The organism is Streptomyces sp. NPDC057616, from assembly GCF_042800575.1.
Classification (GTDB): Bacteria; Actinomycetota; Actinomycetes; order Streptomycetales; family Streptomycetaceae; genus Streptomyces.
Genome location: NZ_JBHVGU010000016.1, coordinates 80256 through 135560 on the forward strand (window position 1 = coordinate 80256; position 55305 = coordinate 135560).

At 71.8% G+C, this 55305-nt stretch carries 53 protein-coding genes and 1 pseudogene (1 of these 54 cut by a window edge); 23 read left to right on the forward strand and 31 right to left on the reverse strand.

The window, feature by feature from the left end; translation table 11 throughout:
* From ACFU97_RS21315 to ACFU97_RS21335, 5 genes and pseudogenes are all read right to left on the reverse strand, one after another.
* A pseudogene (locus ACFU97_RS21315) lies at positions 1 to 2070 on the reverse strand (hypothetical protein); the annotation flags it as partial.
* A 2-nt stretch (positions 2071 to 2072) separates the two neighbouring features.
* Positions 2073 to 3920: an HSP90 family protein gene (locus ACFU97_RS21320; protein ID WP_384258691.1), complete on the reverse strand. Its 1848-nt coding sequence runs from the start codon at positions 3918 to 3920 to the stop codon at positions 2073 to 2075.
* A 103-nt stretch (positions 3921 to 4023) separates the two neighbouring features.
* Positions 4024 to 5004 carry a hypothetical protein gene (locus ACFU97_RS21325; protein WP_384258693.1) on the reverse strand — a complete coding sequence of 327 codons (981 nt, stop codon included), beginning with the start codon at positions 5002 to 5004 and terminating at the stop codon, positions 4024 to 4026.
* 173 nt (positions 5005 to 5177) lie between these two features.
* On the reverse strand, positions 5178 to 6098 hold the full coding sequence (locus ACFU97_RS21330; RefSeq protein ID WP_384258695.1) for an NADP-dependent oxidoreductase: 921 nt from the start codon (positions 6096 to 6098) through the stop codon (positions 5178 to 5180).
* A gap of 65 nt (positions 6099 to 6163) precedes the next feature.
* On the reverse strand, positions 6164 to 6802 hold the full coding sequence (locus tag ACFU97_RS21335) for an HD domain-containing protein (protein WP_384258697.1): 639 nt from the start codon (positions 6800 to 6802) through the stop codon (positions 6164 to 6166).
* A gap of 138 nt (positions 6803 to 6940) precedes the next feature.
* Between ACFU97_RS21335 and ACFU97_RS21340 the strand changes: the two genes are divergently transcribed.
* On the forward strand, positions 6941 to 7909 hold the full coding sequence (locus ACFU97_RS21340; protein ID WP_384258700.1) for a GlxA family transcriptional regulator: 969 nt from the start codon (positions 6941 to 6943) through the stop codon (positions 7907 to 7909).
* 30 nt (positions 7910 to 7939) lie between these two features.
* Here the strand turns inward: ACFU97_RS21340 and ACFU97_RS21345 are convergent, their stop codons facing one another.
* Positions 7940 to 9448: an MFS transporter gene (locus ACFU97_RS21345; RefSeq protein ID WP_384258702.1), complete on the reverse strand. Its 1509-nt coding sequence runs from the start codon at positions 9446 to 9448 to the stop codon at positions 7940 to 7942.
* A 55-nt stretch (positions 9449 to 9503) separates the two neighbouring features.
* Positions 9504 to 11012, reverse strand: coding sequence for an MFS transporter (locus tag ACFU97_RS21350; RefSeq protein WP_384258704.1), 1509 nt, complete (start codon positions 11010 to 11012; stop codon positions 9504 to 9506).
* Between the two features lie 478 nt (positions 11013 to 11490).
* On the opposite strand from ACFU97_RS21350, the gene ACFU97_RS21355 reads away from it, so the two are divergent.
* Positions 11491 to 12816, forward strand: a complete 1326-nt coding sequence (locus tag ACFU97_RS21355; RefSeq protein WP_384258706.1) for a lipase family protein — start codon at positions 11491 to 11493, stop codon at positions 12814 to 12816.
* Positions 12817 to 12927: 111 nt separating this feature from the next.
* Here the strand turns inward: ACFU97_RS21355 and ACFU97_RS21360 are convergent, their stop codons facing one another.
* Together ACFU97_RS21360 and ACFU97_RS21365 are read right to left on the reverse strand one after the other, a co-directional pair.
* On the reverse strand, positions 12928 to 13176 hold the full coding sequence (locus ACFU97_RS21360; protein WP_384258707.1) for a DUF5133 domain-containing protein: 249 nt from the start codon (positions 13174 to 13176) through the stop codon (positions 12928 to 12930).
* Positions 13177 to 13589: 413 nt separating this feature from the next.
* Entirely contained in the window at positions 13590 to 14195 is a 606-nt protein-coding gene (locus tag ACFU97_RS21365; protein WP_384258709.1) for a helix-turn-helix domain-containing protein, read from the reverse strand.
* A gap of 101 nt (positions 14196 to 14296) precedes the next feature.
* On the opposite strand from ACFU97_RS21365, the gene ACFU97_RS21370 reads away from it, so the two are divergent.
* On the forward strand, positions 14297 to 15928 hold the full coding sequence (locus tag ACFU97_RS21370) for an MFS transporter (RefSeq protein WP_384258712.1): 1632 nt from the start codon (positions 14297 to 14299) through the stop codon (positions 15926 to 15928).
* Between the two features lie 26 nt (positions 15929 to 15954).
* Here the strand turns inward: ACFU97_RS21370 and ACFU97_RS21375 are convergent, their stop codons facing one another.
* Positions 15955 to 17007, reverse strand: a complete 1053-nt coding sequence (locus ACFU97_RS21375; protein WP_384258714.1) for a DUF6745 domain-containing protein — start codon at positions 17005 to 17007, stop codon at positions 15955 to 15957.
* 22 nt (positions 17008 to 17029) lie between these two features.
* A complete protein-coding gene (locus ACFU97_RS21380; RefSeq protein WP_384258717.1) occupies positions 17030 to 17356 on the reverse strand; it encodes a hypothetical protein in 327 nt (108 codons plus the stop codon).
* A 169-nt stretch (positions 17357 to 17525) separates the two neighbouring features.
* Here ACFU97_RS21380 and ACFU97_RS21385 point away from each other — a divergent pair, with 169 nt between their 5' ends.
* From ACFU97_RS21385 to ACFU97_RS21410, 6 genes are read left to right on the forward strand one after another with little or no spacing between them, the layout of a single operon-like run.
* Positions 17526 to 18485 (forward strand): STM4015 family protein, encoded by a 960-nt coding sequence (locus ACFU97_RS21385; RefSeq protein ID WP_384258719.1) that lies wholly within the window; start codon positions 17526 to 17528, stop codon positions 18483 to 18485.
* 11 nt (positions 18486 to 18496) lie between these two features.
* Positions 18497 to 19672, forward strand: a complete 1176-nt coding sequence (locus tag ACFU97_RS21390; protein WP_384258721.1) for an STM4014 family protein — start codon at positions 18497 to 18499, stop codon at positions 19670 to 19672.
* Positions 19669 to 20484 (forward strand): STM4013/SEN3800 family hydrolase, encoded by an 816-nt coding sequence (locus tag ACFU97_RS21395; RefSeq protein ID WP_384258938.1) that lies wholly within the window; start codon positions 19669 to 19671, stop codon positions 20482 to 20484. Before ACFU97_RS21390 ends, ACFU97_RS21395 begins: the two co-directional genes overlap by 4 nt.
* Positions 20481 to 21827, forward strand: coding sequence for an STM4012 family radical SAM protein (locus ACFU97_RS21400; RefSeq protein WP_384258723.1), 1347 nt, complete (start codon positions 20481 to 20483; stop codon positions 21825 to 21827). The genes ACFU97_RS21395 and ACFU97_RS21400 overlap by 4 nt, the downstream gene beginning before the upstream one ends.
* Positions 21828 to 21837: 10 nt before the next feature.
* Complete coding sequence (locus ACFU97_RS21405; RefSeq protein ID WP_384258725.1) at positions 21838 to 22698, forward strand: STM4011 family radical SAM protein; 861 nt, start codon at positions 21838 to 21840, stop codon at positions 22696 to 22698.
* A gap of 4 nt (positions 22699 to 22702) precedes the next feature.
* The gene (locus tag ACFU97_RS21410) at positions 22703 to 23056 is read left to right on the forward strand and encodes a VOC family protein (protein WP_384258728.1); all 354 of its coding nucleotides are present in this window, start codon (positions 22703 to 22705) and stop codon (positions 23054 to 23056) included.
* A 67-nt stretch (positions 23057 to 23123) separates the two neighbouring features.
* Here ACFU97_RS21410 and ACFU97_RS21415 read toward each other — a convergent pair whose 3' ends face one another.
* The 5 genes from ACFU97_RS21415 to ACFU97_RS21435 all read right to left on the reverse strand — a co-directional run bounded on the left by ACFU97_RS21415 (position 23124) and on the right by ACFU97_RS21435 (position 26991).
* The gene (locus ACFU97_RS21415; RefSeq protein WP_384258730.1) at positions 23124 to 24107 is read right to left on the reverse strand and encodes an Ig-like domain-containing protein; all 984 of its coding nucleotides are present in this window, start codon (positions 24105 to 24107) and stop codon (positions 23124 to 23126) included.
* A 143-nt stretch (positions 24108 to 24250) separates the two neighbouring features.
* Positions 24251 to 25078, reverse strand: coding sequence for a class I SAM-dependent methyltransferase (locus ACFU97_RS21420; RefSeq protein WP_384258732.1), 828 nt, complete (start codon positions 25076 to 25078; stop codon positions 24251 to 24253).
* Positions 25079 to 25110: 32 nt separating this feature from the next.
* A complete protein-coding gene (locus ACFU97_RS21425; protein WP_384258735.1) occupies positions 25111 to 25356 on the reverse strand; it encodes a hypothetical protein in 246 nt (81 codons plus the stop codon).
* 101 nt (positions 25357 to 25457) lie between these two features.
* Positions 25458 to 26429 carry a Dyp-type peroxidase gene (locus ACFU97_RS21430; RefSeq protein ID WP_384258737.1) on the reverse strand — a complete coding sequence of 324 codons (972 nt, stop codon included), beginning with the start codon at positions 26427 to 26429 and terminating at the stop codon, positions 25458 to 25460.
* 136 nt (positions 26430 to 26565) lie between these two features.
* The gene (locus ACFU97_RS21435; RefSeq protein WP_384258740.1) at positions 26566 to 26991 is read right to left on the reverse strand and encodes a MarR family winged helix-turn-helix transcriptional regulator; all 426 of its coding nucleotides are present in this window, start codon (positions 26989 to 26991) and stop codon (positions 26566 to 26568) included.
* A gap of 63 nt (positions 26992 to 27054) precedes the next feature.
* Here ACFU97_RS21435 and ACFU97_RS21440 point away from each other — a divergent pair, with 63 nt between their 5' ends.
* The 5 genes from ACFU97_RS21440 to ACFU97_RS21460 all read left to right on the forward strand — a co-directional run bounded on the left by ACFU97_RS21440 (position 27055) and on the right by ACFU97_RS21460 (position 32888).
* A complete protein-coding gene (locus tag ACFU97_RS21440; RefSeq protein ID WP_384258742.1) occupies positions 27055 to 28458 on the forward strand; it encodes an MFS transporter in 1404 nt (467 codons plus the stop codon).
* 108 nt (positions 28459 to 28566) lie between these two features.
* Complete coding sequence (locus ACFU97_RS21445; RefSeq protein WP_384258744.1) at positions 28567 to 29286, forward strand: GntR family transcriptional regulator; 720 nt, start codon at positions 28567 to 28569, stop codon at positions 29284 to 29286.
* Positions 29283 to 30275 (forward strand): ADP-ribosylglycohydrolase family protein, encoded by a 993-nt coding sequence (locus ACFU97_RS21450; protein ID WP_384258746.1) that lies wholly within the window; start codon positions 29283 to 29285, stop codon positions 30273 to 30275. The genes ACFU97_RS21445 and ACFU97_RS21450 overlap by 4 nt, the downstream gene beginning before the upstream one ends.
* Before the next feature lie 169 nt (positions 30276 to 30444).
* On the forward strand, positions 30445 to 31923 hold the full coding sequence (locus ACFU97_RS21455; RefSeq protein ID WP_384258748.1) for a purine-cytosine permease family protein: 1479 nt from the start codon (positions 30445 to 30447) through the stop codon (positions 31921 to 31923).
* The gene (locus ACFU97_RS21460; RefSeq protein WP_384258750.1) at positions 31920 to 32888 is read left to right on the forward strand and encodes a PfkB family carbohydrate kinase; all 969 of its coding nucleotides are present in this window, start codon (positions 31920 to 31922) and stop codon (positions 32886 to 32888) included. Before ACFU97_RS21455 ends, ACFU97_RS21460 begins: the two co-directional genes overlap by 4 nt.
* 248 nt (positions 32889 to 33136) lie before the next feature.
* Here the strand turns inward: ACFU97_RS21460 and ACFU97_RS21465 are convergent, their stop codons facing one another.
* The 5 genes from ACFU97_RS21465 to ACFU97_RS21485 all read right to left on the reverse strand — a co-directional run bounded on the left by ACFU97_RS21465 (position 33137) and on the right by ACFU97_RS21485 (position 39352).
* Positions 33137 to 34570 (reverse strand): cellulose binding domain-containing protein, encoded by a 1434-nt coding sequence (locus ACFU97_RS21465; protein ID WP_384258752.1) that lies wholly within the window; start codon positions 34568 to 34570, stop codon positions 33137 to 33139.
* Positions 34571 to 34614: 44 nt separating this feature from the next.
* Entirely contained in the window at positions 34615 to 36144 is a 1530-nt protein-coding gene (locus ACFU97_RS21470) for a beta-N-acetylhexosaminidase (protein WP_384258755.1), read from the reverse strand.
* Between the two features lie 42 nt (positions 36145 to 36186).
* Positions 36187 to 37026 carry a carbohydrate ABC transporter permease gene (locus tag ACFU97_RS21475; protein ID WP_384258757.1) on the reverse strand — a complete coding sequence of 280 codons (840 nt, stop codon included), beginning with the start codon at positions 37024 to 37026 and terminating at the stop codon, positions 36187 to 36189.
* Positions 37023 to 38015 (reverse strand): carbohydrate ABC transporter permease, encoded by a 993-nt coding sequence (locus tag ACFU97_RS21480; protein ID WP_384258760.1) that lies wholly within the window; start codon positions 38013 to 38015, stop codon positions 37023 to 37025. Before ACFU97_RS21480 ends, ACFU97_RS21475 begins: the two co-directional genes overlap by 4 nt.
* Positions 38016 to 38083: 68 nt before the next feature.
* Complete coding sequence (locus tag ACFU97_RS21485; protein WP_384258762.1) at positions 38084 to 39352, reverse strand: extracellular solute-binding protein; 1269 nt, start codon at positions 39350 to 39352, stop codon at positions 38084 to 38086.
* 270 nt (positions 39353 to 39622) lie between these two features.
* Here ACFU97_RS21485 and ACFU97_RS21490 point away from each other — a divergent pair, with 270 nt between their 5' ends.
* Complete coding sequence (locus ACFU97_RS21490; protein WP_384258765.1) at positions 39623 to 40432, forward strand: GntR family transcriptional regulator; 810 nt, start codon at positions 39623 to 39625, stop codon at positions 40430 to 40432.
* A gap of 45 nt (positions 40433 to 40477) precedes the next feature.
* Here ACFU97_RS21490 and ACFU97_RS21495 read toward each other — a convergent pair whose 3' ends face one another.
* The gene (locus ACFU97_RS21495) at positions 40478 to 41215 is read right to left on the reverse strand and encodes a TetR/AcrR family transcriptional regulator (protein ID WP_384258767.1); all 738 of its coding nucleotides are present in this window, start codon (positions 41213 to 41215) and stop codon (positions 40478 to 40480) included.
* Between the two features lie 94 nt (positions 41216 to 41309).
* Here ACFU97_RS21495 and ACFU97_RS21500 point away from each other — a divergent pair, with 94 nt between their 5' ends.
* The gene (locus ACFU97_RS21500; protein ID WP_384258770.1) at positions 41310 to 42755 is read left to right on the forward strand and encodes a DHA2 family efflux MFS transporter permease subunit; all 1446 of its coding nucleotides are present in this window, start codon (positions 41310 to 41312) and stop codon (positions 42753 to 42755) included.
* Positions 42756 to 42788: 33 nt separating this feature from the next.
* On the opposite strand, the gene ACFU97_RS21505 is transcribed toward ACFU97_RS21500, so the two are convergent.
* Positions 42789 to 43985, reverse strand: a complete 1197-nt coding sequence (locus tag ACFU97_RS21505) for a serine hydrolase domain-containing protein (protein ID WP_384258772.1) — start codon at positions 43983 to 43985, stop codon at positions 42789 to 42791.
* 222 nt (positions 43986 to 44207) lie between these two features.
* Between ACFU97_RS21505 and ACFU97_RS21510 the strand changes: the two genes are divergently transcribed.
* The gene (locus ACFU97_RS21510) at positions 44208 to 44906 is read left to right on the forward strand and encodes an NAD(P)-dependent oxidoreductase (RefSeq protein WP_384258775.1); all 699 of its coding nucleotides are present in this window, start codon (positions 44208 to 44210) and stop codon (positions 44904 to 44906) included.
* A 63-nt stretch (positions 44907 to 44969) separates the two neighbouring features.
* Here ACFU97_RS21510 and ACFU97_RS21515 read toward each other — a convergent pair whose 3' ends face one another.
* The 4 genes from ACFU97_RS21515 to ACFU97_RS21530 form a co-directional block, all read right to left on the reverse strand.
* A complete protein-coding gene (locus ACFU97_RS21515) occupies positions 44970 to 45623 on the reverse strand; it encodes a fasciclin domain-containing protein (protein ID WP_384258777.1) in 654 nt (217 codons plus the stop codon).
* Between the two features lie 68 nt (positions 45624 to 45691).
* Entirely contained in the window at positions 45692 to 47284 is a 1593-nt protein-coding gene (locus tag ACFU97_RS21520) for a sulfite oxidase (protein WP_384258779.1), read from the reverse strand.
* 182 nt (positions 47285 to 47466) lie between these two features.
* Positions 47467 to 48219: an anti-sigma factor domain-containing protein gene (locus ACFU97_RS21525; RefSeq protein ID WP_384258781.1), complete on the reverse strand. Its 753-nt coding sequence runs from the start codon at positions 48217 to 48219 to the stop codon at positions 47467 to 47469.
* Positions 48216 to 48800 carry a sigma-70 family RNA polymerase sigma factor gene (locus ACFU97_RS21530; RefSeq protein ID WP_384258783.1) on the reverse strand — a complete coding sequence of 195 codons (585 nt, stop codon included), beginning with the start codon at positions 48798 to 48800 and terminating at the stop codon, positions 48216 to 48218. The genes ACFU97_RS21525 and ACFU97_RS21530 overlap by 4 nt, the downstream gene beginning before the upstream one ends.
* A gap of 265 nt (positions 48801 to 49065) precedes the next feature.
* Between ACFU97_RS21530 and ACFU97_RS21535 the strand changes: the two genes are divergently transcribed.
* Both ACFU97_RS21535 and ACFU97_RS21540 read left to right on the forward strand, forming a co-directional pair.
* On the forward strand, positions 49066 to 49857 hold the full coding sequence (locus ACFU97_RS21535; RefSeq protein WP_384258785.1) for a S1 family peptidase: 792 nt from the start codon (positions 49066 to 49068) through the stop codon (positions 49855 to 49857).
* A gap of 418 nt (positions 49858 to 50275) precedes the next feature.
* Complete coding sequence (locus ACFU97_RS21540; RefSeq protein ID WP_384258787.1) at positions 50276 to 50812, forward strand: hypothetical protein; 537 nt, start codon at positions 50276 to 50278, stop codon at positions 50810 to 50812.
* Positions 50813 to 50823: 11 nt separating this feature from the next.
* On the opposite strand, the gene ACFU97_RS21545 is transcribed toward ACFU97_RS21540, so the two are convergent.
* Positions 50824 to 51699: a LysR family transcriptional regulator gene (locus tag ACFU97_RS21545; RefSeq protein ID WP_384258789.1), complete on the reverse strand. Its 876-nt coding sequence runs from the start codon at positions 51697 to 51699 to the stop codon at positions 50824 to 50826.
* Between the two features lie 83 nt (positions 51700 to 51782).
* Here ACFU97_RS21545 and ACFU97_RS21550 point away from each other — a divergent pair, with 83 nt between their 5' ends.
* Entirely contained in the window at positions 51783 to 52703 is a 921-nt protein-coding gene (locus ACFU97_RS21550; RefSeq protein ID WP_384258791.1) for a PhzF family phenazine biosynthesis isomerase, read from the forward strand.
* Here ACFU97_RS21550 and ACFU97_RS21555 read toward each other — a convergent pair.
* A complete protein-coding gene (locus ACFU97_RS21555) occupies positions 52648 to 52785 on the reverse strand; it encodes a hypothetical protein (protein WP_384258793.1) in 138 nt (45 codons plus the stop codon). The genes ACFU97_RS21550 and ACFU97_RS21555 overlap by 56 nt on opposite strands.
* Before the next feature lie 56 nt (positions 52786 to 52841).
* Between ACFU97_RS21555 and ACFU97_RS21560 the strand changes: the two genes are divergently transcribed.
* Entirely contained in the window at positions 52842 to 53009 is a 168-nt protein-coding gene (locus ACFU97_RS21560) for a hypothetical protein (protein ID WP_384258795.1), read from the forward strand.
* Between the two features lie 80 nt (positions 53010 to 53089).
* On the opposite strand, the gene ACFU97_RS21565 is transcribed toward ACFU97_RS21560, so the two are convergent.
* Together ACFU97_RS21565 and ACFU97_RS21570 are read right to left on the reverse strand one after the other, a co-directional pair.
* Positions 53090 to 53305 carry a hypothetical protein gene (locus ACFU97_RS21565; protein WP_384258797.1) on the reverse strand — a complete coding sequence of 72 codons (216 nt, stop codon included), beginning with the start codon at positions 53303 to 53305 and terminating at the stop codon, positions 53090 to 53092.
* Positions 53306 to 53381: 76 nt separating this feature from the next.
* Entirely contained in the window at positions 53382 to 53780 is a 399-nt protein-coding gene (locus tag ACFU97_RS21570) for a YybH family protein (RefSeq protein ID WP_384258799.1), read from the reverse strand.
* A gap of 127 nt (positions 53781 to 53907) precedes the next feature.
* On the opposite strand from ACFU97_RS21570, the gene ACFU97_RS21575 reads away from it, so the two are divergent.
* Positions 53908 to 54354 (forward strand): SRPBCC family protein, encoded by a 447-nt coding sequence (locus tag ACFU97_RS21575; RefSeq protein WP_384258802.1) that lies wholly within the window; start codon positions 53908 to 53910, stop codon positions 54352 to 54354.
* Between the two features lie 262 nt (positions 54355 to 54616).
* Positions 54617 to 55305, forward strand: the start of a protein-coding gene (proP, locus tag ACFU97_RS21580) for a glycine betaine/L-proline transporter ProP (protein ID WP_384258940.1). It continues 769 nt past the right edge of the window; the window shows 689 of its 1458 coding nt (coding positions 1–689); it begins with the start codon at positions 54617 to 54619; its stop codon lies beyond the right edge, outside the window.

Genomic DNA, 55305 nt, shown 5'->3' on the forward strand with positions numbered 1-55305 from the left:
CTCCTCCTGGAGTCGGACCATCGAGGCGTGGGCGGCGGTGAGCGCGGCGATCTTGGCGGCGGCGGGATCGGCGTTCTCGGTCGCGCGGGTCGTCTCGCTCACGCCGGTCGCGCCGGTGGTTTCGGTGGCATCCGTCGCGCCGGTCGGCCGGCTCGTCCCGCCCGCCTCGGCCGCACCCGTCGTCTTGGGCGTGCCCGTCGACTCTCTCGCCTCGGTCGCGTCGCTCGCGCCGGTCGACTCGCTCGCATCCATCACGCCGGTCGACTCGGTCGACTCGCTCGCGTCAGTCGCGTCCGTCGCGCCGGTCACCCCTGACACCACGCTCCCCTCGGTCGCGTCGCTCGCGCCGGTCGTCTCGGGCGCATCCATCGCGCCGGTCGCCCCGGGCACCACGCTCGCCTCGGCCACACCCGTCGCCTTGGCCGCACGCGTCGCCCCGGTCGCACCGGACGTCTCGCTCGCCCCGGTCCCGTCGGTCGTCCCGCCCGCCTCGGCCGCACCCGTCGTCTTGGGTGTGCCGCTCGCCTCGGTCGGCTCGCTCGAATCCGTCGCCTCGGTCACGTCGGTATCCGGCACGGGAAGCTCCGCCTTGGCGAGCAGGGCCGAGGCTCGGGCCAATGCCGCGTGGCCCGGCTCCCCCGCGTCCTCGTACAGCCCCGCTGCCTCCTCGTGCAGGGTCACGGCCACGTCGAACGCGTCCCTCTCCCCCGCCTTGTGCGCCTCCTCGGACGCCAGGTCCGCGCGCAGCCGCGCGAGGGGGCCGACGGCCGGGTCGTCCGGGTGTACGTAGTCGGGAGCGGCGGCCAGCGTGCCGAGACGCGTCCAGCAGGCCCGGGCGTCCGGATGTCCCTGCTCGCTCAACTTCCGTGCCCTGAGGATGAGTTCGGGCAGCGACTCGGGGACGGCGTCGGGAGCAGGAGCCGTCGCGGGCGCGGCGGTCGGAGCCACGTCGTCGAGGGTGCGGGGCCGGAGGGTCAGCTCCAGCGCGTCGAGCAGCGGAGCGCAATCGAGGCGGGCCTTGCGGCGGTCGCCGTGGGTGGAGGTGCCGTTGCGGGCGTCGAAGCGCGCGGCGAGTGCGTCGGCGCGGTCGCGCACCTCTGCGCGCAACGCGGCCACCGTCCAGGTGCGGCCCGGGTATCCGGCGGCCGGCAGGTCACCGTGGCCGAGGAGTTCGACGCGCTGGAGGAGCACCTCCACCCCGGTGAGAAAGCCGAGCAGGTCCAGCGGCGAGTCGACCTCGTCGAACAGGTTGCGGTTCTCGGCGAGCAGTTCCAGGCCGCGCGCCTCGTTGCCGGTCAGCGCGCAGAACTCCAGGTGCCGGCCGACCTCCCCGGACATCGAGGGGTTGCGGCGGCAGCCGCGGTACCCGGCGAGGTGCAGCCGCCGCGCCTCGTCCGTGCGGCAGGTGCGCAGCAGGGGCAGCAGCGCGTACGAGACCGTACGGGCGGGCTCCTCCTGGCAGGACTCCTTGCCGGCCAGGACGGGCTCCCAGGTGCGCAGCGCCCGTTCGTCGTCGCCTCCCGCGAGGTGGTACAGCGCCCGCTCGCAGATCTCGCAGGCCTCGCAGTCGCTGAGCCGGGTGCGGGTGCGCCCCGCCCACAGTTCGAAGGCGAGATCGGTGTCCTCGCCGACGTGCGTGGCGAGTTGGTAGGCCTGTCCGTAGTAGGGCTGCAGGCCCAGGCCGGCCTTCTCGTACCGGTCGCGCATCTCCGTCAGCCACTGGCGCAGGCTGGACAGCGGCATCTCGGGCAGCGAACGCAGGGCGTTCGCCACCCACTTGAACCGCCAGAACACCATGTGGCGCAGCCGCTCGTCGAAGACGTCGGGCTGCTCGGCGAAGAGGGTGAGCAGACGCGCGAAGACGACGGGCGACTTACGGGGTTCGGAGCCGTAGGTGTACGCCTCCTGCAGTTCCAGGAGCGCGTGGACGAGCGGCACGGTCTCGGCGAACTGCTCGGCGGCCTCGACGAGTTCCTCGGCGGTGACGGTGCGGGTGCGGCCGTAGGGGCGCTGGTCGTTCTCCTGGAGCGCCTGGTACAGCTCGTCGGTGGTCTGGGGTGCGGTCGGCATCGTCAGCTGTCCTTGCGGAGGGCGTGGGCGAGAAGGTCGAGGAAGGAGCGGTTGATGAGGCTCGACTCGGCGGGCCTGAGCGGGCGCCGGGACAGCATCGCGGCCTGCCCGTAGAGGGCTTCGGCGCTGGTGCGGGCCAGTTCGGGCTCGTCGATGCCGACGGCGGTGCGGACCAGCGGGTTGAGCTGGTTGAGGATCAGCTGGGCGCGCGGGGCCTCCTGGCGCAGATGGCCGAGGATGTCGCCCCACAGGCCGCCCTGCTGCTCGCGGGCGAGCTGGGACCGGGTGCGCTCGTGCCGGGCCTCGCGGCTGTCGAGGAGCAGGGCGGGGGCGGAGGCGGGCTGGAAGGTGCGCAGCGCGACGTCGCAGTCGAAGACGGCGAGGGCGTCGCGGGCCTGGGCGAGGTAGGCCGCGGCGGCCAGTTCCGTCTCCCGGTCGACAGGGTCGAGATGGGCCGTGAGTGTGGCCGGGTCGAGGTCGGCGACGCTGACCTCGGGCCTGATCTCCGGCAGCCGGTGGACCAGTTCGCGGTCGTAGGTGTAGCCGCCGTTGACGACACCGAGTCCGGCGGCCGAGGCGATCGCCGCGACCTGCCGGAACTCCTCGACGCTGGAGGTCACGAGCACGGTGCGGTGGGTGCGCGCGAACTCGTCCAGCGTGGCGTGCCCGGCGGTGGTCTCGAACGGCAGCCAGGGCAGCAGCATCCGCAGGATCTCGTCGTCGTGCACCGCGAGCGACTTCACGGCCAGGTGGTGGGCCTGGAGGAAGCGGTTGAGCAGGTCGGGGTCGCTGGCGGCGGTGCGGGCGATCCATGCGCGCAGCCGTTCCGCGAGCGCGTCGCGTACGGCGGCGAGGGTGTCGTCCTCGTAGAGGGACTCGCGGGACGCGGTCGGGCGCAGGCTCTCGGCGTCGACGACGCAGCGGACGAAGAAGGCCCACTCGGGCAGGATCTCCTCGGCCTGCTCGGACAGCAGCATGCCCTTGACGTGCACGCGGTGGCCGTGGCGGCGTCCGGCCGGCACGGCCTCGGGCAGCACGCACGCGATGCCCTTCAACCCCACGGCGGGAAGGTCCAGTTCGATGGTGTCCAGCGGGGTGAACCCGAAGACGTCCTCGGCGTACGCGGCCAGCGCCCGTGCACGGGCTCCCGGTGTCGGGTGGTCGCGCGCCCATGGCGCGGGCTCGGGGTTGACGCGTGCGCCCGTGCCGCCCGTGCCGTCGTCGAAGGTCACCGGGTGACGCAGCAGGGAGCCGAAGTGCCGTGCCAGTGCGTGAACTTGGGCCGGCCGGGTCCACTCGCCGGCGTCGGCGCGCGGCGTCAGTGTGACGGTGGTGCCGGGCCTGGGGTGCGCGGAGGGGGGCAGGGTGCGGACGGTGTAGCTGCCGTCGCCGCGCCCGCGCCACTCCACGACGGGTGCGTCGGGGGTGCGGGCGGAGCGGCTGAGGACATGGATCTCGTCGGCGACGAGGAAGCAGGAGAGCAGGCCGATGCCGAACTGGCCGATGAAGTCGGCGCGTTGCTCGGCGATGCGGTCGGCGCGCTTGCTGCTGCGGCCGATCGTGGCGAGGAAGGTGTGCACGTCGGCCTCGGTGAGTCCGACGCCGTCGTCCTCGACGCGGACCACCGAACCGTCGGCGTGCAGGCGGATGCCGAACGCACCGGCGGGGGCGGCCGGTTCGAGCCCGTGCCGCGCGGTCAGCGCGTCCACCGCGTTCTGCAGGAGTTCGCGCAGATAGACGCGGGGGCTGGAGTAGAGGTGGTGGGAGAGGAGGTCGACGAGGCCGCGCAGATCCACCTGGAAGGTGCGGTCGGTGCCGGCCGGGCTCATCGGGGTGTCGGGCAGAGTCATCGGGCAGTCCGGGGTGGGGTGTTCGAGGAGGACGGGTGGGATGTGCCTTGGAACGGGTGAGCTGGCTGCGGAAAGAACGCAAAGATGCGAGGTGCCGGCAGGCTCAGGCGTTGCGCCGGGCGCGGGCGTACATCTTTTCCGGCTGCGCCATGTACTTCCACGGCCACGAGGTGTAGGCCCCTCGGAGCTCCTCGAAGACGCGCGGCAGCGCGATGCGCTCGGAGGCCAGCGACAGGGCCATGGCGAAGATGTTGAAGTCCTCCTGCCAGCCCGGGCGCCGCTCGTAGGCGGGGTGGAGGATGCTGTGCTCGGCCGCCTCCAGCAGCTCGTCCTGGATCTCGGGAGTGATGAGGCAGCTCTTGCTCTCCGACTCCACCCAGTCCTCGATGTGGGCCATGGCGACGACACAGCCCAGACGGTGGCCCTCGGGCGCGCCGGCGAACGCCTTGCGCGCGAACGCCAGGGCCTGGCCCGGCTCCCCGCTCCACCGGGGCTGGAGGTGGGACACCCACTCGACGTGGACCTCGAGGTCCTGCGGTGCGCGGCGCAGGGCCGCGTCGAGCCGGGTCTCGTTGACGGCGGGCCCCAGCGACATGCCGCGGCCGGAGGTGAGCAGACGGCGCCAGGGGGACACCCATTCCGGCCGCAACTCCGCTGCCTCCAGCAGCTGTTCCTCGGCGATGTGGAGCCGCTCGTGGAAGACTCGCCACTGCTCCTGCGTGACGTTCACGGCGCGGTCGGAGGTGCGCGCCTCCCAGCCCCAGATGATGTGGCGCGCCCCGGATATCAGCAGGGCCGTCGCCCGGTGCTCCTTGTCCTCCTCGACGGCCCGGCCGATCCAGTCCTGCATGCCGTCCACGTCGGCCAGTTCACCGAGGACCTGATGGTCGCGGCCGAGGTCGAAGGGTGCCGCGGCCGCCTTGACCGCCTCCCAGTCCCCCGCCTCCGCCGCCTCCACCAGCGCCAGCACCCGCGCGTCCCCGAGGGCGCGCAGCCGGTACACCCCGTTCCTCCTGGCCGGCGCCAAGGCGTGCGCATCCGCCTCCGGTCTCTGCCCGCCCCTGCCGAACAGCTTGCCGAACATGCCACCCCTCCCCTGGTCCTGCTTGATCGTCGGACGGCAGCATAAGCGGTCCCACCGACAGCGCTTCCACAGGGTTTTCACGGGGACTTCGCGCGTTCGTCGCGAGCCGTGGCCCCTGCGCCGCCGGCGCGGCGCAGGGGCTCATGTCCGGGCGATGCCCGGCCTCCTCCTCGTCAGTCCTCGGCGACCCGGATGATCGTCCTGCCGGGCACGCGCCGCCCGGGGGTGAAGGCGGCGGCCGCCTCGGACAACGGGTGGACCGCTCCGACGCGTACCTTGAGCCGTCCGTCCCTGACCCGCTGCGCCAGGTCGGCGAGGCGGGCGCGGTCGGGTTCCACCACGAAGAACACCGCGCGTCCGTCCTTGGGCCGGACGGTGGGCGGCTGGGCGATCGTGACGAGGGTGCCGCCGGCGCGTACGAGACCGGCCGACCGGTCGAGGATGTCGCCGCCGATCACGTCGAACACCACGTCGACCTCGCCGGCCTCGTCCAGCCGGCCGGTCTCCAGGTCCAGGAACGCGTGCGTCCCCAGGGTCAGCACGGTCTCCCGGTCGGCGGCCCGTCCGGTGCCGATCACGCGGGCGCCCGCCTCCACGGCCAGCTGGACCGCGAGCGATCCGACGCTGCCCGCGGCCCCGTGGATCAGGATCGTCTGGCCGCTCATGATCCCTGCGTGGTCGAACAGGCCCTGCCACGCGGTCAGCCCGGAGATCGGCAGGGCGGCGGCCACCGTGTGGTCGAGGTCCGCGGGGAGCGGGGCGAGGTTACGGGCCTCCACGGCGACGTACTCGGCCAGCGAGCCGTTACGGGCCCAGTCGGTCGGTCCGAAGACCCGCTGGCCGACCGTGAGGCCGGTGGTGCCGAATCCGAGTTCCGCCACGACACCCGAGACCTCGTGCCCGGGCACGCTCGGCGTGCGGTCGCGGCCGGCCCGGTCGGTCCAGGTGGCGGGCCAGTCGAGCTCTCCTCGGGTGAATCCCGCGGCGTGCACCCGCACGACGACGTCGTTCTCGGCGGCATGCGGATACGGCAGGTCGGCCAGGGTCAGTCCGGTGATGCCGGCTTCACGGTCCGGTGCGGTGATGGCTCGCATGATGCTTCCTCGGTGAGTCTTCCTCGGTGTGGTCTTCGATCAGGCCAGGAGGGACGCGTCGGGCGTCAATTCGGCCAGGGCGCGTCGTTGATGCGCTCGACCATGCTGGTGCGCCGGAAACCGGGAACGAAGTGTTCCAGCACGTCCGCGTTGACGGTTCCGTAGGTGGTGTCCGGGCGGTTGCTGAGTCCTTTGACGAACTCCTGCAGGAATTCCTTCTTGAATTCCCCGCGTGGATGGGCGGCGACGATCTCGTCCACCTGGCCGCCGTCCAGCCCGTCCAGTCCCCAGCCGATCGCGTCGGTGAGGACGCCGTAGTTCGTGGCGGCCGTCTCCGGCCCCATCCGGCCGGGAATCCCCGGCGTCGTGTGCAGCGCGACGGCGGTCCAGACGACGTCGGCCGCACTCTTCGAGAACCCGCGGTCCAGCAGGAACTTGCGCGCGTGGTCGGCCCCGTCCAGCTCGAAGCGCTGCACCGTGTCGGAGAACGGCGTCGAAAGCCCGGTGTCGTGGAACATCGCGGACAGGTAGAGCAGCTCCGGATCGGGCTCGAGACCGAGCCGGCGCGCATGAAGAGAGCCGAAGAGGAACACCCGCCGGGAATGGTGGAAGATGAGCGGCCCGGTCATTTCCTGAAGAAGGCGGGTGGACTCCGCGACCGCTGCGGTCTCGGGTATTTCCACTGCTGCGACGATGTCCGTCATGGGGTTCACGCTTTCGAACTGCCGGTGCGGAGTAAACGGTGGGGCGCGCCTGTTCTCCACAGTGCCGACCGCGCGGCGTTCCCCGCCACCCGGGCACGGCCATGAACCACTCGAATCCGGACACCTGAGGGACGGCCTGTGAGCGCTGCGCCGCATCGGATCGCGATCCTCGTCTACGACGGGGTGAAACTGCTGGACGTCGCCGGACCCGCGGACGTGTTCGGGGAGGCGAACCAGCTCGGCGCCGACTACCGGGTCGCCCTGCTGTCGGCCACCGGGGAGGACGTCGCCTCGTCGATCGGCGTGCGGATCGCCGTCGACGGCAGCCCCGCCTCCGAACCGGACCCGGACACGTTCCTGCTGCCCGGCGGTGCCGTCTATCCCAGGACCCCCGTCACACGGGACCTGGTCGAGGCCACGCGAGGGCTGGCGGCCCGATCCGGGCGCGTCGCGTCCGTCTGCTCCGGGGCGTTCGTCCTCGGCGCGGCCGGTCTCCTGGACGGCAAGCGCGCGACGACGCACTGGAAGATCGCGGGCGAACTCGCGGAGCGGCACCCGAAGATCCAGGTGGAACCCGACGCCCTCCACGTACGCGACGGCAGCACGTACACCTCGGCGGGCGTCACCGCCGGCATCGACCTGGCGCTGGCGCTCGTCGAGGAGGACCACGGCCCCGACCTGAGCCGGGAGGTCGCCCGCGCCCTGGTGGTCTACCTGCAACGTGCGGGCGGCCAGTCGCAGTTCTCGGCGCCCCTGCAGGGCCCACCGCCCCGGTCTCCGGTGCTGCGCACGGTCGTCGACCTGGTGACGGCCGATCCCGCGGGCGACCATTCCCCCGCCGCGCTCGCCGGGCACCTCCACCTGAGTTCGCGCCATCTCACGCGGCTGTTCCGGGAGGAGCTGTCCACCACTCCGGCCCGCTACGTCGAGTCGATCCGGTTCGACATCGCGAAGGCCCTGCTGGACCAGGGGCACACCGCCACCCGGACGGCGGCGCTGGCCGGGTTCCCGAGCTACGAGAGTCTGCGGCGCGTCTTCGTACGGGAATTGTCCCTCAGCCCGGCGGCGTACCAGCGCCGCTTCAGCACCGCCCGCGGTGCCGGTTAGCTGCCGACGCCCACCCGGAGCAGGTGCTGCTCATCCCTGGCGCGAGTGCAGATGGCTGTGCGAGACCTCCGGCGGGCACGGATCACCGTCGCCGCGGCGGTGGCGCCGCCAGTCGTGGACCGCGAGGGCGAGCGAGCCCACGATGGGTCCGATGCCCACGCCGACGGCGGTCGCGACGGCGGCGTGGTAGTGGCCGCCCGAGCCCAGCACGACGTAGAAGATGCCCGGCAGGGCGGCGGTGCCGACCGATCCGCCCAGGCGCTGCCCGGTCTGCAGGGCGCCGCCCGCCGCGCCCGCCATGCGCACCGGTACGTCCCGCAGGGTCATGGTGATGTTCGGGGAGATGACGCAGCCGCTGCCCAGGCCGCCGACGAACAGGACGGGCACAGTGAGCCAGGTGGCCACATGGGCGGGTGCCAGCAGCAGGATCAGCGCGGTGCCGCCCAGGCCGAGCGTCACGCCGACCAGGCCGCACACGGTCAGCAGCCGGCCCAGCCTGTCCACGAGCCGTCCCGAGACGGCCGCCGCGCAGGCGGATCCGATGGCGAACGGCGTCACCGCGAGCCCCGAGCGCAGCGGCGAGTAGCCCAGGCCGTTCTGGAAGAACAGCGCGAACACCAGCCACACCCCGCTGAAGCCGACGAAGTACAGCGTGCCGAGCGAGGCACCGACGGCGTAGCCGCGGGTGGTCGTCACCAGGCGCGGGTCCAGCAGGGGTTGGCCCTCGCGCGCCGCGACGCGGCGCTCCCAGCGGACGAAGCCGTACAGGAAGGCCGCACTCACCGGGAAGAGCCACCACAGGTGCCGTACGCCGCCGGACTCGGCCATCACCAGCGGCAGCATCATGGCCAGCACTCCGCACCCGAGGAGGGCGACGCCGCCCAGGTCGAGGCGCTCCCGGCGGCCCGGAGTCGTCCTGGGCAGCAGCCTCAGGCCCAGCAGCAGGGCGACGGCGCCGACGGGCACGTTGACGTAGAAGATCCAGCGCCAGCCCTGCGGGCCGTCGGCGAGGGCCAGGATGAGGCCGCCCACGACCGGGCCCACCGCGCTGGAGATGCCCACGACCGCGCCGAACAGGCCGAAGGCGCGCCCGCGTTCGGCACCGCGGAACATCTGCTGGATGAGGGCGGAGTTCTGCGGGGCCAGGCATCCGGCGGCGACGCCCTGGGCGAGGCGGGCGACCACCAGGAGCGTGATGTTGGGCGCCGCGCCCGCCGCCGCGCTGCACAGGACGAAGCCCGCGAGGGCCATCAGGAAGATACGGCGCCTGCCGATCGCGTCACCGACTCGGCCCGCGGTCACCAGGACCAGCGCGAAGCTGAGGGCGTAGCCGGTCACCACCCATTGGATGGCGGGTGCCGAGGCGTGCAGGTCGCGCTGCATGGACGGCAGCGCGACCGACACGATCGTCACGTCCAGCAGGCTCATGAAGCCGGCCACCAGCGTGACCCACAGCGCCTTCCACCGCCGGGGGTCGGTTCCATCCTCCGCCTGTGTCGGCACCGTTCCTCCTTCGCCTGCCCCCGGACCTGATTCCATCAGGAATTCAGCCCTTTGTCCGGCTTGCCGTGGTACGGCTTGCCGCGTGCGTTCGTCAGAACTTCGGCGCCGGTGCCTGGCTCTCGACCATCCGGGCGGCCTCCTCGGGTGTCGCGACGGACGGCGGCGAGCCGGCCAGCGGCCGGCGGGCCGTCTCCCGCATGCAGGCCACGGCGACCACACCGACGACGGAGGCGGCCATGACGTAGAAGGCGGGCATGAGATCGTTGCCGGTCGCGGAGATCAGCGCGGTGATCACGAAGGGCGTGGTGCCGCCGAACACGGAGACCGCGACGTTGTAGCCGATGGACAGGGAGCCGTAGCGGACCTGGGTCGGGAAGAGCGCCGGCAGCGTCGCGGACATGGTGCCGAGCAGGCACACCAGCGACAGCCCCAGCATCAGCATCGCGGCCGTCACCGCCACCAGACTGCCCTGCCTGACCAGCAGGAAGGCCGGAACGGACAGCACGAGGAAGCCGACCATCCCGGTCATCAGCAGGGGCTTCCGGCCGAACCGGTCGCTCCACCGGCCCACGCGGTTGACGATCAGCATCAGCACCACCATGGTGCCGATCAGGACGAGCAGACCGTGGGTGTCGGAGTAGCCCATCTCGTCCGAGAGATACGTCGGCATGTACGACAGCAGCATGTAGTCGGCGATGTTGTAGGCGCCGACGAGGCAGACGCACAGGATCAGCGTCGGCCAGTAGTCGCGGAAGATCTTCGCCACGTCCCCGGTGCTGCTGGTCTCGACCGTGGACGCGGCGTCGGACGCCCGGTTGAGGGAGCCGTCCTCCAGCTTCCGGAAGGCGGGCGTCTCGTCCAGCCGCAGCCGCAGATACAGACCGATGAGCCCGATGGGCCCGGCCACCAGGAACGGCACGCGCCAGCCCCACTGCTCCATGGCGCCGCTGTCCAGCGCCGAGGTCAGGATCGTCACCAGTCCGGCCGCGCCGACGTATCCGGCGAGCGTTCCCAGTTCGAGGAAGCTGCCGTAGAACCCACGGCGCAGGTCGGGCGCGTACTCGGCGATGAAGGTGGAGGCGCCGCCGTACTCGCCGCCGGTGGAGAAGCCCTGGACCAGCCGGAAGAAGATCAGCAGGACCGGTGACCAGAAGCCGATGGTGGCGTACGAGGGGAGCAGCCCGATCGCGAAGGTGCCCACCGCCATCAGGATCATGGTCAGCGCGAGGACCTGCTTGCGGCCGATCTTGTCACCCATGGGGCCGAAGACCACGCCGCCGAGGGGCCGGACGAAGAACGCCACCGCGAAGGTCGCGAACGACGACAGCAGCTGGACGGTGTCGTTCCCGGACGGGAAGAAGACATGTCCGATGGTGACCGCGAGATAGCTGTAGATCCCGAAGTCGAACCACTCCATGGCGTTGCCGAGCGAGGCCGCCTTCACCGCTCTTCTGACGGCAGCCTCGTCGGTGACGGTGATGTCGGTGCGCCGCAGCGGCGGGTTCTTGCGCCGCCGGACCGCTCTGAACAGGACACGGTGACGCCTGACCGCCACCGGGTCCGCCTCGGCGGTGAGGAGACCGGACTCGCTGTCGGTCATGAGCGCGCTCCTTTCGGCCGGGCAGGGATTGCCGCAAGATCGTCTGCTCACCGATGGCTCCCGCAAACCGGGTGAGTGGTCAGGGACGGCCGCGGCGTCGCACCGAGTACCCAGGAGGAGCGGGCGGGACGCCTTTCATGATCCGGGGATCGGCGGGGCGGGCACCGGGCCGACCGGCCGCACGACGCACGCCTTCCACGCCTTCCACGCCTTCGAACTGCTTGACCTTGAGCGCGGAGCGGCGGTCCGCTCACACCCCGTCATATTACTGAACCGTAACCTTCCGGGCGCTACCCCGGGTAACACCCCCGCAGGTACCGTCCTGACACTTCGTCTAAGAGCGGCACGGGGTGCGGGCACGGTGGGACGACCGTAGCACCGCGCCATCGGCCTCTCCCCACCGGCCTGGCCCCACCAGGCCGTCCTCCGACCGAGCCGCAGGACGATGGCTCGGCCTCCCCGACCCCGGAGGTCCGTCATGCCCGCATCCGCCCGCATACTGGCCGTCGCCGTCACGACCGCCGCATGCCTCGGCGGCACGGCGCTCCCCGCGAGCGCGGCGCCGCAGTCCGACGCAGTGGTCTCCCGAGGTGTCACGATCCCGGACTTCTACACCCCACCCGCCACGCTGCCCGCCGCCGACGGCGCGCTGGTGCGCAGCGAACCGCTCCCCCTGGCGCTGAGCCTGCCGGGCGTCAACGGTCCGCTGCCCGGCGCCGCCACCCGCCTGATGTACAAGTCCACCGACTCCAACGGCGAGCCGATGGCGGTCACCGGCGCCTACATCGAGCCCACCGCCGCCTGGCACGGTCCGGGCGACCGGCCGCTCGTCGCCCTGGCGCCCGGCACCATGGGCCAGGGCGACCAGTGCGCCGCCTCCCTCAACCTGGAACACCCCCTGACCGTCAACGGCCGGACGGTGTCGATCGGTTACGAGGACCTGGCGATCTACCGGCTCCTGGCCAGGGGCATCGCCGTCGTCGTCACCGACTACTCCGGCCTGGGCACGACGGACCGGCTGCACACCTACGTCAACCGCGTGGACGAGGGCCACGCGGTGCTCGACGCCGTCCGCGCCGCGCGTTCGCTCGACGGCACGTCGATCACGCCCGCCTCCCGCGTGGGCCTGTTCGGATACAGCCAGGGCGGCGGCGCCACCGCGTCCGCCGCCGAACTCCAGCCCACCTACGCTCCCGACGTCACCCTCGCCGGGACCTACTCGGGCGCTCCGCCGGCCGACCTGGTGGAGGTCACCAAGGCGATCGACGGCAGCGAGCTGGCCGGGGCGCTCGGCTGGTCGGTCAACGGGTTCCTGGAGTCCGACCCCGCCCTGAAGCCGATCGCCGACGCCCACCTCAACGCGGCGGGCAAGGCAGCGCTCAAGGACCTGTCGACCATGTGCGTGGGCGACGCGCTGTTCTCCTACGGCGGCTCGCACAGCACGAGTTGGACCACCGACGGCCGGACCATCAGCGACATCATCCAGTCCGAGCCCGCCCTGACGGACTTCCTGGGCGAGCAGCGCATCGGCACCATGAAGCCCGCGTCGCCGGTACGGCTGGCGACCGGCACCAGCGACAACCTCGTGCCGCACGCGCAGGCCCGGCGGCTCGCCGTCGACTGGTGCGCCAAGGGCGCCGACGTCACGTACAAGCCCGTCGCGCTGCCGAGCCTGGGCAGCGCCCTGATCAACCACTTCGCACCGCTGCTCACCGACCAGGGCGACGCCATCTCCTGGCTGGCCGACCGCTTCGAGTCCAAGCCCGCCAGGTCGAACTGCTCCGCCCTGCCTGTCCTGTCCTGACCGCAGCGGCGGGCCGACGGGCACCCTCACCCCCCCCCGCGGCAGCAGTCGACGACCACGGGGCTGGTCCGGCCCCTTGGCTCCTACGACTGCCTACGACTCCTACGGCGGTTACGCGGCCAGGGCCTCGCCCGCCTGCGCCGCCACCGCCTCACGGTCGGCGCGGTACTGCTCCATGAGCAGATCCGCCGTGCTCAGGGCCTGCTCCACGGTGCGGGAGGCCGTCATGACGCACAGCGTGTAGGTCACGTCCTCCAGGACGCGGCTGCTACGGCCGGTAGGACACACGTCGTGCTCGATCCGCGCCTGGGCGAACTGGGCCAGCACCGCACGCAGTTCCTTCTCCGCCGGCACCATCATGGCGATTCCCCTCTCCAGCACAGCACAGCTCGCGCGTGGGCAGACGCCACCGCGAGAATCCAGAGTTCATCAGTGGCGTCATCGTCACTGGGCGACGCCGAGCGGCGTCGGGTACACCCCCAACTGCCCCGCCGTGCGGGATACATACCTTCACAGGCCAAACATCCGCCACTTGGCGCAACGGCAGGCGCCACACGCATACCGCGGCCCCGAGGCGATCGAAGCACTCGGGGCCACGTCTGCGCGTTGCGGGAGTGAAGGGCGGTCGCCTACGCGGCGAAAGGCAATGCAGGGCTTCAGCCGAACGATCTTCCCTGCATGCAATAGGTGAGGCCCGGGGACACTGTCCCCTCCACTCCCACGCCGGTTGTAACGCACCCACCCTGCCGGGCATTCCCGCCGCCGGCGAGCGGTCACATACGGGCCGCGTCCGCGTCGCCCCCGCCCCCGGAGCGCCGGCCTTCGCGCTGGTGGCCGCGGCGCGCGTCGCGGTCGAAGATGCCCAGGATCTCGCAGGGCCCGCCTTCGGCGCCGATCGCGTGCGGCAGCATCGTCGGGAACTCGGCGGCCTGATGGGTCTCGACGCGGTAGCGCCGGTTGCCCAGCATCAGGATCGCGGTGCCGGACAGGACGACGAGCCACTCGCGGCCAGGGTGTGCGCGCATGCGCGCGGGATTGTCCGGGGGTGGTTCGGTCATGCGCTGACGCACGACGCTCATCCCTGGGTCGGCCTTGACGGTCCAGCGCATCAGCCCGTGCGCGGCGTCGATCACGGGGCTGCTGACGACGTCGTCGGACGCGGTCTCCACCAGCTGGTCGAGCGACGTGTCCAGGGCGCGGGCCAGGGTGACCAGCTGGTCCAGTGCGAGGCGCCGCTGCCCGTTCTCGATACGGGACAGCGTCGACTGGCTGATCTTGGCGCGGCCGGCCAGCTCCTCCAGGGACCAGCCCTGCGCCACCCGCAGAGCACGGATCCGTTTGCGTACGAGGCCGTCCAGATCGCCATCGTTTTGCGTCATACGCAAGATTGTATGCCTCATCGGCAACACCGGGCTAGCTTCGGCGGCACAGGCCCAGGCCGTGCCTCGCGCGACAGGCCGCGTCCAGGTGAGAGGAATCCATGAGTACGAACCAGCCCGCCCCCGCATCCGCCGCCGCACCCGCGGCGGCCGACGGTGCCGCCCACGGCACCGGGGTGCCTGACGCGCGTCAGCTGCGCACCATCCTGATCGCGGTCTGCGTCGCGCTGATGGCGGTCGTCGCCTCGGTGTCCGGGCTGAACGTCGCCCAGCCCGACCTCGCCGTCGAGTTCGGCGCCTCGCAGAACACGATCCTGTGGATCATCAACATCTACACGCTCACCCTCGCCGCGCTGCTGCTGCCGCTCGGTGCCGTCGGCGACCGTCTCGGCCGCAAGCCCATGCTGATCACCGGCCTGATCGTCTTCGGCGTCGCCGGCACGGTGGCCGGAGTCGCCCCGTCGGCCGGCGTCATGCTCGGCGCGCGTCTGCTCAGTGGTGTCGGCGCGGCGATGATCATGCCCATCACGCTCGCCGTGATCACGTCCACCTTCCCCGCGGAGGAGCGCGGCAAGGCGATCGGCGTCTGGACCGGAGTCGCCGGAGGCGGCGGCATCCTGGGCATGTTCCTCTCGGCCGCGCTCGTGGACGTCGCCGGCTGGCGCCACCTCTTCGTCCTGCCCGTCGTACTGGTGGTCGTGGCGCTCGCCATGACCCTGCGCTCGGTGCCCAACTCCCGTGAGCACTCCGGCCGTTCCTTCGACTTCGTCGGTGCGCTGGCCTCCGTCCTCGCCGTCGTCGGCCTCATCCTCGTCCTCCAGGAGGGCCCCGAGCATGGCTGGGGCGCCCCCATCACCCTCGTCAGCCTCGCCATCGGCATCGTCGCCGCCGTCTGTTTCGTGGCCTGGGAACTGCGCCGCCGGGACGCCGCGCTGCTGGACGTGCGCCTGTTCCGTGAGCGGGGGCCGGCCGGCGGATCGATCACGCTGCTGGTCGTCTTCGGTGTGCAGGCCGGGATCTTCGTGGTCCTCTTCCCCTTCTTCCAGGCCGTCCTGGGCTGGTCGGGGCTGCTGTCCACGCTCGCGCTGATGCCCATGGCGGTGGCGATGATGGCGTCCTCCGGGCTGGCCCCCAAACTGGCCGCGCGCATCCACGCCCGCGCCACCATGGCCGTGGGCATCGCCCTGGCGGGAGCCGGTCTGGCCCTGATGGCCCTCGTCGTCTCGGTCGACGGCGGATACCTGTCGATCCTGCCCGGCATGCTCGCGATGGGCGTCGGCATGGGCCTGTCCATGACGCCGTCCACCGAGGCCATCACCGGCTCCCTGCCGCGGGAACGCCAGGGTGTCGCCTCCGCCCTGAACGACGTCACCCGCGAGTTCGGCACCGCCCTCGGCGTCGCACTCCTCGGCTCACTGCTGTCCGCCGGATACCGCGGCGCCATCGACGAGAGGCTCGACGGCATCCCCCGGCACACGGCCGACACCGCCCGCGAGGGCGTCTCCAACGCCGTCGAGGCGGCCCCCGGAGCGGGCTCCCACGCACGCCGACTCGTGCACGCCGCACAGCAGTCCTTCGTCGAGGGCTGGCAGCAGGCCATGTGGGCGGGCGTGGCGGTCATGGCCGCGCTGTTCCTCTACGTCGCCTTCCGGGGGCCGGAGGACACCGGTCGCCTCCATGGCGCCGCAGCCGCAGGGGACGCCGTAGCCGCTGAGGCACCGTCACCTCGGTGACGCCGGCGCCCAGGAGGCCACCCGCCTCACGTCTCCCGCTCCGGCGCATACACCTCCGCCGACAGCCCGAACGTCCAGGCCACGCCCGCCCTCGCCGTCCGGGTCGACGGCGGGACCCGCAGCCAGTACGTGCGGTGGGTGCCGTCCGGTTCCGGGGTGGAGTTGAGCACCTCCACCATCACCACCGGCTCGTCGTCGACCAGGTCGATGCGCCACAGGGTGCCCGTCTCGTCCTGATGCACCGGACGGGCGCCCGAGTCGGTGAGGTAGCGGTCGTAGCCGTAGTACTCCAGCATCACGCGCCGCAGTTCGGCGTTCTCCTCGGAGCGGATCCGCTCCGGTGTGAGCGTGCGCAGTTCGGCGAGGAAGGCCGCCGGCACGGGCATGCCGCGCCAGGCGTGCAGGGCGAAGCCGTCGGGGTAGGCGAGCGCCGGGCCGTCGCCGTGGTCCAGACGTCCGGCCTCGTCGCGGTGCAGTTCCACGGGCCGCTCCGACAGCACCGCGACGCGGGCGTAGGGCCACCACCAGCCGGCGCTGCGGCACACCTGGGTCAGTGCCCCGAGCGCACCCTCGTCGGCCGCGAACGCGGCGAGCCACGGCGCGTCGTGCTGGCCGAGCACGGCGTCCAGAAGGAGCAGGCGGACCTCTGCGGCCTCCTTGCCCGTGTCCCGGCCGACCAGCTCCTCGATGACGCCGGTGCGAATCCGGTCCACGAGGGCCTGGGTGGACTCCCACAGCCTTCCCCCGGTCGCCGCCCAGTGCGCGGACCAGCCCGCGGCCCCCAACTCGCCGTGCAGTCTGCGCCGTTCACCCGCCCATGGCGCGCTGCGGACCGCGTCCCGCACGCTCGGGCCGCGGTCCGGCAGTTCGCGGATCAGGCTGACGGCCGCCTGCGGCGACCCCACCCAGACCACACGCTCCGGCTCCGCGAGTCCCGCCAGCCGGTAGGCCCGCCGGACCCCCTCCTCGGCCGCCGTGCGATCGGCGGGGCCCGTCGCGGACGCCCACGCGCGCCACCGTCCCAGCTCGCCCGGGGACCCGCTCTCCACCGCGGCCGCCTCGATGTCCGTCACGCTCATGTGCCCCTCCGCCCTTCGCAGTTCAGTCCGCCACGATCCGCACGGATCCGGGCACGTACTCACGCTGCCGGATCACCCGGAACCACCCCTTGGGCAGCGCGATCGCCGCGTGCTCCTCGTGCACGACCCGGCCGCCCTGCGGAAGGTGCAGCAGGAAGGGTCCGAACGGTCCCGTCTCCCGCACCAACTCCCCCGGCCCGACGACCGCGTGAGCGTGCCCCGTCACCTCGCCCAGCGCCAGCACCAGCCGGCCGCGCCCGTCGCGCCGCTCCCTCGGGGCGTGCGCCACATGGGCAGGCACCACCCCCTCCGCGACCGGCACGATCAGCACGTCTCCCTGTCGGTACATGCCTGTCCCCTCACCGCCGGGTGCACCCCGCACCGGCCTCATGACCACGACCGTAGGGGCCACCACTGACAACGCCCCGAATCCCGCCCCGGCGCGGGCTGTTGTCAGTGGCTGTTGGTAGAACTGCGGACATCACGGACCGCACACCCTTTCTCCCAGGAGCAGCCGCATGACCATCGGTGACCACCTCCACTCGCTGTACCGGCTGCCCGCACACGCGTTTCCGGGACCGGGCGCGCCGGCCGACCGGCTGCCCGAGGCGGACGCCGTCGCCTGGCGGATCACCAGCGACGTGTACGACGCCAACGAGGAGTGGCCGGAGGCGTTCGCCCGTTTCTGCGCCGCCGTCGACACCACCCGGGTACGGGCGCTGATCGTCGGGGCGTGGGAGGAGGCGTACGACACCGACCCCTCCTCCGTCATCGAGGCCCTGCTCGCCGCCCGGGAGCGTTTCCCCGCCCTGCGCGCGCTGTTCCTGGGCGACATGGTGATGGAGGAATGCGAGATCTCCTGGATCAACCAGACCGACGTCTCCCCGCTCCTCGCCGGTTTCCCCGCCCTGGAGGAGTTCGGTGTGCGCGGTGGGTCGGGGCTGGGCTTCACCGCGCTGAGCCACGGCGCGCTGCGCACGCTCGTCGTGGAGACCGGTGGCCTGCCGGTCGAGGTGGTGCGCGGCATCGGCGCAAGCGACCTGCCCGCCCTGGAGCACCTCGACCTGTGGCTCGGCACGCCCGACTACGGCGGCGACAGCGAGGCCGCCGACCTGGAGCCGATCCTGTCGGGTGCGCGGCTGCCGCGGCTGCGTCATCTGGCCCTGCGCAACAGCGAGATGCAGGACGCGGTCGCCGCGGCCGTCGCCGCCGCCCCGGTCGTGGAGCGCCTTGAGGTGCTCGACCTGTCCTTGGGCGTACTGACCGACGAGGGCGCCGGCGCGCTCCTGAGCGGTCAGCCCCTGACCCATCTCAAGAAGCTCGACCTGCACCACCACTACCTCAGCAAGCCGGTCGAGGAGCGCGTGCGGCAGACCCTGGAGCCCGCGGGCGTGGAGGTCGACCTCGACCGCGACGACGCGGAGGAGGACACGGAGGACGACGGCACGGTATGGCGCTACGTCGCCGTGGGCGAGTGAACACCTCCCGCGTGGCGAACACCTCCCCTCTGGCGCGACCGGCCGCTCCCGGCGGGCCGCGGTTCGCCGTGGTCGGCAACCCGGAGAACCGCCGGGTGTCCCTCTTCGCGGACGCGGTGCGCGCGGCCGGCCTGCCCGGCCCGCGCGTCGTCGCCTGGACCGACGTCCTGCGCGGGAGCGGAGCCGACTTCGCGCCGGACGAGATCGTGCGGATCGACTCCCCCGGTGAGAATCCCGAGGTCGACCGGCTCCTGCGGGGCGCCTGCGAACCCACTCGGGTCGAGGGCTCGGCCCGCTGGTACGCCCGGTTCACCGCCGCGCTGCGCACGCTGCGCGGCGGCATCCGCCTCGACGACCCCGGCGATCTCGCCGTGCTCTTCGACAAGCGTGCCTGCCACGCCGTGCTCGACGCGGCGGGCGTCCCGGTGCCCGCCTCGCCCACCTCGGGGCCCGGCGGCGCGCCGGTGCGCGGCTGGGACGACGTACGGACGCTGATGCGCGAGCACCGTATGCCGCGGCTGTTCGTCAAGCCGGCCCACGGATCGTCGGCGTCGGGAGTCCTGGCCGTCGAGTCGGGCGGCGGCGGCCGGATCAGGGCCACCACATCCGTCGAGCTCGCCGCGGACGGGAGCCTGCACAACTCCCTCCGGGTGCGCCGCTACGACAGCGAGCGGGACATCGCCGTCATCGTCGACGCGCTCGCGCCTGACGGCCTGCACCTCGAACGCTGGGTACCCAAGGCCTCCCAGCAGGGCAGGGCCGCCGATCTGCGCGTGGTCGTGGTGGCCGGCCGGGCCACGCACGCCGTGGTCCGCAGCAGCCGCACGCCGCTGACCAACCTGCATCTCGGGGGCAGCCGCGGCGACCTCGACTCCGCCCGTGAGGCCGTCGCCGCGGCGGGCGCCCGCTGGGGGGACGTGCTGGAGGTGTGCGAGCGCGCCGCGTCCTGCTTCCCGCGCACCCTGTGCGTCGGCGTGGACCTGCTGCCGGCCGTCGGCTGGCGCAGGGCCTTCGTCGGCGAGGTCAACGCCTTCGGCGACCTGCTGCCCCGTCTGACCGGCCTGCCCGGCAGCGGTGCGGAGGGCAAGGACACGTACGCCGCGCAGGTGGCGGCCGCCCTGCGCCGGGCCGCCCGGCCCGCTCCACCCGTACAGAACAGGAACACCCCATGCCTGAACCCGACATGAACGAGGTCGTGGGCCACCACGACATCCTTCTGGTCACCCTCGACACGCTGCGCCACGACGTGGCCGTCGAGCTGGCGGCCGCCGGGCGCATCCCGCATCTCGCCCGCCACCTCCCCGGCGGCCGCTGGGAGAAGCGCCACGCGCCGGGCAGCTTCACCTACGCGTCGCACCACGCGATCTTCGCGGGCTTCCTGCCCACCCCGGCCGAACCCGGCCCGCACCCGCGGCTGTTCGCGGCGAGCTTCGCCGGCAGCGAGACCACCGCGGACGGCACCTTCGTCTACGACACCCCGGAGTTCGTCTCCGGACTCGCCGAGGCCGGCTACCGCACCGTCTGCATCGGCGGCGTCGGCTTCTTCAACCAGCAGGGCCCGCTCGGCACCGTGCTGCCCGGCCTCTTCCAGGAGTCGCACTGGGAGCGGGAGTTCGGCGTCACCTCGCCGCACTCCTTCGAGAACCAGGTCGCCCGCGCCGAGCAGGTGGTGGCCGACCTCCCCGCGCAGCAGCGGCTGTTCCTCTTCGTGAACGTCTCCGCCCTGCACCAGCCCAACTGGTTCCACCTGCCCGGCGCGACCCGCGAGGCCGGTGACACCCGCGAGACGCACGCCGCCGCCCTGGAGTACGTCGACCGGCACATCGGCCGCCTCTTCTCCGCGATGAGCTCCCGGCGCCGCTGCTTCGCGATCGTCTGCTCCGACCACGGCACCGCCTACGGCGACGACGGCTACACCGGCCACCGCCTCGGCCACGAGTCCGTGTGGACCGTGCCGTACGCCCACTTCTTCCTCGACCCCGCCGAGGCCGTCCGATGACCACCGCACAGCTCACCAGCCCGTACCAGCACTACGTGTACGCCTACCCGCACAAGACGGCCTACCGCCGGCTGCCCGACCGGCCCGCGCTGCGGTCCCTGTGGGCGGCGGAGGACAAGAGCGCCCTCTCCCTCTATCTGCACATACCGTTCTGCGAGGTCCGCTGCGGCTTCTGCAACCTCTTCACCCGCATCGGCGCCCCCGAGGGCCTGACCGGCGCCTACCTCGACGCCCTGGAGCGGCAGGCCAACGCCGTGCGCGAGGCGCTCGGGCAGACGGCCCAAGTGCGGTTCGCCACCGCCGCGTTCGGCGGGGGCACCCCCACCTTCCTCACCGCATCCGAGCTGGAGCGCCTCTGCGACATCGCCGAGCTCCGCATGGGCGCCGACCTCCGCGCGATCCCGCTCTCCGTCGAGGCCTCGCCCGCCACGGCCACCGCAGACCGCCTCGCGGTGCTGGCCGAGCGCGGCACCACCCGGCTCAGCCTCGGCGTCCAGAGCTTCGTCGACAGCGAGGCCAGGGCCGCCGTACGCCCGCAGCGCCGCGCCGACGTCGAGGCCGCGCTCGCCCGGATCCGGGACGCGGCCGTCCCGGTCCTCAACATCGACCTGATCTACGGCATCGACGGCCAGACCGAGCAGACCTGGCTCCGCTCCCTCGACGCCGCCCTCGCCTGGCGGCCCGAGGAGCTCTACCTCTACCCGCTCTACGTCCGGCCGCTGACCGGCCTCGACCGCCACCGCACCGATCCGGGCGGCCCCGACCCGGCCTGGGACGCCCAGCGGCTGCGCCTGTACCGGGCGGGCCGCGACCACCTTCTCGCGCGGGGCTACATCCAGCAGTCGATGCGGATGTTCCGCCGGACCGACGCCCCGCGCCAGGATGCCGACGACTACGCCTGCCAGACGGACGGCATGATCGGCCTGGGCTGCGGCGCCCGCTCGTACACGGCCCAAGTGCACTACTCCTTCGACTACGCGGTGGGCATGCACGAGATCCGCGGGATCATCGACGACTACGTCGCCGCCGCCGACTTCGCGCACGCCGAGGTCGGCTACCGCATGGACACGCACGAGGCGCGCCGCCGCCATCTGCTCCAGTCGCTCCTCCAGGCCGAGGGGCTGCCGGCCGACGACTACCGTGCCCGCTTCGGCGCCGGTCCCTTCGACGACTTCGGCACGGAACTCCTGCGCCTCGCCGACCGCGGCTGGCTGGCCGACGCCGGCTCCGGCTCTGCGCACCTGCGGCTCACCCCGGAGGGACTCGCCCACTCCGACGCCATCGGCCCCGAGCTGTTCTCCCCCGCCGTCCGGGCCGCCATGGCCGCCTACGAGAGGAAGTGACCGGCCCGCCATGGATCTGACCGTCCTGTACCGCGGTCCGCTCGCCTCCTGCGACTACGACTGCCCCTACTGCCCGTTCGCCAAGCGGCGCGACTCGACCGCCCAACTCCGCGACGACCGCGCCGCCTTGGAGCGCTTCGCCCGGTGGGCCGCGAACAGCGAGGACCGGCTCTCACTGCTCTTCACGCCGTGGGGCGAGGGCCTGGTCCGCTCCTGGTACCGGCGCACCCTCGCGGAGCTGTCGCACCTGCCGCACATCCGCCGGGTCGCCATCCAGACCAACCTCAGCTGCCGCACCGACTGGCTCGCCGAGGCCGACCCCGGCACCCTCGCCCTGTGGTGCACGTACCACCCGGGCCAGACCCCCTACGACCGCTTCCTCGGCAAGTGCCGCGAACTCGCCGAGCGCGGCATCCGCTTCAGCGTCGGCGTGGTGGGCCTGCCCGAACACCTGGCGGCGGCCCGGCGGCTCCGCGCCGACCTGCCCGAACACGTCTACCTGTGGATCAACGCCGCCGAAGGGCACACCTACCAGGACGCCGAGGCCGGCGAGTGGAGCGCCCTCGACCCCCTCTTCCCGTACAGCCGCCACCCGCACGCGAGCGCCGGCCTGCCGTGCCGCACCGGCGAGTCCGTGATCTCGGTCGACGGCGACGGCACGGTCCGCCGCTGCCACTTCGTCCGCGCCGAACTCGGCAACCTCTACGACGGCTCGTACCGCGCCGCCCTGCGCCCGCGCCCGTGCCCGCTCGCGGTCTGCGACTGCCACATCGGCTACGTCCACCTGGAGACCCTGCCGCTGTACGACGTCTTCGCGGGCGGTGTCCTGGAGCGCATTCCGGCCCGGCCCGTCACGATCCTGGCAGGATGACGGCATGGAACGTGTGCTTGGAATCGGCGGATACTTCCTGCGGGCTGCCGACCCCGCGGCGCTGAGCGCGTGGTACCGCGACTGCCTCGGCCTGGACGCCGACGACAACGGCCTGTGGCACCAGGAGGCCGGGCCGACGGTGTTCGCCGCCTTCGAGTCCGAGACCGACTACTTCGGCTCCCCCACCCAGCAGACCATGCTCAACTTCCGCGTCCGCGACCTGGACGCGATGCTCGCGCAGCTGCGGGCCAAGGGGGCGGACGTGGCGGCGGAGACGCAGGAGATGGACGGCGTCGGGCGCTTCGGCTGGGTCACCGATCCGGAAGGCCACCGGATCGAGCTGTGGCAACCCGCCTGATCACACACAGGATGAGGAGGGGGGCCGCAGTGTGCGCTGCGCCCCCCCTCCTCACACCTGCGGTACGTCAGAGCGTGGCGGTCGTCGACTCCCCGGACGCGCTGCCCGTGAGCCACTGGTCCCAGCTCAGGTTGAACGACGCGTAGCCGTTGTCGGCCGGGGCCTTGGCCCGGGGCGAGCCGGTGATCGTGATGGGGTCGCCCTGCTTGACCTGGCCGTAGAACCACTTGGCGTCCGACATGGACAGGTGGACGCAGCCGTGCGAGCCGCGGGCGCTGCCGCTGCCCGGGTTCGGGTCACCGGTCGAGTAGTGCACGTACGTGCCGGACTGGGTGAGGTGGACGTCCCAGGGAAGCGTCAGGTCGTAGTAGTTCGGGCTGCCCTTGTCGCAGCTGATGCCGACGCTGCAGGAGGTCATGTGGACCTTCTTCTGCTTGTCGATGACGGCCATGGTGCCGTTCCACGTCGGGTACTCGGCACTGCCGGCGTTGATCGAAAGGGTGCGCACGGCCTGGCCGTTGCGGGTCACCTTCATGGTGTGGCCGGTCACCGAGACGTCCGCGCGGACGTCGTCGCCGACCTTGAAGGTGTGCGTGTAGGCGTGTACGCCGTAGCGGCCGTTGCCGTTGCTGACGTCCTTCATGTCGGCGTCGATCTTCACCGTCGTACCGGTGGGCCAGTACGTCTTCGGGCGCCAGTCGGCCCGCCGGTCACCGAACCAGTGCCAGGCGCCGGCCACCGGCTGCGAGGCGCTGACCTTCATGTGCTTCTCGACGTTGGCGCGGGCCTTGGCCGCGACCGGGTTGGTGAAGATGACCGATATCGGCATGGCCACGCCGACGGTGGTGCCCGTCTGCGGGGTGATCGTGTCCAGCAGCATCGGCGGGCCCTTGGGCTTCGTCGGAGACGGCGAGGCGCTCGCGCTCGGCTTCCCCGTCGGCTTTCCGTCGTCCCCGCTCGCCTTGTCACTGCCGCCACCGCAGGCACTCGTACCCACCAGCACCGCGACCGTGACCAGTGCGACCCCTATGCCGCCCTTGCGCCCTCGCACGCCTTGCCCCACTCTCTTGCTTGCTCTCCAGCTCGGATGAACCCTGCTTACCGTCAGAGTGCACCAACAGGGATGGCAGTTTCCCGAAGCGCGTAAAGCATGCGTCAAATATCAGACAGCGCCTCGGCGGGAGGGGTGATCGGTCACGCCTGCGCCTCCTCGGGTTTCCACCCCCACGCGGTGAGCATGCCGGCCGACAGCGCGGCGCAGTCGTCGGCATCCAGATAGCGGACCGCCTGGTCGACGGCGGCGTCGTCGACGAGGCCGGTGGCCACCATCGCCGCCCGGCTGCGCTCCCAGGTGTCCGCCCAGAAGCGGCTGATGGGGCTGCCCGGCAGCAGGGGCGGCACATGGATCTCGGCGCCGACGGCCGCCAGCCCCGCTCCGCGCAGCAGTTGGGGGTACGACAGTGCCGAGGTGGCGTCGGTTCCGATCGTGTCGCGCAACCCCTGCCACATCGCCCGCATCGCCGCGGTGTACGGCGTGGCGGGCGCACGGTCGCTCGTCAGGTCGACCGCGTCGCCGATCACCAGCACCCCGCCCGGCGCGACGAGTTCGGCCAGTGCGGAGACCAGTCGCTCACGCTCGGCCAGGTGCATCAGCACGAAGCGGGCGTGGACCAGCCGGAACGTCCCCCGGACGAAGTGCGGGGCGGTGACGTCGGCCTCCAGCACGTCGAGCCGGGGTGTACGCCGCTCGCTGAGGAAACGGACGTCCCGGTCCACGGCGAGCACGCTCGCGGCGCCGGCTTCGTCCAGCAGCCGGCGCGCGATGGTGCCGGTGCCGGCCCCGACCTCGAGACAGTTCCAGCCCGGCCCGACGCCCAGCGCCCGCAAGCGCGCCCAGGTGGTGTCGTCGTAGGCGAGGGCGCCGTAGTCGATGCGTTCGCCCTCGCCCGCCTGCCCGGGGCGGAAGACGGATTCGCCGTAGCGGCCGCCGCCCGGCGCGCTCCCGCGCGGGGCCGCGGTCATGACAGTCCCCTGGGTTCCATGGCCGGACCCGCTCAGGCGCTTCCGCTGCCGCCCGTACCGATGAGCCGGCCGACGAAGTCGATGGTGGCGCCGCCGAATTCGAAGAGGCCGGTGCCCATGGTTCCGACAACTGGGGCGGGGCCGCCCGGAGTCGGGGTGGCCTGCCGTACGACGGACGGGCCGGACGCGGCTGCGGAGGCCGGGCCGACCGCGGTCACGACAGCGGTGACGGCGACGGCGACGGCTGCCGCCGTCCGGGCCAGGGGCTTGAGGTCCATGGTCAACTCTCCTCCAAGAAGCACCGGAATGCAGGGCTCTGTGAGAATAGATGCCGATTTCGTCGCATTCCCGGCAACGCGCCCGCAGGACCGGACTCCGCTCAGGCACCGGCGCCGTCAGCAGCCGGCGGGTCGGGGAGATCGTCGAGGAAGTCCGCCGTGGGGACGTGGAAGAGGGAGCCCGTGAGCGCGGTCGAGAAGTCCAGGATCCGATCGTGGTCGGCGTCCTGCGTGCCCAGGAACATCCGCTCCAGCATCGCCTCGGTGACCGCGGGCGTGCGGGCGTAGCCGATGAAGTAGGTGCCGAACTCGCCCGTTCCGACGGCCCCGAAGGGCATGTTGTCGCGCAGGATCTGACGTTCCGTGCCGTCGGGCTCGGTGATGCTGGTGAGCGCGACGTGCGCGTCGGCCGGCTTGACCTTGTCGTCGAGCTCGATGTCGTTCAGCTTCGACCTGCCGACGGCGTGCTCCTGCGCCTCGACCGGGAGCGCGTTCCACGCCTCGAGGTCGTGGACGTACTTCTGCACGATGACGTAGCTGCCGCCGGCGAACTCCGGATCCTCGTCACCGATCAGCACGGCGGCGCTCGCGGCGGCGCCGGTGGGGTTCTCGGTGCCGTCGACGAAGCCGAGCAGATCGCGTTTGTCGAAGTACTGGAAGCCGTGCACCTCGTCGCGTACGGTCACCGCCTCGCCGAGCCGGGCCATGATCTCCGTGGCCAGCGCGAAGCACAGGTCCAGGCGTGTGGCGCGGATGTGGAAGAGCAGGTCGCCGGGTGTCGACACGGCGCGGTGCACCGGTCCGTTCAGCTCGCGGAAGGGGTGCAGTTCCGCGGGGCGCGGACCGCCGAACAGCCGGTCCCATGCCTGTGAGCCGATGCCGGTGACGCAGCTGAGCCTGCCTTCGGGCTCGGCACGGAAGCCCACGGCCCGCTGCAGGGAGCTCAGGTCGGACAGCACGTCCCGGGCGACCGCCTCCCCGCCCGGGTCGATGGTGGCGACGAGGAAGATCGACGCACTGGTGAGAGGGGACAGAACCGGCTGCGGCGTCGGTGCCGACTCGTCCTCGGCCATGTGTCCCGCCCTTCCCGATCATCGACTGCGCTCGATGGCGACTCTAGGATGCGCGGCTCGGCATCGCAGCCCGATCGGTGGCCTACGTCGGCGAGAGGCGTCCGGAGCGGACCTGCCGGCCGCGCATGACGGGGGATCAGAGCCCCGGAGGGGACAGCGGCGGCCCGAAGATCTTGTCGAGGACGGGCAGCACCGCCCGTAGCGCGGCACGGTCGTCGGGGGTCAACGCGGCCATCCGCTCGGCCAGCAGGTCGTTGCGCCTCGCCCGCACCTCCTCGACGATCCGCCGGCCCGCGGCCGTGATCTGCACGGTGCTCCCCTTGCGGGCGGGACCGGAGCGGCCGACCCACCCCGCCGCCTCCATGCGGTTGACGAGCTGGGTCATGGTCGGCGGCTGCACGCCCTCGGCCTGCGCCAGCCGGCCGACGCTCATCGCGCCCCCGCTGAGCAGGCTCAGCGCGGACCCCTGCGCGGTGGTCACGGGCAGGTCGGCCGCGTCACGGCGGACCGCCTGACCGATCCGCAGCAGCCGCTTGCGCGTCTCGTCCGTCAGCTCGTCCATCTCTCGGCCGTCCCCGTCGGTCGGTGTTTTATAGTTAGGCTACCTATAAAAACTGGGGATGGCATGGCGATACGCGAACACAGCGGCCGCAAGGTCGTGCTCCTGGCGATGTGCCTGGGGCTCATGCTGAGCATGTTCAACTCGACGATGGTCAACGTGGCCCTGCCGGACCTGGGCAGCTCGCTCCACGCCTCGGACACGTCGCTGCAGTGGGTCGCCACCATTTACACGCTGACGTACGCCGCCGCCCTCCTCCTCGGCGGAGCACTCGGGGACCGCTGGGGGCGGCGCACCGCGTTCCTTCTCGGCGTCCTCGTCTTCACCGCCGGCTCGCTGCTGTGCGCGGTCGCGCCGCTCATGGGCCTGCTGCTGGCCGCCCGCGCGGTGCAGGCGCTCGGAGCGGCGATCATGCTCCCGCAGACGCTGTCCATCCTGGTCCACGAGTTCACCGAGCCGCGCGAGCGCGCCCGCGCCGTGAGCGCCTGGGCCGGCGTCGCCAGCCTGGGCCTCGCGGCCGGTCCGGTGGCCGGCGGAGCGCTGCTCAGCATCACGACCTGGCGCGCCGCCTTCGCCCTCTCGGTGCTGCTCGGCGCGGTCACCCTCCTGCTCGGCCGCAGGTCGGTCCCGGTCGGGCGGCACGGGCGCCCCGACGGGCACCGGACGCTCGACGTGGCGGGCTCGGTGAGCGCCGCGGTCACCCTCGCCGCCCTGGTCTTCGCGCTCAGCGAGGGCGAGAAGGCGGGCTGGTCGTCCGTGCGCGTGCTCGGGACACTCGCCCTCTCCGTCATCGCCCTGACCGGCTTCATAGCCACGCAGCTGAGCAAGGGCCGCAGCGGCCGCAACCCCCTGATGCCGATGGGGGTGTGGCGAAGCCGCCCGTTCATCGCCGCCAACCTCGGCGGCTTCGCCTACTTCGCCGTCTTCTTCGGGGTGCTGTTCTTCTACAGCCTCGATCTCCAGGACGAGCGCGGCTACTCGGTCCTCGCGGCCGGCCTCGCCTTCCTGCCCATGACCCTCGTCATGGCCCTGGTCGCCCCCGTCACGGGCAGGCTGATGGCACGGTACGGCGCCGCTCCCGTGATGATCTCCGGCCTGCTGGTCACCGCCACCGGATCGCTGCTGCTGGCGGCCGCCTCCCGTGCCGCGCTCGCGGACGTCGAGTGGCGCCTCGGTCTCGTCGGCATCGGATGCGGGCTGCTCAGCTCCTCGATCAGCAACCTGGCCGTCTCCAGCGTGCCGGACCGGCTGAGCAACTCCGCCTCCGCCGTGCAGAACACCTTCCGGCAGATCGGCAGCACGCTCGGCGTGGCCGTCCTCGGGATCATCGTCCGCGGCAGCGGCTCGGGATTCACGGTCGGGTTGCAGGAAGGGATGGCGACCATCGGCGCCTTTCTCGCCCTGTGCGCGCTCGTCTCGCTCCTGCTCGTCCTCGGCTCGTCGAAGAGGCTGCGCACCCGCGGCGTCTGACAGCGGCCGCCTCGACACCGCGGCGTTTCGTCGCCCCGTCGGCCCCGTCGCCCGGGAAATCGCTCGGCGGCTCTGGACCGCAGATACTTGTTCATCTACTGTCTAGACATGCCTGGACAGGTACACAAACACTCTCGCATCGCCCGCGTCCTCGCCGACGAGATCCGCTCCGGGGTCCACGCCGACGGCAGCAGACTTCCCGGAGAGCACGCGCTCAGAGAGCGGTTCGGGGTCAGTCGCACCACCCTGCGGCAGGCCCTCCAGGTTCTCGGCGAGGAGGGCCTCATCGCGACCCACGCCGGAATCGGCTCGTTCGTCACCTTCGACGGGACGCCGCTCGACAACCGGCTCGGCTGGACCCGCGCGCTGGCCGAGCAGGGCACCGAACTGACCACCGAGATCCTCCGCTTCGAGGAGGTGACCGATCCGCAGCTGGCCGCCCGGCTCGAACTCGCCTCGGACGCCTTCGTCGCACTGGACCGCGTCAGGCGGCTGCCCGACGGACACGGCGTCTCCCTGGAGCACAGCAGGGTGCCCGCCGTCGGTGACCTCGCCGGGCTGCCCGCGCGCGGCCTGGACGCCGGTTCGCTGAGCCGGACGCTGGTCTCGGCCGGCCGTATCACCGACTCGGGCGAGGGTGTCGTGTCCGTGCGCGGGCTGGAGGAGACCGAGGCGGCCGTGCTGCATCGCGCACCCGGCGAGTCCTTCCTCCGCCTGGACCAGGTGTACCGGGCCGCCGACGGCTCGGTGGTGGAGCAGGTCACGAGCCTGCTCGACCCCGCACGCTTCGAACTGCACGTCCGCTCGGGCCGGGGAGGCCGCTCGTGAACGACCGGCTCGACCGCGCCCTCGGCGCCTTCTACGGCCTCGCCCTCGGTGACGCACTCGGCATGCCCACCCAGGTGATGTCCCGGCAGGACGTCGTCCGCGTCTACGGCACCCTCACCGGCTTCGAGCCGGCCCGGCCCGACAACCCGGTCAGCGCGGGCATGCCCGCCGGGTCCGTCACCGACGACACCGACCAGGCCGTGATCGTCGGACGGCTCATCGACGAGGGCCACGGCCGGATCGATCCGCTGCGCCTGGCCCACGAACTGCTCGACTGGGAGAAGGAGATGAAGGCCAAGGGCTCCTTCGATCTCCTCGGTCCGTCCACCAAGGCCGCACTGGACGCGGTGGCCCGCGGTGTCCCCCCGCAGGAGGCGGGAAGGAACGGCACGACGAACGGCGCGGCGATGCGCGCGACCCCGGTCGGGATCGCCTTCGCCGCCGACCCGCTCGACGCCTTCGTCGACCGCGTCGTGGAGTCCTGCCAGGTCACCCACGACACGACCATCGGCATCGCCGGCGCGGCAGCCGTCGCGGCGGCCGTGAGCGCGGGCGTCGACGGCGCGTCCCTCGACGAGGCCGTCATCACCGCCGTGGCCGCCGCCCGGGCCGGTGCGCGACGAGGGCACTGGATCGCCGGGGCCGACATCGCCTCCCGGATCGAGTGGGCGTACGAGCTGGTGCGGGGTCTGTCCGAGGCCGACGCCCTGGACCGTGTCGTCGCGCTCGTCGGCACCAGCGTGGCGAGCCAGGAGTCGGTGCCCGCCGCGTTCGCGGTGCTCGCGGTGGCCGGCGGCGATCCGTGGCGGGCCGCGCTGCTCGCCGCCAATCTCGGCGGCGACAGCGACACCATCGGCGCGATCGCCGGCGCCGTCGCCGGCTCGGTCCGCGGCCTGTCCGCACTGCCCGCCGAGGCCGTCCGGACGCTCCGCACCGTCAACTCCCTCGACCTGGAACCCCTGACGGAGCGACTGCTGACCTACCGCTGACCGCCGCCGCCCCTCGGCCGCCCGTCCCCGACTCCCGAACCGGCGGGCCCCGTCCCCAGCTCCCGGGCCCGCCGCCGTCGCCTCTGCCCTGCCCTCATCCCACTCCCCGCCCCGCACTCCCTCTCCGCCCCGCCATCCGCCTCTCCGCACCAAGCAAGGAGGTTCCGTCATGACCGTTTCGAAGACGAACGATCGCGTCGGTGCCATCGAGACCCGAGGGATCGAGCCGGTCCCCGACAGTGAACGCCACGGGCACGCGGGCCAGATGTTCTGGACCTGGTTCGCGGCCAACATCAGCATCCTCGGACTTCCGCTCGGTGCCACGCTCGTGGCGTTCCGCGGCCTCGACATCTGGCAGGCGGTGCTCGTCGCCGTCCTCGGCTCCTTCGGTTCCTTCGCCCTCGTGGGCGCCCTGAGCCTGGCGGGCAAGAAGGGCGGTGCCCCGGCCCTCACCCTGTCGCGCGCGGTCTTCGGCCAGCGCGGCAACGCGGGCCCGACCCTCGTCACCTGGCTCAGCCGGGTCGGCTGGGAGACCATCTCCACGACCACGGCGGCGTACGCGCTGCTGGCGCTGCTCGACACGGCGTTCGGCATCCGGCAGAACACGGTGCTGACCCTCGTCTGCCTGCTGGTCTTCATCGCCTGCACGCTGCTGATCAGCGGTCTCGGCCACGCCACGATCATGTGGATCAACAAGTGGGCCACCATCGCCTTCGGTGTGCTGAACCTCGTGGTGATGGGCTTCCTGATCTCCACCGTCGACTGGACCAAGGTCCTCGACGCGCCGGCCGGACCGGCCGGCGCGGTGGTCGCCGGAGTGGGCTTCATCGCCTCCGGCACGGGCATCGGCTGGGCCAACGCCGGTGCGGACTACGCCCGTTACCTGCCCCGCACGATCCCGGGCCGACGTCTCGTGGTGGCCTCGGCGTTCGGCGCGGGCATCCCGCTCGTGCTCCTGATCTCGCTCGGCTCGCTGCTCTCGGCCGGCGACCGGACGCTGGCCACGGCCTCCGACCCGGTCGCCGCGATCAACGCGATGCTCCCGTCCTGGATGGCCGTCCCCTATCTGATCGCGGCCTTCGGCGGACTGCTGATGTCCAACCATCTCTCGACGTACTCCGCCGGCCTCACGATGATCACGCTCGGCCTCAAGGTCCCGCGTGCCTACGCCGTCGCTCTCGACGTCGTCCTGATGTTCGCGGGCGGCATCTACTTCATGCTCGTCGCCGGCGACTTCTACGGCCCCTTCTCCACCTTCCTCACGCTGCTGGCCGTGCCCATCTCGGCCTGGATCGGGGTGATCGCCGTGGACTCGCTGCGCGGCCGCACCTACGACCCGCGGGCGCTGATGGACACCTCCCGCTCCAGCGCCTACTGGTACTCGGGCGGCCTGCATCTGCCCGCCGTGCTCGGCTGGGCCCTGGCCATCGTGGCCGGCCTGCTGTTCACCAAGGCATCGACGAGCGCGAGCGACGTCTGGTTCGCGGGCCCGCTCTGCGACACCTGGCTCGGCGTCGACGGCCTCGGCTGGGCCGTCGCGATGACCGTCGGTGCCGCGGTGTACGCACTGTTCGGGCGCCGCATCGCCCCCACCCCGAACGCCGACGGCGAGAACGCCTCCGCCCGCCTCCAGGGAGCCGAACGGTGACCGGCCGTGTCGTCCTCGCGGGGAACGTGATCGCCGACCTGGTGATCGAGGTGCCCGCCCTGCCCGAGCGCGGCGGCGACGTCATCGGCACCCGCACCGAGACGACGCCCGGCGGTGGCTTCAACATGCTGACGGCGGCCCGCCGTCTGGGCACGGAGGCCGTCTACGCCGGTCTGCACGGCACGGGGCCGTACGGCGATCTCGTCCGCGCGGCGCTGGCGGCCGAACGCGTCGCCACGCTGCTGCCCGCCCGCACCGACCGCGACACCGGATTCACCGTGGCGCTGGTCGACTCCGGCGGCGAGCGCACCTTCGTGACCAGCTTCGGCGCCGAGGCGACCCTCACCCCGGCCGACGCGGACGCCATCGCGGCACAGCTGCGACCGGAGGACCTCGTCCAGCTCTCCGGATACGGGCTGGTCCTGCCGGGCAACGGCCCGCTGCTGTCGAGGCTCGCCGCCGCGCTGCCCGCCGGCACCACCCTCTGCTTCGATCCGGGCCCTCTGGTCGCGGACATCCCGGAAAGCGTCCTCGCCCCCGTCCTGGCCCGTACCGACTGGCTCAGTGCCAACGCCCGCGAGGCCCGCATCATGACCGGGCACGAGGACCCTCGCACCGCGGCGGCCGCTCTCGGGGAGCGGCTGGCGCCGGGCGCCGGCGTGCTCGTACGGGCGGACAAGGACGGCTGCCGGCTGGCCGCTCCCGGCCAAACGCCCGTCCACGTACCGGGGTTCCCGGTCGCCGCCGTCGACAGCAACGGCGCCGGAGACGCGCATGTCGGTGCGTTCCTCGCCCTCCTCGGCCAGGGCCACGACCCCCTGACGGCCGCCCGCGCCGCCAACGCGGCCGCGGCGTACGCCGTGATGCGCCGCGGTCCGGCCACCGCTCCCGACCGGAGGGAACTGGCGGCGTTCCTGGCCGACGACCCGCTCGCGGCGAAACTCGCCGGATCCTGGCCCGGCTGACCCGGTCCGAGGGTCGGTCCGTGAGCGGCGAGGGACGAACGACACCCCGTGGCCGCCGTGAATTCAACCCGAAGGTGGACGCCGAGGCGGGCGCCGGGTTCTCCGTCCCGGTCTCCGAGGAGAACCTCCAGATGCTCGACGCCGACCTGGTCGTCATGGCACCCATCGGCATCAAGTCCCGAACGGACACCCGTGCCGGGTCACCCCCAGGAGACGTGACCCGGCACGACGTGGTGCATGGCAGTGCTCTAGCTTCCGGGGACCGTGTCCTCGAATGTCGTGCCTGCGGAGCGGTAGGCGTTGATCTTGGTGGTGACCTGGGCCGGGGTCAGGACCTGGTCCTTGACGTGGAGGACGTAGTCGATCTTCTCGTCGTAGGAGCGGGCCGTCGTGCTGGTCTGGCCCGCGAGGTCGATCAGCCACTGGTTGAAGTTGATCGACATGGGCCGCTCGGGCAGGTAGGCGGCGTCGTGGGTGCCGAAGAGCTGGCCGTCGATGTAGTACTTGATGGTGCTGTTGTCGATGGTCAGCAGCAGATCGTGCCAGCCGGCGTAGCTCTGCCGGGACTCCGTGTGCTGGTTGACCGCCTGCCACGGGTCCGGGTTGTAGGTCTCCCAGGACGTCGTGTAGAGGATGTTCGAGGGCTCGCCCCAGCCGCCGTTGGGCAGGTACTCGAAGTCGTACTCCGAGTAGTCGTCGGCCATCGGCGCCGTGAGGTCGTTGATGGTGAAGAACGTCTGGACGAGGTGGTCGCCGTCGGGTCCGGACACCGGCGCGTCGGAGAAGTTGACGCGCGCGGCGTAGGTGCCGTTCTTGAACTTCATGGCCTTGGTCACGACTTCGGTCTGCCTGGTGCTCTCCGCGGTGCCGGCGGTCGAAGTCCGCAGGTTCATCACGGAGTTGCCGCCCGTGCTCGCGAAGGTGACGTTCTCCGGCGACCAGATGGCACCGGGCACGCCGGGTCCGCCCGAGTTGGAGCGGACGTTCCAGCCGTTCGCCGAGATCTTCGGGTCGGCGGAGTTCGCGTAGTTGAAGTCGTCGAACAGGCTCTGCCCGCCGGCCGGGGGGTCGGTGGGCGGGTCGGTCGGCGGGTCCGTCGGGTCGTTGCCCTCGGGCGCCACACCCCAGACGGTGCTGCCCGCCACCTGGGCGGTCACCTTCGACCAGTCCGCGTACGACGTCTGGGCGGCCCCGAAGGAGTAGTCGTCGCTCTGCTTCAGCGGCTGCCAGTCGGAGCGGTAGAACCGCAGCTGCATGTCACCGGTGTCGGCCCCGGGCGCGAGTGAGCCCGCCCCCGAGGTGAATCCGATGTCCAGGTAACGGTCCGCGGTCGCGGTCGGGTTGGCCAGCGTGCCGAAGGTGCCGGTGATGTTGGCGCAGCCCTTCACCGCCCACGAGCAGGCGAAGCGGTAACTGGCGCCGCTGGAGTCGGACTTGAAGTAGTAGCGCACCTTCACGCTGGAGAGCTGCACGCTCGCGGCGCCGGTGTTCCTGACCTTGATCCAGGGCTCGGCCTGGTCCGCCGTCGCGCCGGTGGCGCTGGTGCGGTACTGGACGGTCACGGGTTCACCGGCCGCGCCGGCCGTGCCGGTCAGGGCGGCGAGTCCACCGGTGGCGGTGGCCATCGCCACGGCGGCGGCCGCTGCGACGCGCCATCTGCTCGGAGTGGTGTGGGGGTTCATCCTTTTCCTTCCGGAGGGGTCGGACGTTCGGGGGGTGGTGCTGCTCAGGGGTGGCGGCCGACCTTGAGGGCGTCGAGCCGCACGGTGTGCCCCCGCAGGCGGGCGGCGAAGTCGGTCCACGTGCTCGGACCGCTCCAGCTGCCGTCGGCCAGCGCGCACAGCCGGGGATAGGTGAGGTACTCGATGCGCTCGGAGGTGGCCGCGTACTCGGTCCACAACTGGGCCTGGGTACCGAGGACATGGGCGGCGGCCTCCGGGGCGGCGCCCTCGGGCACGGGGTCGTAGCCGTGCACGTCCCGCAGCGCCACGACGCCTCCCGGCTGGCCCGCCGGTTCGTCCGCCGCGGCACTCTGCGGGTAGTCGAAGTAGGTGGCACGGTGATACGAGTTGATCACCTCGTGGCCGCGGTCGGCGGCGGCCAGGGCATGCGCGGGGTCGCGCCACGCCATCACCGTGAATCCGTCCGGCAGTTCGGTGCCGGTCTCGGCCCAGCCGACGGGCCGCCGCCCGTTGCGGACCAGGAACGCGCCGACCTCGCCGAGGAACCATCGGTGCAGCTGCGCGGTGCTGCTCAGCCCGGTCTCCCGGAGCCGGGCCGCGGCGGCCGGATTCCCGGTCCATTCGGTGAGGGGGCACTCGTCCCCGCCGAGGTGGACGTACGGCGAGGGGAAGACGTCCATGACCTCTTCCAGCACGGTGCGGCAGAAGTCGAACACCTCGTCGTGCAGCCCGAGGATGGTGTCGCACACGCCCCACCTGGTCCAGACGTCGAGGACACGGCCGGGGTGGTTGCCCAGGTGCGGATAGGCGGCCAGGGCGGCTCGTGTGTGGCCGGGCATCTCGATCTCGGGCAGCACGGTGATGCCGCGTGCGGCCGCGTGACTCACCAGCCGGGCAAGGTCGGTTCGCGTGTAGGCACCGCCGTGCGGCACCCCGTCGTAGCGGTCGCCGGTCGGGCCGATCAGCGACTGCGCGCGATGGCCGCCGATCTCGGTGAGCTTGGGGAGGGCGGCGACGGGCATGCGCCAGCCCTGGTCGTCCGTCAGGTGGAGGTGGAAGACATTGATCTTGTGCAGGGCGAGGAGGTCGACGTAGCGCAGCAGGTACCGCAGGGGCTGGAAGTGGCGGGCCACGTCGAGCATGGCTCCGCGCCAGGGCCGCTGGGGGACGTCCGTGATCTCGGCGCAGGGCAGTGACCAGGTCACACCGTGCTGCGGTGTGCTCGACAGGGCTTCCGGCGGGAGGAGTTGGCGGATGGTCTGCACGCCGCGCAGCAACCCGGTGACCTCCCGGGCGCGGAGCAGGACGGAGTCACGGCCGATGGTGAGTCCGTATCCCTCACCGCCCAGTCCGGTCAGGGCGGAGTCGACGGCGAGGACGAAGGCTCCGTCGGCGGCGGGCTTGAGCGGCAGCCCGGTGGCGGACGCCAGGGAGGTGCGCAGCAGGTCGGCCGCCGGTGCGGCGCCCTCGCCGACCCGTAGGCAGGTCTCGGGGCCGAGCGTGAAGTGGCCTGTTTTGAAGCGGGACTTGGTGGGCCTGGGCACAAGAGTGGTGTGCGGCGGGGAGGTGGTCACAGCTGTCTCCGAAGGTCGCGTGCGTGAGCGGGCGCGGGAGGGTCAGCCCTTGACGGCTCCGGCGGCGAAGCCGGAGGTCACATGGCGCTGGAGGAGCAGGAACACGACGAGCGCGGGAAGCGCGAAGAGGGTGGAGGCGGCCATGGTGGCGCCCCAGTCCGTGCCGAAGACGTTCTGGAAGGAGGACAGCCAGACCGGCAGCGTGCGGCTGTCCTGGTGCTTGATGATCAGGAAGTTGGCGTAGGCGAACTCGTTCCAGGCGGTGACGTAGCCGAACAGGGAGGTGGCCATCAGGCCCGGGGCGAGCAGCGGGAAGGTGATGTGGCGGAAGGCCCGCATCCGTGTGCAGCCGTCGACCTGTGCCGCCTCCTCCAGCTCCTGCGGAATGGCGGCGATGAACCCGCGCAACACCACGATGGTGAAGGGCAGGGTCATCATGAAGTAGACCAGTGTCAGGGTGGGCAGGCGGTCGAGCATCCCGGTGTCGCGGGAGATGATGTACACGGGGATGATCAGCGCCTCCCAGGGCGCCATCTGTGCGACGAAGACCAGCAGCATGAACTGGCGCCTGCCGTCCCAGCGCATCCGGGCCACGGCGAAGGACGCGCCGAGGGCGACAACCAGGGCCAGCAGGACGGCACTTGCGGTCACGAGGATGCTGTTGCGCCAGAAGAGCGCGAATCCGTCGGCGTCGACAGCGGTCCGGAAGTGGTCCAACGTCCAGGTGCGCGGCAGGAATTGGGGAGTGTCGGACTGGATGTCCCGGTTGGGTTCGAACGCGGTCGTGATCATCCAGTAGACGGGGAACAGGCAGAGCGCGATCGTCACGGTGGCGGCCGCGTGCAGGGGGAGGCGGCGCAGACGGGGTCGTGGCGTGGTCACAGGGCTTCGCCCTCCTGGCGGAACATCTGGCGGAAGTAGAGGACGAGGACGCCGGCCATCAACAGGACGGAGACCATCGAGGCCGCGGATCCGAGGTCGTAGCGCTGGCTGGAGAGGGCGGTCTGGACGGCGTAGACGGGCAGGATGGTGGTGGCGTCCCCCGGCCCGCCGTTGGTCATCACCCAGATCTGCACGAACGCCTTGAAGGTCCAGATGACCTCCAGCGAGAGGACCAGCATGAAGATCGGCCGGATCATGGGAAAGGTGATGGCGCGGAAGATGCGGCCCGCCGAGGCGCCGTCGATGCGCGCCGACTCGCACAGCTCCGCCGGGACCGTGGTCAGGGCCGAGTAGAGGGTGATGGCCGCGAAGGGCACCGACTGCCAGACGATCAGCAGGACCAGGATCGTGAACGCGGCCGGACCGTGCGCGAACCAGGGGTAGCGGTCGAACGAGGTGAAACCCAGCTGTTTCAGCGACCAGTTGACGATGCCGAACTCCGAGTGGAACAGCCACTGGAACACGGTGGTGGCGGCGATGACGGGCATGGCCCAGGCCAGGACGAGTGCGCCGAGCAGGACCGATCGCCACACTCGGCCGAGCCGTTCGACGAGCAGGGCGACCAGGGTGGCGAGCAGCATGATGAGGACGACGTTGACCGCCATGAACAGGAAGGTGCGGCGCACCACCTGCCAGAACCGCTCGTCGCTCAGCAGCGTCTCGTAGTTGCGCGGGCCCACGAACTTGGCGTGTCCCAGGATGAGTTGACGCAGCTGGAAGTCCTGCAGCGATATCAGGACGGCCCGGGCCAGGGGGTAGGCGAGCAGGTACAGCATGCCCAGGACGGTGGGCGCGGCCAGCAGGTAGGGCCATGCTCCCGCGCCGCGCCGGCGGCGCGCGTTCGGGTGCGCAGGCCGGGCGGGACGCGGCGAGGGCCGTCGGAGCCCGGATCGGGTGGACGCCGGCGTGTGTTCCCGGGTGACCGACACGGCTTCCTCTCCTCTCGGTGTGCGGAGGGCGGCCGGCGCCACGGAGGTGTGGCGCCGGCCGTCGCGGCTCAGGAGCTGCCCTTCATGGCGGTGGTGATCGCCGACGACGCCTTGGCGGCCTCTTTCTGCGGGTCGGCGCCCGTGAGCACCGCGGTCATGTAGTCCTTGATGGGGTTCTTCGCCTCGACGGCGGCCCAGCCGGGGGTGTTGGGGGTCGCCCGGCCGACCGCCGCGCCCGCGGCCATGGCGGAGGCCCCGGGGTCGTCGGCGACCGCGCCGGCCAGGGTCGTCCTGTTCGGTACGTAGCTCATGGCGGCGGCGAGCTTGCGCTGCCAGGTGTCGCCGGTGAGGTCCTTGACGAACGTGAACGCGGCGTCCTGCTTGCCGGACGCGGCCGGGATGACGAGGTCCGAACCGCCGATGAACACCGAACCGGGATGCGCGGCGGTCTTGCCCGGGATCGGGAAGAAGCCGAGCCTGCCCTTGAGTTGGGGGTTGTTCTGGGTGACGACGTTGGCTCCTCCGGGTGAGGAGATGATCTGTGCCACCTGCCCCTTGGCCATCACCTCGGCCTGCGGCGGCTGCGCCTCGTCGGAGTCCTTGGGACCCTTTCCGAGGGCCTGGAGCTTCTTGTAGAAGTCCATGCCGCGCAGGGCCTGCGGGGTGTCGAGCGCGCCCTTCCAGGTACCGCCGGACCTGGTGGCGAGGTCACCGCCCTCGTCCCAGATGAACCCGGCCAGCGCGTACCACATCTGGCCCGGCAGGTAGATGCCTTGCGTACCCGAGGAGTTGAGCTTCTTCGTGGCCGCGATCCACTGGTCGCGGGTCTTGATGGCGGCGGCGTCGATGCCGGCCTTCTTGAACAGGTCGGTGCGGTAGATGACGACGCGGTTGGCCGCGTAGTAGGGGATGCCGTACTGCTTGCCGTCGTAGGCGCCGGGCTCGGCGAGGCCCTTGAGCCAGGTGCTGCCGCCGAGTTCGCCGACCTTGCCGCTGAGGTCGAGCAGGCCGCCACTCTGGGCGAACTGGGCGACCTGGGTGTTGCCCGTCTCGATGACGTCCGGGGCGTCGTTGCTGGCCAGCGCGGCGGTCACCTTCTCGCCGATGCCGTCCCACTCCTGGACCTGCACCTTCACCTTGATCTGCGGATGGGCCGCCTCGAAACCCTTGACGAACTCCTTCTGGAACTGCGCGGAGACGCTGTCGCGCATCAGCCATACGTCGATCGTCGTCGTGCCGCCGGCGGAGTCGCCGGACGATCCCGAGCTGTCGCTGCAGCCGCTGAGGCTTCCAGCGATCACCAGCGCGGACACACCTGCAAGCATGCGGAGCTTCACAGTTCACCCCTGAGAGGAGAGCACCAAAAGAACTGACCAGTGAGACAACTGGACAGGTGACCTGTCGATGGTCGATGAAGGTGGCATAGACCAATAGAGGCGTCAACCCCCAACGGCTGCACCAGTTTTGACGACTGATCGCCGTAGGACCGCCACAGGGGCGGCAGAACACCAGCTACACTGCACTTGACCAGTGCCGGTCAGTGGTAAAGAGTGACGAAGACTGGTCAGGTAAAGTTCATGCACGGCGGCGGGGCGGGAGCAGGCACCATGAAGGCTGGCGAGTCGGGAGCGGTCCTCAAGCGGGAACGCGTACGGGACCACATCCTTCAGCTCATCGAGTCACTCCACCCCGGCGACGCCATCCCCTCCGAACGCTCCCTCTGCGCCGACCTTCAGGTCTCCCGGCCCACCCTGCGAGCCGCGGTCGACGAACTCGTCGCGGCGGGACTGCTCGTGCGCGAACACGGCCGCGGCATGTTCGTCGCACCCGAGAAGATCACGCAGGAACTCGTCTCCGACTCCCGCGCCATGGCCGTGCCCCGGGCGTCCGGCGCCTGGTCGAGCCGCCTGCTGGAATTCACCACCATCGCCGCCGGCGCCCGAGTGGGCCGCAAGCTGAGCCTCTCCCCCGCCGCCGACATCGTCTACGCGGCCCGCCTGCGCCTCGTCGACGGCGCCCCGATGGCCATCGAACACCTGCATATCCGGGCAGACTTGGTGCCCGCGCTCACCGCACAGGAGCTGGAAGCGGGCGACCTGTACGAGCATCTGCGCGAGCGGCATCAGGTCCAGGTCAGCGACGCGGTGCAGACGATCGAGCCCACCGTCGTCAGCCAGGCCGAGGCCAGGCTCCTGGAGGTGCCCCACCTCTCCCCCGCCCTGCTCTTCGAGCGCCTCACGAACGACGCGGACGGCCGGCCCGTGGAGTACGTCCACTCCGTCTACCGGGGCGACCGCTACCGCATCGTCTCCCGCCTCACCCTGACCTCGGCGTCGACCGACGGGGCGTCCGCCGCGGGCGTGGTCCCGGGGATGGCGCCGGGGACCGTCACCCAGTGGGAGGCGACGCCCCGGTGACACCGGTTTCCGGCCGTACGTGAACGCCCGGACCGGGCACGGACGTCACCGTGCGCCGGGAAGCCCGTCGACCATCAGGCCCAGGGTGAAGTCGAAGCGGTCGTCGGTGGTGCCGGCGGTGAGCTCGGCGGCGTAGCGCTTGGTGTGGGGGAAGGTGTCGGGCAGTGCGGCGAACCGGCGCAGGAGTTCGTCGCGGCCGACGACCCAGTCGTCGTCGCCGCGGGTGAGCCGCCGCTTCACCAGGGAGACCTCGAGGCTGTAGGCGTTCACGTAGAGCATCAGCGAGTCGATGCCCCAGGCGGCGACCTGGGGGGCGATGCCTCCGGCGAGCAGGACGGCGAGCATTCCCTCGCTGACGCGCAGGGTGTCCAGGTTGGACGAGGCGGCGGCGAAGGCGGCCCGGGAGATGCCCGGGTAGCGCAGGTACTGGTCGCGCAGCTGGGTGCAGACGCCGATGATCTGCTCCCGCCAGCGGGCGGGGTCCGGATCGGGCAGCTCGATCCCGGCGCACAGCCGGCCGATGAGCAGCTCGTCGAGATCCTCCTTGTTGACGACGTGGGCGTAGAGCGACGACGGTCCCGTCTCCAGCGCGGTGGCCACGCGGCGCATCGTCAGGGCTTCGTACCCCTCCGCCTCCACGATGCCGAACGCGGTGTCGATGATGGCGTCGACCGTGATCGGCTTCTTGCGCCCGCCGGACGGTCCGCGCCGGACCGCTCCCGCGCCCGCGTCCGTGCCGAGCTGATGACGGGCTGCGCGCCGTTCCTGCGGAGTCGGTGACATGAGCGCAGTCTAGCCGATCTACGAACAGTGTTCCACGTCACGAAGAACAGTGTTCGCCTTGCTCGGAACATCGCTCTGCTGTAGAACAGTGTTCGTGTCTACTGACCAGCACATATCCCAAGCGCCCACCATCAGCCCGCTGCCGTTGCGCACCGCGTGGCTCGTCCTGGCCGTCGTGGTCCTGGCCGACATCATGGATCTGATCGACTCCAGCATCGCCAACCTCGCCGGCCCGTCCATCCGCGCCGATCTCGACGGGGGCCAGGTCACGGTCCAGTGGGTGCTGAGCGCCTACACCGCCGCCTTCGCCCTCGGACTGGTCACCTCGGGACGGCTCGGCGACCTGCTCGGCCGCCGGCGGCTGTTCCTCCTCGGCATGACCGGGTTCACCCTGGCCTCACTGGCCTGCGGTCTCGCCCCCGACGTGGTCTTCCTGATCGTCGCCCGCACACTTCAGGGACTCTGCGGGTCGGTGATGATCCCGCAGGGCCTGGCCCTGGTGAAGGTCGTCTTCCCGCCCCAGCACCTGCGCAAGGCGCTCACGCCGGTCGGTCCGCTGATGGGCCTGACCATGGTGGCCGGGCCCATCCTGGCCGGCTGGCTGCTGCACCTGAACCTGTTCGGCAGCCAGTGGCGCTCCATCTTCCTGATCAACGTCCCCTTCGGTGCGGCCGCCCTTCTGCTCGGCCGGCGCGTCCTGCCGCACCACGGCGGAGAGGACCGCTGCGCCCGTCTCGACCTCACCGGCGTCGGCCTGCTCACCGCGGCCTCCGCGCTGCTGATCGTCCCGCTCATCCAGGGACGCGAACTCGGCTGGCCCGCCTGGACCTACGGGATGATGGCCGCCGCGGTCGTCCTGCTCGCCCTGTTCGTCGTGTCCCAGCGACGCAGCAGCCACCCCGTGATCACACCGACGCTGTTCCGCAAGCGCAGCTTCGTCGTCGGCCTGGTCATCGTGGCCGGGTTCTACGCCTCGCTCAGCGCGTTCGTCCTCGTCATCAACCTGCTGTTGCAGCAGGGCATGCACTGGACGCCGCTGCGCACCGGCCTCACGCTCATCCCCTGGGCCCTCGGGACCGCCGTCGCCGTCCTGCTCGCGGGCGCGGTGCTCGCCGAGAAGCTGGGCCGCGCCACCCTGCACCTCGGGCTGTCCCTGGCCGTCGCCGGCCTGCTGGCCCTGTGGTGGTCCATAGCCCACTGGGAGGCCGACATCACGGTCTGGAAGGTGGCGCCCTCGCTGCTGCTGACCGGATTCGGCTCCGGCCTCGTGTTCGCGCCCCTCGTCGACTTCATCATCGGCGACGCGACCACGGAGGAAGTCGGCACCGGCGCGGGCCTGTTGAACGCGGTCCAGCAGTTCGCCGGGGCGATCGGCGTCGCCGCCCTCGGCACGGTGTTCCTCGCCCGCGTCGGACACCCGTCGACCCACTCCTGGTTCACCGCCGCGGAACTGGTCTTCGGTATCGCCGCGGCCCTGAACCTGCTGACCTTCCTGCTGGTGGGCCTGCTGCCGAGGCACGCACAGCAGGCGCACGGGTGACACGAAATGAGCGCCGGGTCCGCAGGACCGCGCCTAGTGCGAGACGACCTCCCCGTCGTACACGTTCTCCGGCGTCACGACGCCCGTGACCGCCCGGGCCAGGAGGGTGGACGGCTCCTGGCCCTGGTAGGCGGTGTCGGTGTTGATCATGATGACCAGGGTGGCCTTCTTGGAGGGCAGGTAGACGGTCACGGTCTCGTAGCCCGGGATGGAACCGTTGTGGCCGATCCAGCCGTTGGTCTCGAAGATGCCGAGGCCGTAGCTGGTGCCGGGGAAGCCGGTCGGCAGCGTCTTGAGGCGCTGGGCCTGCGTCCCGGGGGTGAGCAGTTCACCGGTGGCGACGATCTTCGCCCAGCGCCGCAGGTCGTGCAGGTTCGAGATCATCGCCCCGGCCGCCCAGGCCCAACTCGGGTTCCAGTCCGTGGCGTCGGCGACCGTGCCGCTCAGCGTCTGGTTCGTGTAGCCGCGCGGATGCGGCTCGGGGAACTCCGCCCCCCGCGGGAGCAGCGTGTGCGCCAGGCGGGACGGCCGCAGGACCCGCGTGCGGATGAAGTCGGCGAGGCGCTGTCCGCCGACCTTCTCGACCACCAGGCCGAGCAGCACGAGATTGGTGTTGGAGTACTCGAACTGCGCCCCCGGCGCGAAGGTGTTGTCGTGCCGGAAACCGTACGCGAGCACCTCCCGCAGGGTGAAGGAACGCTTCGGGTCGCTCAGCAGGTCGTGGATGAAGTCGGCGTCGGAGGTGTACGGGAACAGGCCGCTGCGCATCTCGGCGAGGTGGCGCAGCGTGATCCGGTGGCCGTTGGGCACGCCGTGGACGTAGCGCGAGATCGGGTCGTCCAGCCGCACCCGGTGCTGGTCCACCAGTTCCAGCAGGGCGGTGACCGTGAAGGTCTTGGTCTCGCTGCCGATCCGCAGGAAGGAGCCGGTGCGCATCGGCCTGCCGGTGGCGGTGTCGGCGACGCCCGTCGCGCGGACGTAGCATCCCTTGCCCGGCATCCAGAGCCCGACGACGACACCGGGGATGCCCGCCTGCCGGCGGACGTCCTCGATCGCCGTGTCCAGCCGGGAGTTGGTCTCCGTGCCGAGACCGCCTGGCGGGCAGTCGTCCTGGCCGTTCCGGCCGGCTTTCGCGGTGTGCGCGACCGCGGCGGGAGCCGCCGCCGGGATCAGCACGGAGGCCGCGAGCAGAGTCGCGGCGATCAGTCGGCGGTGGGCGGTACGTCGCATGTCGGGCGCCTCTTCCGTAGGCAGGCTCGGGCGGAACGGCACCATGATCAGTGGCCGTTCGCCGCGCGGGCCCGCTTCCGGAGGGTGTGCGGACGAGTCCACTCGTTCGGCGCCAGGCGGCCGGCCCCGGTGCTGTCCCCTGTCCCTCGCGCACGCGGGGTGTCACATTCGGCGCCCCGCACTCCTCCCATACGACGACAACCGCAGGAGAGGGGAACGCACATGAAGCTCGTCGTATTCGGGGCGAACGGAGCGACCGGACGGCAGGTCACCGCGCAGGCCATCGCCGCAGGACACGCGGTCACCGCCGTCACACGGCACCCCGAGGACTTCCCGCTGAGCCACCGGCTGCTGCGGGTGGCCGGCGCGGACGTACTCGATCCGGCCGCCGTCGAAGGCTGCGTGGCCGGGCAGGAGGCGGTGATCTCGGCGCTCGGGGTTCCGTTCGGCCGCGAACCGGTCACCGTGTACTCGGAGGGCGTCACCCACATCACCCAGGCCATGACCAAGCACGGCGTACGGCGTCTGGTCTGCGTGACGTCGACCGTACTCTTCGGCGTGCCGGCGCCCGGCGAGACCTTCTTCTTCCGGAAGGTGCTCGAACCCCTCATCGCGCGCACCGTCGGACGCACCGTGTACGACGACATGCGGCGCATGGAGCGGATCGTTCGGGACAGCGAGCATGCGTGGACGGTCGTCCGGCCCGCCGGCCTGTTCGACGCGGAGGCCGTCAGCGGCTACCGGATCGCCACCTCACGGCTGCCCGGCCGCTTCACCTCCCGCGCCGATCTGGCGGACGCACTGCTGCGCGAGGCGACCGGCGACGGTCACGTGCGGACCTTCGTCGACGTCCGCACCTCGCAGGGCGTGCCGAGCATCCTCGACGTCATCCGCAAGGAGGCGTTCGGCGCCAGGGCATGACGCCGCCGGGACGGCGTCGACCGCCGGGCGTCGTCGGCGTGACGCCCGGCGGCCGACGGGCCGTCAGCTCGTGGGCATCAGGACGCTGTCGATGATGTAGACGTTGGCGTTGGCGGTCTTGACGTTGCCGCAGACGACCTTGGCGGACTTGTCGACGGTGTAGGACTCACCCGAACCGGACGTGGTGAGCTTCGACTTCTCCAGGGTGGTGAAGGAGCCGTTATCGAGGTCCTTCGGCGCCAGCTTCTGGCCCACCACGTGGTAGGTGAGGATCTTCGTCAGCTGGGCCTTGTCGGCCAGCACCTTGTCCAGCGTCGCCTTCGGGATCTTGGCGAAGGCGTCGTTGGTCGGCGCGAACACCGTGATGTTCTGGGCGTTGTTGAGGGTGTCGACCAGTCCGGCCTTCTTGACCGCGGTGACCAGGGTGGACAGGGCCGGGTTGTTGGACGCGGCGGTGGCCACCGGGTCCTTGGCCATCCCGTCGAAGGAGCCGGCGCCGCTCTTGGGCACGGACGAACAGGCCGGTCCGAACGGCTCGTCCATCGGCGACGCGCTGCTGCCCATGCCGTTGTCCGCCGCGGTCGCGGTGGACTTCGGCGCGGAACCGGCCTTCGCGGAGCCGCCGTTGTCGTCGCTGCAGGCGCTCAACGCGAGCGGAAGCACGGCCGCGGCGGCCAGGACGAGGGCGGTACGGCGCGTGCGGATGCGGGGGTTCATCGTGTTTCTCCTTGGGGTTGTCGCAGCATGAGCTGCTCTTGTGCGGTGCGGGGAAGGGTGGTTGGGGGTCAGTCGACGGTCACGACCACGGAGTGGTGGCCGCTCGCGCCGTCGGGGATGGTCCGGGTGCGCCGGGCGGTCTGCACCTGGCCGGTGCGGTCGGTGGCGCGGACGGTGAGGGTGTGACCGCCTTTGGTGGCCCGCCAGGGGAGGGACCACTGGCGCCAGGTGTCGCGGGAGTCCGCGGCCGCGAGGCGGGCCTCCTGCCAGGGCCCGTCGTCGACGCGCAGCTCGACCTTCTCGATGCCGCGGTGCTGGGCCCAGGCCACGCCGGCGACCATGACGGTGCCGGCCCTCGGGCGGGCGAAGGGCTTGGGGGTGTCGATACGGGACTGGGTCTTGACGGGCGCCTGGCGGGCCCAGCCCCGCCTGACCCAGTAGGGGTCGTAGGCGTCGAAGGTGGTGAGTTCGATGTCCTTGATCCACTTGCAGGCGGAGACGTAGCCGTAGAGGCCGGGCACCACCATGCGGACGGGGAAGCCGTGGGCGAAGGGCAGGGGGCCGCCGTTCATGCCGAGTGCGAGGAGTGCGTCGCGGCCGTCCATGACCTCCTCGACCGGGCTGCCGATGGTCATGCCGTCCACCGAGCGGGCCACCAGCTGGTCGGCCGGGCCTCCCTTCGACGGCGGCCGCACTCCGCACTCGGCCAGCAGGTCGGCCAGGCGTACGCCGATCCAGCGGGCGTTGCCGACGTAGGGGCCGCCGACCTCGTTCGACACGCAGGTGAGCGTGATGTCCCGCTCGACCAGCCCACGTCGCAGGAGAGCGTCGAAGGTGAGGGTGAGGGGGCGGGTGACGCCCTTGCCGTGGATGCGCAGCCGCCAGGCCGCCGCGTCCAGCTTGGGCACCACCAGGGCCGTGTCGACCCGGTAGAAGGAGGCGTTCGGGGTGACGAAGGGGCTCACGCCCGGGATCCGCACCTGCGCGCCCCTGGCCACGGCGGGGGCGGCGGACGCGGGTGCCGGCAGGACGACCTTGTCGCGGAAGGCGGCCGCGTCGCGTCCGCCGGCAGCGTTCAGCGTGCGTCCCAGCGCCCCGGCCCCCGCCGACGCCGCGGCGGCGGCCGTCGCTGCGATCACGAACCCGCGGCGGTCCCAGTCCGGCCCGTGACCGTCCTCCGTGGACGACGCCCGCGGCGAGAGGCGACCGACGAGGAGGTACAGGAGGACGGCTGCCGCGACAGCACCCACCGCGGAGGGCAGGGCGTCGGACGGGCCGGCCGAGTCGGGGCGGCTCGTCGCAGCGACCGCCCCCACGACGCCGAGGAGCAGAACACCCGCGACACCGATATACCGGAATCGCAGGGCGACCATTCCCAGCAGAGCCGCGAAAAGCGTGAGTACGGCGAGGATTCCGAGCTGGAGCATCAGTTTGTCGTTCGTGCCGAAATTCCGGATCGCCCAGTCCTTCACCGCGGGCGGCGTGCGATCGATCGCCGCACCGCCGACCGCGACGACGGGACCGGCCTGCGGACGGACCGCCGCCGACACGAGTTCGGCGACCGCGAGGGCGGCGAATCCGGCCAGGACACCGCAGAGTGCACCCAGGGCCGGCCGCGTCGGGCCGCGGCGTCGTCGCGTTTGCTTCTCGTCCTCGGTCACGTGGGGAATCCGAATCCGAAAGGCCTCCGGATTGGTCCACCGCCCGATCGGATGAATCTTTTTCCCGGACCAATCCGCACCCGCATCGGCCACGGATCATCGAATATTGGGGGTATACACCGCGAGCCGATTTCGGGCAGGCCAATTCCGTTCCGCCACGCCGGGAGGGGAAATGCGCGCGGTCAGGTGGGGAAGCTCATCAGGGCGACCGGAGCCGAGGTGGGGCTCTTCGAGCCGCCCGCGGGTTCCACGGTCACACCCATGCCCGACGCACCGTCGACGGCACCGTGCAGCAGGACGGCCTGGCTGCTGCGGCCGGGGTCCATGAGTCCGGCGGACCGCATGGTGCCCTTGTCGTCGAACCACAGTTGGTAGACCTTGCCGCCGGGGGGCGGTGCCATCCCGGAGACGACGAACACGGCCTTGTCCTGGCTCTCGGAGACGACGACGGTTCCCGTGGCGCCGTCGCCCAGTCCGGCGGCCCGGGTCCTGGCGTCCGGCGCGGACAGGACGGCCGCGATCTCGTCCGTTCCCTGTTCGGCCCGGTGCGCCCGGCTCGTGGCGTCCTCGGCGCGCTGGTGCTGCCACACCGCCGTGCCGCCCAGCGCGGCCGCCGCCGCGAGGCATGCGGCCAACGCCCACCGGGACAGCATCCGTCCGCGCGAAGCCGCGTGCCCGGTGTGGATCGGGAGCGGCCCGCCGGGGGCCTCCTGCCGGACGGTGGTGATGCCGTGCAGCACCTGCTCGCGCAGCGCCGGACGCGGCGGGACCGAGACGGCGAGCGCGAGGCGGGCCGCGGTGGCGCACAGCTCGGCAGTCTCCTGGGCGCAGGATTCACAGGTCGCGAGGTGCCGCTCGAACGCGGCGCGCTCCTCGTCGGACAGGGCGTGCAGCGCGTAGGCCCCCGTCATGCGGTGCAGGTCGGCGGTGGTCATGCCGTCACCCCCAGGCAGTCGCGCAGCCGGATGAGCCCGTCGCGCAGGCGGGTCTTCACGGTGCCCAGCGGAAGCGCCAGCGCCTCCGCCACCTGCCGGTACGTCAGCCCCCGGTAGTACGCCAGGGTGACCGCCTGGCGCTGGACCTCGGTCAGGGTGCGCAGACAGCGCCGCACCTGTTCCCGCTCCAGCCGCGCCTCGATCTGTTCGGTCACCACGTCGTAGTCGGGCGTGTGGTCCAGCAGTGCGGCCTTGCGGTCGCGGGCGGCCGCGGCCTCCACCGAGCGCACACGGTCCACGGCGCGGCGGTGCGCGAGCGTGAGGATCCAGTTGATCGCCGTCCCCCGGTCGGGGCGGTACCGGGGAGCGGTGCGCCACACCTCGACGAGGACCTCCTGAGCGACTTCCTCCGACTGCGCCTGGTCGCGCAGGACGGCGCGGACGGCTCCCAGGACCGGACTCACCACGGCGTCGTACACCGAGGCGAACGCGTCCTCGTCGCCCAGAGCCACCCGGCCCACCAGCTCCTGCAGGTCCGGTTCCGCCGAGGGGCTTCTGCCGATGTGCACGGCTTCTTTCACGGGGGTCCTCCGTCGTCGGGACATGTCCGGCGGTAATCCGAGGCCGAGACGCCCGCGGATTGCTCTCGCGGCGAAGAAGAACGCAGGTGGAGCCGGACCGGGCGGCGACCCGGCGGCGCCGGAGGTCCCGCGGGATGACGAACTCGGCTCCTGAGCCACTTGGTTGGTCCCTGAAACCGACCGGCGCCTGCGGCACGTCCTCACCGGCGACCACAGGATGCGCGGCCCGTCCGGGCAGCGCGCCACCCGCTCAGGGGAGACCGACATGCCGTTCCGCTCCGTCAGACCCGCACGTTCCTCGAGGCGCGCCGCGGCCGCCGTCACCGCCGCTCTCACCGTGGCCGCGCTCTGGGCCGCCGCTTCCCCCGCCTCGGCGATCAAGGGCGGCGGTCCGGCCACGACCGACGCCCGGCCGTACGCGATGCTGATCGAGCTCGACGGAAGCCAGTTCTGCGGCGGCACCCTCGTCGCCCCCACCAAGGTGCTCACCGCCGGCCACTGCGTGCAGAACGCCGGGGACGTCTCCGCACTGCGGGTCGTCGGCGGCCGCACCAAGGTGGACGGCACCGGCGGCACCGTGCGGAAGATCGCCTCCTACCGGCTGGACTCGCGCTACAGCATGCCCGGTTACGCCTACGACGCCGCCGTGCTCACCCTCGACCGGCCCATGCCCTACCGGACGATCCCGGTGGCGGGCCCGAAGGACGCGGGGCTGGTCGCGGACGGCCGTACGGCCACCGTGCTCGGCTGGGGCCGCACCGGACCCGGCACCACCGCCACCCGGCTCAAGCAGGCCAGGCTGGTCCTGTCCCCCGTGGCCGACTGCGAGCCCTACACCGACTCGGACACCGACCCCGCGGCGATGCTGTGCGGCATGCCGCGGCCGGGCACCACCGACAGCATCTGCCCGGGCGACTCCGGCGGACCGCTGGTCAGCGGCGGCAAGGTCGTCGGCATCGTGTCGTCCGGCAACAAGTACTGCGACGAGCAGTTCCCGGTGTCGGTGTTCGTCCGCGCCGACTCGGTCGCCGCGGACCTGGGCCTCCCCACCTCCTGACCGAGGTCCAGGGTCTGGGCATGAGGCGCACCGACATCACTCGGGACGACGGCACCTGGACGGCGTTGTCCCTCGAGGTCGCCGCGCGCAGCCGGCCGGGTGTGCCTGTTCAGCACGGGGCGGCGGCTGTTGCTCGCGCAGCGGTCGCTGCCCGTCCTCCTGGCCGCCGCCGAACAGGACTACGGCGGGGTGGAGTTCTGGCGCACCGACGCCTACCGCTCGCTCGTCCCTCCGCTGCGGGCCTCCACGGCGCGCGCTCTGGCCGGCCGTCCGGACCGCTGGGCCCACCGCTTCGCCGGACACCTGCTCGACGCGGCCAACAGTCCCCTGCACGAAGGCCGTTGGCTGCTCTCGCCGGACAGCCCGCTCCTGCGCTGGAACCACGGCCACAGGCCACTGGGCGAGTACTGGGGGGTCCATGCTCGTCGAAGGCCATCCGGACGGGTACATCGACTGGTACGTCCACTCCGGCTCCTGGGAGATTCTCCCGCTGCGCCCGATGCCCGACGCGCGGGACGACCGGGTCAAGGCGTACCGCAAGCAGGCGCACGACGGGACGCGCCCGCCCGTGCTGCTGTGGTGGGTCAGCGGCCTGGACTGCCATCTGGTCGTCGGCGGTCACGCGCGCCTCGCCGCCGCGATCGCCGAGTCGGTCACTCCCTCGCTGCTGCATATGCACCGCACGGCGCCGTACGACGAGGTGGCCGCGGGCACCGAGCAGGCGGTGCGCCGCTACGAGACCGAACTGGCCCGCTTCGCCGAGCTCCGCACCGTCCACGGCGGCCACGTCCCCGACGGTGCCGCCGTCGCCGGACCGCCACTCGCCCGCCGCCTCCGGGAGCTGCACACGGAGCAACGGCCCACCTGGGCATGGCCGTTGCCGGGCGGCGAGGCCGAGTGGCGGCGCGTGGCACGCGAGGCGACCGCCAACCGGCCCTGGCTCGATGACGGTTGAGCGGCCCGGCGCTAGCGCGAGGAGACCAGCGCCTGGGCGAACGTCTGGGCCGCCGGTGCCGTCCACCGTCTGCGGTGCCGGGCCAGCCGGACCGGGACGTCGGCGATCCGGGGGCCGTTCACCCGTGCCAACCGCCCCTGGTCCAGGTGCTCCTGCACCGTCGTGAGCGGCAGCAGGGCCAGGCCCAGTCCGGCGCAGACGCAGGAACGGGCCGCGTCCACGCTTCCGAACCGCGTCAGCCGCGGCCGGGCGCCGGGCACGGCGAGCAGCCGTCGCTCCAGCTCGTCGCTGTAGGAACAGCCCTGTTCCAGCAGGAAGAAGTCCTCGGCGGCGAGCTGCGCCCAGTCCGCCGCCCGCTCCCGCCCGGCCAGCGGGTGGCCGGGGCCGCAGACGAGCGCGAGAGGCTCACGGGCGACCGGCTCGGAGGTCACGTCGGGGTAGTCGGCCTCCTCCTCCAGCAGCAGCGCGAGGTCGAGACGCCCGGACCGCAGGCCCTCGACGCATCCGGCGGTACCGGCCGCGTACAGGCCGATGTCCACCTCGGGGTGGGTGGCGCGCAGCGCGGCGATCACGCCGGGCAGCCGGCTGGAGCACAGTGACTCCGGGGCGCCCACGACCACCCGCCCGCCGAGGGCCCCGTCACCGTCGGCCTTCAGCCGTGCCACGGCGTCCAGGACGTCCTCGGCCCGCTCCAGCAGGCGCCTGCCGGACTCGGTGATGAGTGCCCCCGTGGGCAGCCGGTCGAAGAGCCGGGTGCCCAACTCCCGTTCCAGGGAACGGATGTGGACGGTGACCGTGGACTGCGCCAGGTGCAGCTCGGCGGCGGCGGCCGTGAAGCTGCCGGTCCGCGCGAGGGTCGTGAAGGTGTGCAGCAGGCGGGTGTCCACAAGGCCAGCCTATGCGATTCGTCGATGGATCGGTTCACCATCAATCGTTGGACTGAATCGGCGAAGGGTGGCAGCGTGGAGCCATGACCACCGAAGCGAGCGGAACAAGCCCCGTGAACCACCGCGAGCCGGCTGCCCGGCCCCTGCGCTATTCGGCCTTCACCCGCGACCCGGCGGGCGGCAACCCGGCCGGAGTCGTGCTCGACGCCTCCCGGCTCGACGAGGCCGCGATGCTCGCGGTCGCCGCCGAGGTCGGTTACTCGGAGACGGCGTTCGTCACCGGCGGGGACGAGGAGGCGCGCCGGTTCCGGGTGCGCTACTTCAGCCCGCTCGCAGAGGTGGCGTTCTGCGGGCACGCGACCGTCGCCCTCGCGGTCGCTCTCGCCGAACGGCTCGGCCCCGGCGAGATCGTCCTCGACACGCCCGCCGGTGAGATCCCCGTCGCCACCAGGGTGGACGACGACGGCGCTGTGCTGGCCACGCTCACCAGCGTGGCCACTCGTTCACGCCCCGCCTCTGACGCCGAACTGGACGCGACGCTGGCCGCCTTGGGCTGGTCCCCCGGCGATCTGGACCCCGAGCTGCCGCCGCACGTGGCGTTCGGCGGCAACGACCACCTCGTGCTGGCCGCCGCCTCCCGGGCCCGGCTGGCGAAGCTGGACTACGACTTCGACGGCCTCGCCGAGGTGATGCGGCGGCACGACTGGACCACCGTCCACCTGGTGTGGCGCGAGTCGCCGGAGCACTTCCACGCCCGGGACCCGTTCCCCGTCGGCGGCGTCGTGGAGGATCCGGCGACCGGGGCGGCGGCCGCGGCGTTCGGCGGATACCTCCGCACCCTGGGGCTCGTCACCTCGCCGGCCAGGATCTCGATCCGCCAGGGCGAGGACATGGGCCGCCCCAGCGACCTGCTGATCGACGTCGACCCGCAGGACACGCGCACGCGGGTCATCGGAGGGGCCGTGCCGATCGTCGACGCCGGCGGATCCGCTCAGCGGTCGTAGGCGAGCCGGGCTCGTCGGCCGGGCCGAAGGCGCCCGCGTGGAACTCGGTGAACGCCGTGGCGATCTCCTCCTCGCTGTTCATCACGAACGGGCCGCCCAGGGCGACGGGTTCGCCCAGGGGCGTACCGCTGCAGACCCGTGGTCGACCGGGTCACCCGGGGCAAGGCGCCGGCCAGTCCGCTGACCAGGTCGCTCGACAGCGGCGGCAAGGTCACCGCGAGCCGTCCGGCGTACCCCCGCTCCGGCTACGAGACGGTCGGCAACTGGGTGCACGGCAGGTGGGTGGTGGGCAAGGGCAAGGTCTGACTCCTCACCGCGGCACACGGTGTCGGCGGTGGCCCCCGGTCGGTGCCCGGGGCTGCCGCCGACGCGAACAGAGCCGTCCGTCAGCCGGCCCCGCGCTCCAGGACGCGGCGGGCCGCCTCGGCCTCCGCCGCCGGCGGCGACAGCTCGTCGAGGGTGTCGAGCTCGTCGTCCGACGCGAGCTCCTCCTCCCAGGCCGCCGCGAGGCGTTCCTGCTCCTGGTGCGATCTGGCGCCGACGGTCTCCCGGTGCTCCGGGTCCAGGGCCGCCAGGAATCGTTCGACCGCGTCCGTCGGCATACGGTGCTCCTTGTCGCATGAAAGAGTGCCGCCCCGCGCCAGCATGGCTGAAGCTCGCGCGGCCGGCCACCCGGCGTCATTCGCCGACTGTGTCGCCATGGCGGTGGGCCACCCTCCACTCGCCGTCCTCCCGGCGGTACACCTGGGTGACCCGCAGGGTGTAGGTGCGCGGCTCCCCGTCGACCGAGGTGGACGTGTGCTCCAGGCCCGTCGTGTAGGCCATGTCTCCCACGACGTCGTACGACTGGAGGTCGAACACGTACGACGTGCAGTCGGAGAAGCTCTTCTCCAGGTGGGTGAAGAGCTGGTCGACCTGCTGCAGGCCGTAGGCGTTGCGCCACGCCCCGAGGACGCTCACGGGTTCGTCGCGCGACCACAGCGCCCGGCGCGGTGCCGCGTCGCCGTTGTGCAGCGCGACCTCCGCCTCGTACAGGGCGGTCCTGACCCACGCCAGGAAGCCGTCGTGGTCGGTCATGCCTTCATGATGCGCCGGGCTCGCCGTTCGGCGCAGCGCAACCGACGCGGCGCGGATACGCTGTCGGTGCTCGGCCCATCAGCAGGCACTCAGCCGGAGTTCCGGCGATCGCGGCACAGGAGGAATCGTGGCCGGTCAATTCGAGGCGACAGCCGAGATCAACCGCCCCATCGAGGACGTTTTCGCGTTTCTCTCCGCGGGGACGAACGACCCCAAGTTCAGCCCGAGGGTCCAGGCCATCACGAAGAACCCGGAGGGGCCGACGGCGGTCGGGACCGTCTTCACGAGCACCGTCAAGGACGCCGGCATGAAGACCGGCCGGCAGTTCCGGATCACCGAGTTCGAGGCTCCGAACCGCATCCGCTGGGCGGAGATCTCCAAGAACATCGTGACGGCGAACGAGGGCGGCTACGACCTCGAGTCCACCGGACCGGGCACGACCAAGGTGCGGATCTTCAACGTTCTCGAAGGCCACGGCCTGGGAAAGCTGCTGGTCGGGCTCGCACTGAGCGCGGCGCGCAAGGACGCGCCCGCCTTCGGACAGCGCATCAAGGCGGCCGTGGAGGCCTCCTGAGGACCGTTTGCGCGCCCGCTCGATCGTGATCATGATGCGGAAGAGGCGCGGCAGCCCGTTCAGGTGGTTGCACGCGTGAACGACGCTCTTCCGGGCAGCCGTTCTGTCACGCGCCGGAAGCCCGCCTTCCGTGCGCCGCGGACGACGGAAACCGCTGCAACACGATCGATCGAGCAAGGTGGCGTGCCTGGTGAGTGCGATCCCCAAGGACCCCCGGGACGGCTCTCGTGGCGGAGAGCGGCTACGGGACGGCGTGGCGGACATGCCACCCCAGGTCCGCGAAGAACTGACCCGCAGACTCCGCCGCAACAGGCGCGCGCTGCGCAAGGAGGACATCCAGATCGTCGAGCCGCCGCTGCTGCGGCGCGCCGTCGGCGCCTCCGCGCTCGGCAACTGCATGGAATGGTTCGACTTCGGCGTCTACAGCTACCTCGCCGCCACGATCGGCAAGGTCTTCTTCCCCGGAGCCTCACCCGCCGCCCAGGTCATCTCCTCGTTCGCCACATTCGCCGCCGCCTTCGTCGTACGGCCGCTGGGCGGGCTGGTGTTCGGGCCGCTCGGTGACCGGCTCGGGCGGCAGAAGGTGCTCGCCACCACCATGATCATGATGGCGATCGGCACCTTCGCGATCGGCCTGATCCCCAGCTACTCGACCATCGGCATCGCGGCGCCGATCCTGCTGCTGCTCGCCCGTATGGTCCAGGGCTTCTCGACCGGCGGGGAGTACGGCGGCGCCACCACGTTCGTGGCCGAGTACTCCCCCGACCGCCGCCGCGGCTTCCTGTCCAGCTGGCTGGACTTCGGCACGTTCGTCGGCTACGCGCTCGGCTCCGCCCTGGTCACCGTGCTGAACCTCGCGCTGAGCGACGACCAGATGCTCGCGTGGGGCTGGCGGATCCCCTTCCTGATCGCGGGGCCGCTGGGCGCGATCGGCCTCTACATGCGGCTGAA

What these genes read in the sequence shown, in the direction of transcription:
- ACFU97_RS21320 (WP_384258691.1), bottom strand. Translation starts at nt 3,920, where the DNA reads ATGACTCTGCCCGACACCCCGATGAGCCCGGCCGGCACCGACCGCACC.
- ACFU97_RS21325 (WP_384258693.1), bottom strand. Translation starts at nt 5,004, where the DNA reads ATGTTCGGCAAGCTGTTCGGCAGGGGCGGGCAGAGACCGGAGGCGGAT.
- ACFU97_RS21330 (WP_384258695.1), bottom strand. Translation starts at nt 6,098, where the DNA reads ATGCGAGCCATCACCGCACCGGACCGTGAAGCCGGCATCACCGGACTG.
- ACFU97_RS21335 (WP_384258697.1), bottom strand. Translation starts at nt 6,802, where the DNA reads ATGACGGACATCGTCGCAGCAGTGGAAATACCCGAGACCGCAGCGGTC.
- ACFU97_RS21345 (WP_384258702.1), bottom strand. Translation starts at nt 9,448, where the DNA reads ATGGAATCAGGTCCGGGGGCAGGCGAAGGAGGAACGGTGCCGACACAG.
- ACFU97_RS21350 (WP_384258704.1), bottom strand. Translation starts at nt 11,012, where the DNA reads ATGACCGACAGCGAGTCCGGTCTCCTCACCGCCGAGGCGGACCCGGTG.
- ACFU97_RS21355 (WP_384258706.1), top strand. Translation starts at nt 11,491, where the DNA reads ATGCCCGCATCCGCCCGCATACTGGCCGTCGCCGTCACGACCGCCGCA.
- ACFU97_RS21360 (WP_384258707.1), bottom strand. Translation starts at nt 13,176, where the DNA reads ATGATGGTGCCGGCGGAGAAGGAACTGCGTGCGGTGCTGGCCCAGTTC.
- ACFU97_RS21365 (WP_384258709.1), bottom strand. Translation starts at nt 14,195, where the DNA reads ATGACGCAAAACGATGGCGATCTGGACGGCCTCGTACGCAAACGGATC.
- ACFU97_RS21370 (WP_384258712.1), top strand. Translation starts at nt 14,297, where the DNA reads ATGAGTACGAACCAGCCCGCCCCCGCATCCGCCGCCGCACCCGCGGCG.
- ACFU97_RS21375 (WP_384258714.1), bottom strand. Translation starts at nt 17,007, where the DNA reads ATGAGCGTGACGGACATCGAGGCGGCCGCGGTGGAGAGCGGGTCCCCG.
- ACFU97_RS21380 (WP_384258717.1), bottom strand. Translation starts at nt 17,356, where the DNA reads ATGTACCGACAGGGAGACGTGCTGATCGTGCCGGTCGCGGAGGGGGTG.
- ACFU97_RS21385 (WP_384258719.1), top strand. Translation starts at nt 17,526, where the DNA reads ATGACCATCGGTGACCACCTCCACTCGCTGTACCGGCTGCCCGCACAC.
- ACFU97_RS21395 (WP_384258938.1), top strand. Translation starts at nt 19,669, where the DNA reads ATGAACGAGGTCGTGGGCCACCACGACATCCTTCTGGTCACCCTCGAC.
- ACFU97_RS21400 (WP_384258723.1), top strand. Translation starts at nt 20,481, where the DNA reads ATGACCACCGCACAGCTCACCAGCCCGTACCAGCACTACGTGTACGCC.
- ACFU97_RS21405 (WP_384258725.1), top strand. Translation starts at nt 21,838, where the DNA reads ATGGATCTGACCGTCCTGTACCGCGGTCCGCTCGCCTCCTGCGACTAC.
- ACFU97_RS21410 (WP_384258728.1), top strand. Translation starts at nt 22,703, where the DNA reads ATGGAACGTGTGCTTGGAATCGGCGGATACTTCCTGCGGGCTGCCGAC.
- ACFU97_RS21420 (WP_384258732.1), bottom strand. Translation starts at nt 25,078, where the DNA reads ATGACCGCGGCCCCGCGCGGGAGCGCGCCGGGCGGCGGCCGCTACGGC.
- ACFU97_RS21425 (WP_384258735.1), bottom strand. Translation starts at nt 25,356, where the DNA reads ATGGACCTCAAGCCCCTGGCCCGGACGGCGGCAGCCGTCGCCGTCGCC.
- ACFU97_RS21430 (WP_384258737.1), bottom strand. Translation starts at nt 26,429, where the DNA reads ATGGCCGAGGACGAGTCGGCACCGACGCCGCAGCCGGTTCTGTCCCCT.
- ACFU97_RS21435 (WP_384258740.1), bottom strand. Translation starts at nt 26,991, where the DNA reads ATGGACGAGCTGACGGACGAGACGCGCAAGCGGCTGCTGCGGATCGGT.
- ACFU97_RS21440 (WP_384258742.1), top strand. Translation starts at nt 27,055, where the DNA reads ATGGCGATACGCGAACACAGCGGCCGCAAGGTCGTGCTCCTGGCGATG.
- ACFU97_RS21445 (WP_384258744.1), top strand. Translation starts at nt 28,567, where the DNA reads ATGCCTGGACAGGTACACAAACACTCTCGCATCGCCCGCGTCCTCGCC.
- ACFU97_RS21455 (WP_384258748.1), top strand. Translation starts at nt 30,445, where the DNA reads ATGACCGTTTCGAAGACGAACGATCGCGTCGGTGCCATCGAGACCCGA.
- ACFU97_RS21465 (WP_384258752.1), bottom strand. Translation starts at nt 34,570, where the DNA reads ATGAACCCCCACACCACTCCGAGCAGATGGCGCGTCGCAGCGGCCGCC.
- ACFU97_RS21490 (WP_384258765.1), top strand. Translation starts at nt 39,623, where the DNA reads ATGAAGGCTGGCGAGTCGGGAGCGGTCCTCAAGCGGGAACGCGTACGG.
- ACFU97_RS21495 (WP_384258767.1), bottom strand. Translation starts at nt 41,215, where the DNA reads ATGTCACCGACTCCGCAGGAACGGCGCGCAGCCCGTCATCAGCTCGGC.
- ACFU97_RS21505 (WP_384258772.1), bottom strand. Translation starts at nt 43,985, where the DNA reads ATGCGACGTACCGCCCACCGCCGACTGATCGCCGCGACTCTGCTCGCG.
- ACFU97_RS21510 (WP_384258775.1), top strand. Translation starts at nt 44,208, where the DNA reads ATGAAGCTCGTCGTATTCGGGGCGAACGGAGCGACCGGACGGCAGGTC.
- ACFU97_RS21515 (WP_384258777.1), bottom strand. Translation starts at nt 45,623, where the DNA reads ATGAACCCCCGCATCCGCACGCGCCGTACCGCCCTCGTCCTGGCCGCC.
- ACFU97_RS21525 (WP_384258781.1), bottom strand. Translation starts at nt 48,219, where the DNA reads ATGACCACCGCCGACCTGCACCGCATGACGGGGGCCTACGCGCTGCAC.
- ACFU97_RS21535 (WP_384258785.1), top strand. Translation starts at nt 49,066, where the DNA reads ATGCCGTTCCGCTCCGTCAGACCCGCACGTTCCTCGAGGCGCGCCGCG.
- ACFU97_RS21540 (WP_384258787.1), top strand. Translation starts at nt 50,276, where the DNA reads ATGCTCGTCGAAGGCCATCCGGACGGGTACATCGACTGGTACGTCCAC.
- ACFU97_RS21550 (WP_384258791.1), top strand. Translation starts at nt 51,783, where the DNA reads ATGACCACCGAAGCGAGCGGAACAAGCCCCGTGAACCACCGCGAGCCG.
- ACFU97_RS21555 (WP_384258793.1), bottom strand. Translation starts at nt 52,785, where the DNA reads ATGAACAGCGAGGAGGAGATCGCCACGGCGTTCACCGAGTTCCACGCG.
- ACFU97_RS21565 (WP_384258797.1), bottom strand. Translation starts at nt 53,305, where the DNA reads ATGCCGACGGACGCGGTCGAACGATTCCTGGCGGCCCTGGACCCGGAG.
- ACFU97_RS21570 (WP_384258799.1), bottom strand. Translation starts at nt 53,780, where the DNA reads ATGACCGACCACGACGGCTTCCTGGCGTGGGTCAGGACCGCCCTGTAC.